The sequence below is a fragment of the Larkinella terrae genome (assembly GCF_009668025.1).
Classification (GTDB): Bacteria; Bacteroidota; Bacteroidia; order Cytophagales; family Spirosomataceae; genus Larkinella; species Larkinella terrae.
In genome coordinates, this window is sequence record NZ_WJXZ01000004.1 from 230,686 (window position 1) to 288,096 (window position 57,411).

Genomic DNA, 57,411 nt, shown 5'->3' on the forward strand with positions numbered 1-57,411 from the left:
TCGAATATTTCCTGACGAACTGGATGATTTCCTTTCACATTTTCCACCTGCGCGAGCCTGATCAGCTATGAATAAGGCATTCGAAGAGGAAATGCGATCGCTGATGGGAGAACTGAAGCAGATTACAAAACAGGGTGCGATTCGCTCAAAGTTACTGTACACCGTGGAGGATGTAGCATTCTTGACCGGCTTCTCTGCACTAACGGTTTACGGCTGGATTCATGAAGGACGGCCTATTAAAGGTGGTAAAAAGCGAGTTTATCTGCAACCGTCAGCCGATCTGGCTGAGCGTGGGTTCCGATTTTTTCCGGATGAGCTTAACGATTTCCTTGCCCATTTTCCGCCAGCTAAGCCAAGTTGAAGTGTACAAATAAAGAGTAACTGGAAGGCGGTATTAACTTCGTTAAGTAGGATACCGGATAGTTTAGAGCGAGCAATTTGTTCAGGTAATCCTTGTTCAGATATCAAAGAAATCTTTGTCCTGAGCTTCTAATTTATGGTTAATAAATTTTGAAACCCGTTGCCTTGTCTCTTCATCTTCACAATCAACCCGGAATTTAACTCCAGATTTCGAATTACCTGTAACAGTAATCCAGATTTTATGCCCTTCTTTATTCATCCAAGTAGCCCATTTTTGAGCGTTTCTTATGTCCTGCCGAATCGCATTATTTAAAGTTTCATTTATATCGAGATCCTTTCTACCATCTTTTGGGAGGTATTGAACACGGTCAATAACTATGATTAAGTCGGTCATGATTTAGAAAAAGATGGTAAAAAGCTTGAAAAAGTTCGATCTGATCTCAGTGATTTTTAGCCTCTTCATTTTTATTTTAAATCTCCATTTTTTAGGATTAGGTCAAATTCTATTATAGAATTATTGATCCGTGAGTAGTTCGTAAAACACCCGATTTATCTATCTATTCGGCTTAAGGTGGTTGTATTTATCAAAATGCACCTTTACGGATTGATTCACTGATCAATAAAGTTATACCAGATTTTGCCTTTTTCGAGCTGCGTCAGCAGAATAGTCAAAACCAATAGGTGGTGGAAATATGGAATCTGCCATTGCTAAACCTGCTTGAAAGAGGCATCCTTCTTCACATTGATGTTCATCATTGACTCGTACACGCCCATAATTGTAGTCATATCTTTGGGTTCCATAATAGTCCATCTGGCCAATGCCTGTTATTTGTTCAATAAACTGCATTACCTCAAGAGAAGCAACATTAGCACTGAACGGAAAAATATTTTCATTCCGCTTGAAACGATGATCTTTTGACAGGCCTGCTAAGTATGAAGGATCATCCAACTTTCCAGCCTTTTCTGTTGCCACATCAGCAGCATCGTAAGCCTTTAGGCACTGTAAGCAAGGACGATCGGGGCCGACACTCTGTATTTGCCATTCGGCGCCCTCAAAATGTTTAGTTTTAGAATTCATCCGAACCTGTATGCCTCCATCTATAACCGGAATGAGATGGCTGTAAGCTATGTGATTCAAAACTTGGCGAGGCCAAGGGCGATCAACGCAACTGAATAGTATATCGCAATCTAATGCATTTTGATATCCCATTTCTTCAGTAACTCCTGACAATACGGGGGTTACTTGGACTCGATTTGCCGTCGATGATCGATGAATTTGTCTTTGAGCGATATAAACTTTGCTGGTGCCTATGTCATTCAATGTAGCCCCTAACAATCGATCAAGGTTGTGCTCTTGTACTTCATCAAAATCGATTAAAACAAATCGTTCCATTCCCATTCGAGATAAAGATTCTGTGACCATACTTCCCACACTACCAAGGCCAATAATTCCTACCTTTAATCGAGCTAGCTGTGCATGATTACTCTCGCCCCAAACGGTCATTGTACGTTTGTAAGTTTCTTTAAACGTTGGCCGAGGTCTTAAACCGTCATGGTACGAAACACTGAGCCGTTGTCCTACAACTCGTACTGAAGTAGCCTGCTTCCGGTCATACCAGCCGTTTAAATATTCCCAGACACGAGCACTCCAAGTTTTATCAGTACCTAAGGTTAAACCGACGAACGGTAGGCCTGATAGCGTTAAAGATGTATCTGAAAATCCATATTCTGTCTTAACATCATCGAGACTCATACCTTGCCATCCTGGTCCCAGATGACTATGTAAAAGAACAATTCCTGATTTCTCAGCTGCTGCTATTCTACAAACTCGACGAAAATATTGCGGATTGATAAGCACATTACCTTGAACTCTACGGTCGCCTTCTTCTGGTAGTATTATTTTATAGATAATACTGGTAAATCGTAATAAGCCAACCGACGGTTTATATAAAGCAAAGGCTACTTCTTCCTGTTTGTCATCACGTAATAAGTGGCGACAAAGGATTGAATTCAGCGTAGCTGACATTGCTACGCTGAATTCTTCTCGATCAGTTCTGTCTAAAGATTGCATTGATCTGAGCTAATAGTTTTGAAGTTGGATTATTCGGACTCAACTGAAACTGATAGCTCCAATATTGCCATTCCGAACCTAAAGGACTAGTTATTACATTACGTGTACCAGTTTGACCGAAAGTAGCCAAGTGTGGTAATGCCTTAATATGTATTGAGGCAATTGAAGAGCGGGGGTAATCAGTAGGAGCGGGTATAGCTAGATTTATATTCCGGCCAGCAAAACTGCCAGCCGGAATAATAAATTCTGGAATCATCACATACTGCATCCCATTGGTATCAACGAGGATTGTCATTCCTTCATGTCCCTGATCACACAAGTCTTGTACAAGGCGTTGAGCTCCGATATTCATGAAACAGGGGTCGGTTCATTATTAAACAAAACGAACTTATTAACACACTCCAAGTCAATAGTTTCTTCTAGGTTATTGTACTCGCTCCCTCCTTTTGTACTTAATGTATTTAAGGTAGGATCAACATGAGCGAAATCAACTAGAATTTGTCTTACTGTCAAGTATCGTACATTCGATTCGTATCCTTTTTTTCCAATAGAAAAATGATACATTTTTGGCTTGACAATGAAACTTTCAATACCTTCTGCCTTGAAATTAACAAGCTCATCTTTACCTATAGGCTCTAAATAGGTTTCACCATATTTACGGCGAGTTTGGTAAATTAGATACTCTTCCGGATCCTTACTATCCAGAGCAATAATTTCTCTACCGAGCATTTGTGATTTTTTGGTTTCATGTTTTTGGTCATTCACCTTAATCAGGTAGTAAATCACAACACCTGGATCATGGACAGGATGTGGTGTGCCATTTAGGCAATGCTCTTCTAAATCAATTATTACTTTGACAGTAATAGCTTCATTTTCATTGTGGTTGTTTGACCACAGGAATTCTGGATTTTTCATCTTTTTGATTTTTAATTTGATCAAATCTTCCTAGATGCTAAGTCCCCAACCGTACGTTTGGTAGAAACATACTTGATTACTACCTTGCACTTATAATTCGACAGAACCCTACACATGGGTGAGTAGCCCACGTTGATACAATCTGCCCTGGAAAGCCATTTGTATCGAGATCTGTTAAGCAAGAAGCGGACATTCCGGTTGAGGAACTGGGATCGTTCGCTTTTTGCTTTATTAAACTATACCTCAATAAGTGTTTATGAATCCGCACATATTTACAGTACAAATATGGTGTATTTTATTGACACTGTCAAGTATCATAAAAAAATTTTCCTTAAATATGTTTATGATACTTGACATTTATAATTAAAGTATTTAACTTTGTGCCATGGAAGCAACTCATTATCAGGAGATATACCAAGTTGTAGGGAGTAAAATCTCTGAGATCAGACGTGAAAAAAAAATGTCACAACTTGATTTGGCAGCGATAGTTGGTTTAAGTCGTGCTTCAATTGTGAATATTGAAAAGGGACGACAACATCCTCCATTGCATTTAGTATGGCAGCTTTCAGATGCGTTGGATGTAGATTTATTTGATCTCTTGCCAACTAAATATGAAATGATGGGGCGGCCTGTATCTAATCTCTTAAATAAGGTGGATGTAGCTGGTAGTAAGGAATCAGCAAATAAGCTTGCTGAGTTCATTAACATTCATTACAATTTAAATAATGATAAATCGTAGACGATTCAAACAAATTGAAGAGATCGCAGAACAGCTTCTCCAAGATACAAGTTCTTTTGTCGTACCAGTTCCTGTTGAGCTAGTTGCAAAGGGGTTAGGTTTACAAGTATTTGCTCATGATTTTGGACCTGATATTTCTGGAGTATTGATTCAGAATGCAGGTGTAGCAACGATTGGTTATAATTCAAAAAATTCGGAAAAAAGAATACGATTTACAATAGCTCACGAAATTGGGCATTTTGTTTTAGGCCATCAGAGAGATGGAATGTTCGTTGACAACGCTAGCAAACATTTCTCTATAGCGTTTCGAGATATAAATTCGTCAACAGGTGAACTTTTGCAGGAACGAGAAGCAAATGCATTTGCAGCTGCTTTATTAATGCCCAAATCCTTACTTGTTACTTACATTAATAAAGTTGGATTTGATCTGAGTGATGAAGAGAACTTAATAGTAGAGCTAGCTAATTCCTTCAAAGTAAGTACACAGGCAATGGCTTACCGATTGGCAAATTTAGGTGTGCTTAATTCTGCTTCTAGTTAGTAAAATACACAATTTTTCATTTTGAAAATAATTGAATGAGTATAAAATCAGTATGGATACTTTATAGAATATAATTCTATATCAATGCTGATTACTAACCAATTTACACATATTACGGGAGTTATTCCCATAATACAAGATCATGCGCGAAAGCTGTTTGATCCTAAAAATCAAAACAGCTTTTTGAATGATGCTGTTCAAAGAGGTTTACGACTTTATTTGGACCAGCTTAAAGACAATATATGGATATGTGTTGAATCACCTTATGTAGACCGAATATATCGTGACAGTTATTATCATTACTATGCAAGTAAGCTGGGGAGCTATCCGAAGGATTGTATTAGGTTATCATTTTTCGATGTCCCAATTGATGAAAGTCATTTTAGAAACCAGGATCAGCGAACTTTTTTGCAAGAACACTATTTAGGCTTTTTAGTGGTTCGTCCAACCTTTCGCAATTTAATTGGGAGAAACATTATTTCACCTAAAGCTCTGAAAGATAGCAATATACAGGTGTGCTTGGCTAAGTACTCCGTAACAGTGAATTCAATAAAGCTGGAAATATGGGGATTCCCTCATTCATCGCAAGACATTGAAACTATTACGTGCGCTCAGACAACTATATGGTCAATTATGGAGTACTTTAGTCAACGTTATGCCGACTATCGCCCTGTATTACCATCAACAATTGTTAAGCGCTTAGAAAACCTCTCTGTTGAGCGGCAAATGCCCGCCACGGGACTTTCAATAGAGCAAATATCATTTGTGTTGAAAGAGTTTGATTTTGGGCCACGAATATATCATGAAGACAAATATCCTAAGGATTTTGCCGAATTGGTAAGCTGTTATGTTGAGAGCGGAATTCCAATTGTGGTTGCTATTCAAAATAGGAATAAAAGTGTTGGCCATGCCTTACTTTGTATAGGACGCCAAATTGTAACTAAAGAGTATATAAAAAAAAATCTTAAATATGAAGAATTTAAACTTCCAACTGGTACAATCCAATTAATGGATTTAGATAAATTACCCAAGGACTTCGTATTTATAGATGATAACTTGGCACCATATGCTCAGGCTACATTGAGTCGACCAGCTAGTAATTATGTATCTAAAGAGTGGCATAGTTGTAAATTAGTTGCTTTCGTTGCTCCTCTTTATAAAAGAGTTTACTTAGAAGCCTACGAAGCTAAAAAATACCTTAAAAGCTTATTTTCTATTGGTATAATCTCAATTCAAGGTCAGCATGAAGTGATTTTAAGGTTTTTTCTTACTTCAAGTCGATCATATAAAAACTGGGTGGCTACTGATGCAGTTATGGGAGAAGTTTTGAAGGAAATAATTCTCGCAGTCGCACTACCTAAATTTATATGGGTGGGCGAACTAACAAATTCTACATTATTGGAGGCTGATCAAGCCAATGGAATTGTTCTGCTAGACGCTACCGAAGCTGACACCAATAATCTAAAACCGTTGATATTAGTTGCTCAAGGAGATAGAATAATTAACTTTGCGGCCCCAGAGCTTTCACAGCGGCTTGTAAGTATACCCATTCAACCATTTACACGTTATCAAAACAATTTAGCTTAATTTGAGTCTAACCATATACCTACACATTCTGGTCAGCTAATTATGGAACAAACAACAAGTAAGTATCAGATGCTGATGGAGAGCTTGAAGAGTCAAGGGAAGTTACATTCTCTTGAAGAAATATTCACTCCAGAGGTAACTATGCAGATAAATAGCCAAATGGAGGCTGTTCGTCGTGAATATCGTCGCAAAGATGCTGAGTCTAAACAAGAAGCGGCTCTTGTTATTTTGAACGCCTAAGTCAAATCATAAATTTTTCATAAAAAAAGTGGGCAGTTTAAACTGCCCACTTTTTTTATGATGGCTTTAGCCTCAATTTCATATTTACCCAAATCTAGGGCAGTTACAACTAGAGAATTGCCAAAGCTTTTTAGATATTTATCCACATTATAATGGGATTTTTCTTTTCTGAACTAATCTTAAAAACTATTCCGTACACCAATCCGTACACATGCAAAAACAAAAAACCCGTAACTTGCTGATTTATAGCTAGCTACGGGTTTAATGCTGTGCCGAAGGCGAGACTCGAACTCGCATGAACTCACGTTCACACGCCCCTGAAACGTGCGTGTCTACCAGTTTCACCACTTCGGCATCGGGGTTCCCATGACGGGACTGCAAAGATGCAGGGTTTTGATTTTTTATGCAAGCCGCTTGACGAGATTTTTTACGGTTTCTCTGTTTTTTTACGATTCAACCGGGTTTTTCCGTCAAAATATAAAAACCGTTTACAGTTCGACCGACTCATACAGCGACGGAATGTAGATATTCTGAAAACCGGCGCTCTGGAGTTTCTGGCGGAAAACCACCTGCCGGTCGTATTCGCCGTGGACGAGAAACACCTGTTTTACCTCCGACGGATGTTGGCACGACAGGAAATCGAGCATTTCCCGGTAGTCGCCGTGGGCACTGAACGAATCCATCACCTCCACAGTGGCCTTCACCTGAAACGTTTCGCCGAAGATTTTCACCTGCGAATCGCCCCGCTTCAGCGCCCCGCCCAGCGTTTCCGGCCCGCAATAGCCTACAATCAGAATCGTGCAGCGCGAATCCTCGACGTTGTTTTTAATGTGGTGTTTGATGCGCCCCGCTTCGGCCATGCCCGACGATGAAATGATGATGCAGGGCTCGTCGCGGGTGTTGATGGCTTTGGATTCTTCCACATCCGATACGTAATGCAGGTTCGGGAACGCAAAGGCATCGCCGTCTTTTTCAATGTAAGCCAGAATTTCGGGGTTGAAACATTCGTCGTGTTCTTTCATCAGCTGCGTGGCTTTCACGGCCATCGGGCTGTCGATGTAAACCGGCAGACGCGGTAATTCACCCAAACTTTCCAATTGGTCGAGCGCATACACTAACTCCTGCGTCCGGTCGACGGCAAAAGCCGGAATGATGAGTTTTCCCCCGCGCACCACGCAGGTTTCGTGCACAATCCGCAGCAAATGCGCCCGCATGTCCGGTTCCGGCTCGTGGAGTTTGTCGCCGTACGTCGATTCGCAAAGAATGTAATCGGCCTGCGGAAATGACTCCGGCATTTTAAGTATCTTGTCGTGCGGTCGGCCAATGTCGCCACTGAAAAACACGCGTTTCTCCACCGATTCACCGGTCGGGCTGGTTTCGCGGAGGGTCAGGCTGATGGCGGCACTGCCGAGCAAATGGGCGGTATCGGTGAATAAAACGCTGACTTCGTCGGTGTTAATCCAAAACCGCTCGTCGTAGTCCACCGGTTTCATCAGCGAAAGGGCGCGCTCCACATCGTCGGCTTCGTACAGAATATCGAGCAACGCCCGGCCCTGACGCTCCCGGCGTTTGTTCACCCGCTCCAGGTCTTTTTCCTGAATGTGCGCACTGTCCAGCAGCATCAGGCGGCAGAGATCGGCGGTGGCGGGGGTACAGTAAATCGGCCCGGTGAAGCCCTGACGAACCAGACGCGGAATCAATCCGCAATGGTCGATATGGGCGTGCGACAGGATTAGATAATCGACTTCGGCGGCTTTAAACCGAAAATCCTGATTCAGATCGTCGGTATTGATACCCTGAAACAGGCCGCAATCGAGCAGAATTTTCGTTCCGCGTTGGGTGGTAATCAGGTGCTTACTGCCCGTGACAGTGCGGGCGGCCCCAAAAAACTGAATTTTCATGTAAAAAAGGAATAAAGGTTTTGAAGAGCACCGAAGCAGGAAGCGCTTCCTGTTACGTGCTTGCTACTTCATAAACTGTTTTTTGACTTTATTGTCTTAGTGCGTCATCGTTTCAGAGAACCTATAAAACCGCTTTTCGAACGCCGATAACCAGCTTCTAAGGAATTGCATATTGGAAAAATTACGTTACATCACCAAAAAAGTCTGGAAATGGCCCTGGGTAAAAGCACTGGTTGCGCTGCTGTTGCTGTTTTTGGGACTGAATCTGGTGTTTCCGCTGAACGTTCGTCCGCGTTATTCGACCATCGTTACGGCCGCCGACGGCACCATTCTGCACGCCTTTCTTAGTGACGACGACAAGTGGCGGCTGGTCACGGAACTGGATGAAATAACCCCGGTTTTGCGGAAAACCATTTTACACAAGGAAGACAATTATTTCTATTACCACCCCGGTTTTAATCCGGTTTCGATGGCGCGGGCGGTTTTTCGCAACCTGACAACCGGCCGCCGAACTTCGGGCGCTTCGACGATTACGATGCAGGTGGTGCGGCTGCTGGAACCCCGAAAACGAACGTACGGCAGTAAAATCATTGAATTGTTTCGGGCGGTTCAACTGGAATTGTTTTATTCCAAAGACGAAATCCTGCAACTCTACCTGAACCTGATTCCGTACGGCGGCAACGTGGAAGGCATCAAATCGGCGTCGATGCTGTATTTCGGAAAACCGCCCCAACTGCTGAGCCTGGCCGAAATCACGACGCTGACGATCATTCCCAACCGTCCGTCGAGCCTGCGACTCGGTTTGAACAATAAATTGATTGTTCAGGAACGAAACCGCTGGCTGAACCGATTTGCCAAAACCGGTCTATTTACTGCCGAAGCGATTAACGACGCCCTGAACGAACCGCTCGATGCGCACCGGCGGGCCTTGCCGAAACTCGCTCCGCATCTGTCATTGCGTCTGAAGAAAAGCCAACCCGATCAGCCGATTATTCACACGTTGGTAAAGCCCAACCGGCAGGCGCAGGCCGAACAATTGGTGGCAAATTACGTCGGGCGGGTACGATCGATGAACATTCACAACGCGGCCGTTCTGGTGATCGATAACCAAACGATGGCGGTGGAAGCGTACGTCGGCTCGGCGGATTTTGCGAACAGTTACGACGGCGGGCAGGTCGATGGCGTTCGGGCGGTGCGGTCGCCGGGCAGTACGCTAAAACCGCTGCTCTATGCGTTGGCGTTCGACAAAGGGATGATGACGCCCAAAACCGTGCTGAATGACGTGCCGACGAGCTTTTCGGGCTACGAACCCGAGAATTACGACCGGCAATTTTACGGCCCCATCACCGTCGAATCGGCGCTGGCGAACTCGCTGAACGTTCCGGCGGTGAAAACCCTGCAGCAGCTCAGCACGCCAACCTTTGTGGAATCGCTAAAGAAAGCCGGTTTTGAAACCATCAAAAAGCAGTCGAAGGGGCTGGGTTTGTCGGTCATTCTGGGCGGTTGTGGTGTCACCTTGGAAGAGCTGACCCGTCTGTTTGCGGCTTTCGCCAACGGCGGGCAAATCGGCAATCTCAACTTTGTTGCGCCGAATGAATCGGATGCTCCGGCGAAAAAAAGCCGCCTAATTTCGGAGGATGCGGCTTTTCTGATTATGAATACGCTGACGCAGATCACCCGTCCGGATTTGCCCAACAACTTCGACAACAGCTACCATTTGCCGCGCATCGCCTGGAAAACCGGTACGTCCTACGGGCGTCGGGATGCGTGGAGCATAGGTTACAACAAGCGGTATACGGTGGGCGTCTGGGTCGGCAATTTTTCGGGCGAGGGCGTTCCGGAACTAAGCGGAGCCAACATCGCTACCCCTTTGCTGTTTACCATTTTCAATACGATCGATTACAACTCATCGAGCGGCTGGTTTCGGATGCCGAAAAGTTTGTCGATGCGCCAGGTGTGTGCGGAAACCGGTGACGTTCCGGGTGAAACCTGCGAGCACAAAATTGTCGATTACGCCATCATGGGCGTGTCGCCCTATCGCCGTTGTCAGCACCAGAAAGCCGTCTGGACCAACGCAACCGGCACGGTTTCGTATTGTGCCCACTGCTTACCCGAAAACGACGGATCAGACGACGCGGTTCGTCGGTTTTTCCCCAATCTGGCACCGGAGCTGATTGCGTTCTACGAGAGCCGCCGGATTCCGTACCCGAAAATACCGCCCCACAACCCGGCCTGTACGCGGGTTTTCGCCCAGCAGGGGCCGCAGATTGTCAGTCCGAACGACGGCAGTGAGTATTTCATCAATCCGCATCAGCCTCAGCAGTTGCAGCTCAGTTGTCAGGCCGACAACGAGGTGAAAGTGGTTTACTGGTACCTGAACGACAAATTGTACCGAAAAGCCGCCCCGACGGAAGGCGTTTTCTTCAGTCCGCAACCCGGTGCGTTGAAAATTTCCTGCGCCGACGACAAAGGCCGGAATACCGACATCCGGATTTCGATCAGAACGGAGTGATCTTTTAACCCCTAAATCCCCTAAAGGGGACTTGGACACAGTTTAATTCGGATGCAAAAGTCCCCTTCAGGGGATTTAGGGGCTAAAAGCGACCGCCATTAATTCCGACAAGAGAGTAGAGACCTGCATCCTGTGACTTTTTTAGTCTCTACTCTCTTGTCTCATTTCTATCTTCTCTATGATGAATTCTAATCGACGTGATTTTCTACAAAAACTTTCGAAGGGCATCGGCGCATCGGCGCTTTCGCTGCCCTTGGCGGGCTATGCTGCGACGCTGAATCAGCAGGACCAGTTTGCCCGCATCAACACGCTGGTTTCGCATCTGGGCGAACCGCTGCAACCGGGCCGGAAACTGGGTATGGCGTTGGTCGGTTTGGGCTATTACAGCAAGAATCTGCTGGCTCCGGCGCTCCAGCAAACGCAGCATGTCCGGCTGGCCGGCATCGTGACCGGAACGCCAACCAAAGCCGAGGAATGGATGACGAAATACAACATTCCGAAAGCGAACGTCTACGACTACAAGAATTTTGACAAAATTATCGACAACAAAGACATCGATGTTGTCTACGTGGTGCTGCCGAACTCGATGCACGCCGAGTACGTGATCCGGGCGGCCAAAGCCGGAAAGCACGTCATCTGCGAAAAACCGATGGCGGTTTCGGTGAAAGAATGCCAGGACATGATCGATGCGTGTAAGAAAGCAAACCGCCAGCTGGCGATCGGCTATCGACTTCACTACGAACCTTTTACGCAGGAAATGATGCGATTGGGCCGCGAAAAAGTGTTCGGAAATCTGAAATTTCTGGAAGCCAGCGACGGTTTCAAAGCCGGTGATCCAAACCAGTGGCGACTGAAAAAAGCGCTGGCGGGCGGTGGTCCGATGATGGATGTGGGCATCTACGCCATTCAGGGCGTGCGGCTGGTAACGGGCCTGGAACCCATTTCGGTAACCGCACAGTTTGCGCCCAAAACCAATCCGGAGAAATTCAAAGATGTCGAAGAAGGGATGTACTGGCAGTTCGAATTTCCGGGCGGTATTACGTCTACTTCGACGACGAGCTACGCTGCGGGCGTGGAGCGGTTGTACGCATCGGCGGAAAACGGCTGGTTTGAGCTGCGTCCGGCATTTGGCTACGGCCCGCTGAAAGGCATGACGAGCAAAGGTCCAATCGATAAACCGGTCGTTAATCACCAAGCGATGCACATGGACGGTATTTGCAAGGATTTGATCGACGGCAAGGAACTGCCGAAGCACGTCACCGGCGAAGAAGGCATTCAGGACATGAAAATCATCACAGCCACCTACCAGGCTGCCGAAACCGGACGAAAGATCAAGATTTCATAAGTTGTTTCGCGGAGTTGAGCGGAGAAAAAAAGAGTTAAGCAGAGAAAATATATACTCCGCTTAACTCTTTTTTTCTCCGCTCAACTCCGCGAAACAACTCTTTTCAACCTCTTATTTCTTTCGTCCCATTGCGTACTTAATCCCGCCCAGGATGTGTTGCAGGAATTGCGGGTCGCTGTAGGATTCGTCCGTGTGGCCCGCGCCGGTGTAAAACGTCCGGCCACCGTCGAAGGAACGATACCAGATAAACGGGTGATTATCACCGTTTTTACCGCCTTCGTACGTTTTCTCATCCAGTTTCCCCAGCACTTTCACTTCCGGCACAATGCTTTTGTAGTTGTACCACTCGTCGTAGCGTTTCCAGCGGTCGGGGAGGTTTTTGGTCGCGAGGTGTTTTTTGTCCACGATCTCAATTTCGGCATTCTGCTGTTTCGGGTGGCTCAGGAAGTACGCGCCAACCAACTGGTTATACCACGGCCATTCATATTCTGTATCGGCAGCCGCGTGAATCCCGACAAAACCGCCCCCTTTTTTGATGTATTGCTCAAAAGCCGCCTGTTGCTCGGCATTCAGGATGTCGCCGGTGGTGCTCAAAAAAACCACAGCTTTGTATTTCTTCAGGTTATCGGTCGTAAAAACGGCGGCATTCTCGGTCGTATCGACGCTGAAATTATTTTCCTCACCCAGTTTCGCAATAGCCGCTTTGCCCACTTCGATGGACTTATGCCGGAAACCGGCGGTTTTTGAAAAAACCAGAATGGCGTCTTTGGCGTGTGCGGTAGTGGCCGCGACGCCGGTCAACAGGCAAAGAAGGCTGAAGAACTTTATAATCGTTTTCATACACAGGTTTAAAAAGTATAGTGTCAAAAGGATCGGTTTTGTCGTACTTTACTGTTCAATCCATCAATTTCTTTCCATCCTATGAAAGTACGGCCTGCGGTGCTCCTGATCGAAAATAATCATTTGTTACTGATGCAATACCGTTATGGGGAAGCCGACGTTTACGGCCTGCCCGGCGGCAATCCCGACAAAGGCGAAACGCTGGATCAAACAGTCCTGCGCGAGTTGCAGGAAGAATTGGGCGTTGACGTGGAAGTCGGTCCCATTGCGTTTGTCGGCGAAGTGATTTTTCCCGAAATCAAGGGCGCAGAACCGAAAGAAGACGTGCTGCACGTGGTTTTTGCGGGGGAGTTGATCGGTGGTATTCCCCAACTCAATCCGGACGAAACAACGGCGCTGGCCGTCACATGGAAACCGGTTCAGGAACTTGACGGATTGAACCTGTACCCCAACGTCGGTCGGCAAATTCAGCGGTGGCTCACGGCGCAGGCGAATCTGGAATACATCGGGAAGATCGATCAGGCGTTTTTTTAATTACCCCTAAATCCCCTAAAGGGGACTTTATGCGACCGGCTTAGACGAGTGCAAGTGCCCTTTAGGGGATTTAGGGGCAATTAACACCCCAATCAACATCCCCGCCACACTCGCCAGCAACCCGTAAACCAAGGCCGGATACTCGGTTTTAATGGCGAGACAGATAAGCCACACGGTAATTCCGATTAGCATCGACAGAATACAACCCAGCGTGTTGGCGTGTTTCCAGTATAAACCGGCGGTCAGCGGCACAAAGAGCGAAACCAGACTAAACGCCGACGACTCGCCGACCAACTCAAAAATGTTGACGTCGCGCGTTGCGGTCATCCAGACGCAAATGAGTGTGATGGCGGCCACGGCAAGCCGGATGACCAGAAGTAAGTTTTTGTCGCTGCTGTCGGGCCGGAAAAACCGGTAGATGTTCTCCCCAAAAACCGTGGCCGGGGCCAGAATTGCGCCACTCGATACGCTCAGAATCGCCGACAATAACGCGCCAAAAAACAGAATCTGCAACGGCAAACTGCCTTGCCGCAGCACCATGTTCGGAATCAGCATCTGATTATCCTGATTCAAATCCGGTTGTAATTGCTTGCCAACCAGGCCAATAAACAGCGGCAGCATGGCGATGGTAATGTACAGAAACGACGCCAGATACGACGCCCGAACGGTGGTCTGCTCGTTTTTAGCGGACATCACACGCTGAAAAACGTCCTGCTGCGGAATCGACCCCAGCCCAATGGTAATCCAGGCGGCCATCCAGCTTACGCTATCTTTTAAAGTGGGAGCGGGAAGCGGATTGAAGAAACCCGGTTTTGTTTTCCGGATAATACTTTCGATTCCACCAGTCTGGTTGTAGAGGATAACCGCAATGATAAGCAGTGCAATGACAATGATAATGTTGTGGAGAAAATCTGTGATGGACAGCGACCACATTCCGCCCATCATGGTGTAAATCATCACAATGGTGGCGCTGGACGCGATGCACCAGAAAATCGGTAGTCCGGTCACCAGATTCAGCACAATTCCGATGGCGATGAACTGCGCCGAAATCCAGCTGAAGTACGACGGAATTACCAGGATGGCCGAAATAAACTCCGCCGACCGGCCAAAGCGAATTCTGAAATAATCCGAGAACGTCGTGATTCCCAGGCGATAAAGCGGTCGGGCGTAGAATGCTCCGACCAGAAACAGGCACAACGCCGACCCGAACGGTTCTTCGATAATCGCCAGCAAACCGCCGTCGACAAACGTGGCCGGAGCACCCATAATCGTTTCGGAGCCAAACCAGGTGGCAAACGTGGCCGAAGCCGCCAGCGCCAGCGGTAACCGCCGACCGGCCAGCACAAAATCCTGACTGCTGGTTACTTTTCGGGCCGCCCAGGCGCCAATGGCGAGGTTGGAAAGCAGGTAAAGGGCAATAAACGTGAGGAGCATCCGGTGAATAGGCTTGTATTCACCAATAATAAACAAAAAACCGATGTGGTAACAAACCCCGTCAGCGGTCGTAGACCCTGACGGCGGTTTGGAAATCAATTTATAAACGCAACCGCCGTCAGGGTCTACGACCGCTGACGGGGTTTGCGTTTCGTTTTTTACAACTTAATGGTTGAAGGCAGGTATTTCGCAATCAGATCTTCGTAATACGGTTTCAATTCCGAAACCACCGGCGTAACCGGGCTTTTCGAGTACAGATCGTACGGATTGAATTTGTTCACCCATTTGAACATTTCGTGGTCGTGCGCGTCCATGAGGTGATCGTAGGCGTTTTCGCGGTGTTGCGCGTAGAACGAGTGGTACCGGATCATGTACAGCGCCGGTTCGGGCAGGTGATCCTTCGTAATGTGGTACAGGTACTCGTCGTGGCCCCACGACATCGTCACGTTTTTCAAGCCGCAATTGGGTTCGTAAACGCCATATTTGGTGTTGAAATCTTTGTTAGTCGAATCGGGATTGGCGGCAAAATACTCGGGATAAACGATTTTATCGGAATGCGCACAACCAACCGGGAAGGTGTCGCCGACCACGGCCCATTGCGGTTCGCCGAACAGACACAGGACTTTGCCCATGTCGTGCAGAAAACCGGTCAGCACAAACCAGTCAGGGTGGCCGTCGGCGCGGATAGCTTCGGCGGTTTGCAGCAGGTGTTGCAACTGATCCAGTTCAATATCCGGGTCAGAATCGTCCACGAGCGTGTTCAGAAACTCCATGGCGCCCCAAACCGGAATTTCTTTTTTGTCGAATTTCAGAAATTCCGCCCGCTTTTCCTGCACAAAATCATACGTCTGGTACGTGTGATTCAGACGGTAAAACTCCCGCACCGTGTCGCGGCCCGGGTTCTCGTAATTGCGGTATTCTTCTTTCGCTTTATGTTCCGGTTCGGGATAACGAATCAGCAGATCGTCTTCCCATTGTTCGAGGCTGGATAGCGGATTGCGCTCGGTGTCGGTAAATGCCATAGTCAGATAGCTGTTAGTAAGCCAATTAAAGGGTGTAAAGATAAGCAATCCCCGCACTATTTCAAGACGGACGATATCCGAAATAGTCACTCAATTCGTCAGATTGTGCAACGCCCACACGTCGACGGATCGTTCCGTTTGGGACGTCAGCACATTCAGAACGTCACCAAAGGGCCGGTGATTATCCGCCAGATTTGAGAAGAGAACAATCAGCGTTTTTTTCTCCGGAATCCGAACCACACAATTGCTAAAACCGCAGGTGCTGCCGGAATGAAAAAACGTTTGCGCTTCGCCGTTTGTTCGGGTAAAAAACCAGCCCAAACCGTAAAAACCGTTCGATTGCCCTTCAATCGGGTAAAAAACGCGTTTAAGCGCTTCCGGCAGATTGACCAATTTGTTGGTAGTCAGTGCGTCGTTCCATTTTTTATAATCCGTCAGCGAAATGTACACACAGCCGTCGCCCTTGGTGCCGCTCGTGATGCTTTGGTCCGAAAACCGGATTTTTCCGTTTTTATCCCGCGCATAGCCCATCGCCCGGTTGGGAATCGTTCGTTTCGGTTCATACAATGTCGTCTGGTTCATACCGAGCGGTTTGAAAATGTGCTCGGTGATGAATGTCAGATACGGTTTTTTCGACACTTGTTCCACAACCTGCGCCAGCACGCAAAAACCGGAATTGCTGTAGCGAAACCGGCTCCCGGGTTCAAAATACGTCGAATCCTGCGGTTTCAGCAGATTCAGGACATCCTGATCGAAAATCTGCTCTTTCTGCGTCGGGGACATGAGTGATTCATAATCCAGAATTCCTGAAGTGTGCGTCAGCAGATGGCGTAGCTTGACGATTTTGCCGACCTGCGGGTTAAAATCCGGAAAGAATTTCAGCAGGTTATCGTCCACGGATAGCTTTTGCTGCTTTTCCAGCAACAGAATGCACATCGCCGTAAACTGCTTGGAAACCGACGCCATCCGAAAATTGGTTGCCGGCGTAATCGGTCTTTTCGTCTCCCGGTTCGCCAGCCCAACGCCCCGGTTATAAACGGTTTTTCCATCGATCACCACGAGCAAGGCTCCGCCGGGCTGATCAGCCGAAAAGTGGCGGTGCATCACCGAATCAAGCGCGGCCACCATTTTTTGCGCCGAAACCGTTTGGAGCGAAAGGAACATACAACACCAGAAAGCGCGGTTTACCACTGATTGAACAGATTTAAGTGACTTTCTAAATTTTATAATTTTCCTTTTCCCTTTGCCCCCAACCCCCTAAAGGGGGCTTTAATCGGCATTTCAAAGCCCCCTTTAGGGGGTTGGGGGCAAAGGGAAAATCTGAATTTTAGACAGTCCCTAAGTGATTAAAAATGATTTTATCCGTAAAATCCGTTACATCCGTCAAATCGCATTGGCGATCCAACAGCATTCCTACCCAAACTTCCAGACGTGATCGGGTGTCACGCAGAAATTCAGGGCAACATCGCCTTCGTAAACATCCTCAATCGATTCAACCGGATCGAACAGCGACAAGCCGATTTTCAGACAATCCGGGCGGCATTCCGTCAGAAACCGGTCGTAAAAACCGCCCCCGTAACCGACGCGATTGCCGGTTTGGTCGAAGATTAACAAAGGGAGTAAAATAATATCGAATAGCGAATTAGGAATAGCTAATAATGAAGTGGGAGGGGGCTCGGGAATACCGTAGCGGTTTTTGACAAACACGGTTTCGGGCGTGATTTGATAGTTTTCCATCGTTCCGGCAACCAGATCGGTGACGGGCGCGGCTACATGAATGAGCGGAAAATCGCGCCAGAGCCGTCGGATGATGAGCCAGGTATCGACCTCCTTCCGGTTTTCAATGGGCAGGAAAATGCTCAAAACGGAATCCAGTTTGATCGGAAAAGAGCTGAAAAACTGTTCGGAAATACCTGCGCAGCGGTTTTGCCAGTCGGCTTCCGACAGCGCCTGGCGTTTCTGGCGGAACTCGGAACGCAGCTCGGCTTTGGTCATCGCTCAGTCTTTCAGAATCTGCATCTGGTAGGCCAGCGGATCAAAAACCGTCAGTAGTTTCTGGATAAACTGCGGGTCGTTGAGCTGGAAATTGAGGTAGTTTTCGGTCCGCTCCTGAATCCCGCCGTTCGGAAACAGCTTGGCTTTCAGTGTCATCAGCTGGCTCAAAACCGTCTCGTAATTTTTTTCTTCGGTTTTCTTGAGCCGTTTTTCGAGGTGATCAATCGTGTGCATCAGCCGGGTTTTCTCGGCCAGAACGGCGCCCTCCAGCGATTTGTCGACCTTCACGGATTTGTTCAGAATCTCGGAAAAACATTGTTCCAGACACGCTTTTTCGTCCGAAAGATCGAGGGAATTGGCGCTGATTCGCTGCGTATACGTCCGGCGCAGCTTTACTTCATCCCAGAACAGTTCTTCGGGCAAAACGCCCAGCTTTTCCATCTTTTTGGCACTGGCCGGATTGACGTACAGCGCAAAATTCCGGGGCATCAGCAGCGGGAACGGAATTCCAAAATGATCAAAAACGCTTTTCAGTTGCAGCCAGTAGGGTACTTCCGACGGACCGCCGATGTACGTCAGGTTCGGCAAAATGACCTCCTGATACACCGGGCGCAGCACCACATTCGGGCTAAACCGCTCCGGGTGTTCATCGACCAGCGCCAGCAGTTCTTCCGGCGAAAACCGCAGATCCGTATTCAGCACCTCATATTTTCTGACGCCATCGGGACCGGTTTTCGCTACGATTCGCTCGCGCAGTTGATCTTCCAGGTAAAAAAGATTGATTTCCCGGGGCGTTATCTGGGTTTTGTAACCGAGCGCTTCGAGTTGCTGAGTGGTTTTTGTGACGATTTCGCCGGTAGTCTGATTCAGCAATTCGTCCTTGATGATTGGCGCAAAAAGCCGCTTCAACTCCGCATCGTCCGCATCCAGGCAAACCAGGCCCTCGTTGCCCAGCAATTCGTTGGTATACCAGCGAACGGCGTCGGCCAGCGTATCGTGTTTCAGATAAGCCTCCTCGAACAGAAACAGCTTCTCCGGAATTTCGTTGAACAGGGTTTGCAGTTCCTGCGGGTTCATCCGCCCGACGGCCCCGCGCTGTTCCGTTTCCCACGTATGGTTTTTCCCAAACAGTGTAAAATGGTTGATTTCGGCAAAATCGTGGTCTTCGCTGGCCATCCAGTAAATCGGCACAAACCGGTATTCTGGATACGTTTCGTTCAGTTTTTTGGCCAGATTAATCGTCGTAATCCACTTATAGAGAACGTACAGCGGACCGGTAAAAATATTGAGCTGGTGCCCCGTTGTAACGGTAAAGGTGTTGGGCTGGGCGAGTACTGAAAAATCGGGTTTGTTGGGAATGTGCCGGTATTGCCGTTCTAAAACGTCCACCAGCGTCCGGCGTTTGGCGTCGTTGAACGGGCGGTTTTTGATCTGATCCGCAAAGGCTTCCAGGGTTGGAAAGCGGTTATAATACGGTTGGAGGACTTCTTTTTGAGAGATGTAATCGAGGAACAGATTCGAAAACTGGCCGGTAGTGGTTAGTGGCAGGTACTGACAGTCCATGAAAACGGGATTTTTGTCAGTCAACACAGAATTAGTAGTCAAGGTTCGGACGAGCTAAGATGAATACACGAATGGCAATTTTGGTAACACCAAAATCTATACCACACCGGTTTTCGGAATCTGGTTCCAGAGGTGATTGCGGGTGGTATGAATTTCCTGCAAAGCCCGGCTGCCGCCCACCGTCACGCTGAAAAACCGCTTTCGGCGACCACCACGCTCGGCGGTTGCTCCACCCATCTGCGACTTCAGATAACCTTTCTCTTCGAGCCGTTGCAGCGTGGCATGAATGGCGCTCAGGCTGACCGTACGACCGGTTTGCTTCTCGATTCCTTCCAGAATAGCCACTCCGTAGGCCTGCCCGTTGAGCATAGCGACCGTCAGGAGAACCAGTTCTTCAAATTCGCCTAGATACGGACGATTCATATTTGTTTAGGTTTTGTAAAACAAATATAATGAAGAAAGAAGAAAGAAGTTAGAAAAGAGAGTGGTCAGTAAAACCGGCATACGGTTTATAGCTGCCGGATTTTGATGTTGCGGAACCAGACCGAGCTGCCCCAGTCCTGCAAACCAATGCGTCCCTCCAGTTTGCCCTTGCTGATGGGAGCGTTTTTCAGGTTGCTTTCGGCGATCCGCTTTTTCCAGTCGGCGCTGTCGACGTTGTGTTCCTGAATGAGGTAGCCGTTCATGTAGACCGACAGTACTTTGTTTTTCAGCTTGAAATGAATCTGGTTCCACTCACCTACGGCTTTCGGCTCGCGGATGCGGGCGTTGGCGACGCTGAAGAAGTCACCGACGCGGTGTTTGTTTTCCGGCGCACCTTCGTAAATCGCGTTGTCGAGTACCTGAAGTTCCAGACCGGTGTGGTAAATCTGCTGGTATTCCGGCGCTTCGGTGACGAAGAAGAAAATACCGCTGTTCGTAAACCGCTCGACTTTAAAATCCGCCTTGAATTCGAAATCGCCTTTGAAGATTTGATCGGTGGCCAGATCGCCCCCGTCTTTGGCTTTGTTCCCGGCGCGTTCCGGCACGTTCAACTTCAGCGCACCGTTCTCGATGATCCAGGCCGATCCGACACCGGTTTTGCCGTACGTATGCCAACCGCTGACGTCTTTTCCGTTGAAAAGCAGTTTCCAGCCCTCTTTCTTTTCCTGCGCCGACAGCGTGTTGGGAGCCTGCGCAAACAGTTGAATACTAAGTACTAAAAGCAATAAAGGAAGTAGAATTTTTCTCATCGATTTTGAAATCAATTAATTTATCAAAAGCCCCTACATCCCCTGAAGGGGACTTGGACACAGCAGCATCCAGATGCACAAAGTCCCCTTCAGGGGATGTAGGGGCAATTTTCATTACATCGCCCAGCCCTGGCGGTATTCGCGTTTCAGGTACTGGTTCAGTTCGGGGGCGTTGGTAAAGGCCATGTTATTGGTATCCCAGTTCAGTTTCGTGCCCTGTTTGTAAAGCGCGACGATGCCCAGCAACATGGTTTCGCACAATGGTCCGGCGTACTCAAACGGCGAAACTGCCTTGCCGTTCCCTTTGCAGGCTTCGGCCCAGTTCCGTTCGTGGCTCATGCCGACGCGCGGAATGGTTTGTGCCGGTTTTTTGTACGAATCCATTTTTTCCTGCGGCAGCAGACGCGGTTTGGAACCGTAAGTTTCGTGGAACAATTTTCCTTTTGTACCGATGTATAAAACACCACCGCCTTTGGGGACGGGACCGTCGCCGAATTCGACCGGTTTGGGGGGCAGAATACCACCGTCGTACCACGTCATCTTCAGCGGATTTTTCTTGTCTTTCGTGGCAAACTCGAAGGTCACCAGCGACGAAATCGGGTAGCTCTGTTTGTTGAACGGCGTCGAAGAGGCTTCCACGGTAATCGGCGGATTCAGCCCCAGCGCCCAGAACGGGTGATCGACCAGGTGAGCGCCCATGTCGCCCAGCGCGCCCGCGCCGTAATCGACCCAGCCGCGCCATTTGAACGGCGTGTAAGCCGGGTTATACGCCCGGTGCGGAGCCGGTCCTAAAAACAGTTCCCAATCCAGCGTCGAGGGTACATCCACCACTTCTTTGGGAATGTCCATGCCCTGCGGCCAGATGGGGCGATTGGTCCAGACGTGCACTTCCTGCACCTTGCCAATCGCACCGTCGGCAATCCACTCGTTGATCAGCCGGGCGTCGTCGTTGGAGTGGCCCTGGTTGCCCATTTGCGTAACGATCTTCGGGTTTTCTTTCGCCATCCGCGCCAGTTCACGCGATTCCCAAACCGTTACGGTCAGCGGTTTTTGCACATAAACGTGCTTGCCGAGTTTCATCGCTGTCGAGGCAATGATGGCGTGCAGGTGGTCGGGTGTCGCAATAACCAGCCCGTCGATGTCTTTCTGCGCTTCGAGCATTTTGCGGTAATCCTTGTACCGCTTGGCATTCGGGTATTTTTCAAAAACCGGGGCTGCGTATTTTTCGTCGACATCGCAGAGCGCCACGATGTTTTCGGTAGGCGCCAGCGCGTTGATGTTGTTCTTACCCATACCGCCGATTCCGACACCGGCGACGTTTAGTTTATCAGACGGGGCAATGAACCCTCTACCGCCCAAAACATGGCGGGGCAGAATGGTCACTCCGGCCAGCGCCAGCGACGAGGCTTTGACAAAACCGCGTCGGCTAACAGGCTGATCTGCATTGTTTTTCAGATTGCTCATACGTGAAAGGTTCTATATAGATAAGGGATGGAACGTGAATATGTCAAAAGTACAAAATCATTGCCTTTATAGTACTATTGAGCTGCGGCAAATTTGAAACGAAAAGCCGCTGTCAGGGCATCTACACCCTGACAGCGGCCCCAAGACCCTGTCAGCGGTGAACCCAGACAAAACCACTCCGCTTACTGCAATTTCTTCGGATTGATCCGCCGGATCACTTCGCGCTTGTTAAAAACGATTCGCCAGACAACGAACGGCAGGGCTGCGTTGTCGGTACAGCTTTGGCAAATGAGGTCGCCGGTCGGAACGGGTGAGTTATAGACAAAAAGTGTGTCGTTCAGTTTCTGGATGTTGTCAATCTGCTCCAGTTTATTCCGGGCATTGTAGACGTACGCTCCCAGCAACTCGCGCTCTTTGGGGTTCAAAGCCGGGTTGGCGGTATCCTTCGCACTCAGGAGATCGATCGTCACGGCGTATTTTTGCTCCAGTTTCTGAATCGCCGGTACGGCTTTTAATGTACAAAGGGCCGAATCGTGAGCGGTTTTGCTCAATTGGCTGGTCAGCGTTTTCCCGGCCGTCAGCACGAGGGCTTTTCCCCATTCATCGACGGTCGTGGTCAGTTGCACATCCGTCACCCGTTTGATTTTGTGATCGTTCATTTCCTGCACCAGCGCTTTGGTATTCTGGGTCCGTTCAGGATTGCAGGATGAGGCAAAAACGAGAAAAAAAAGGCTCCAGACGAGGGACGCGAAAGCCGAAAAGATACGATTCATTGCCAGGAACTTAGTGAAGTGAATTCTTGTCATCTATCTGGATAACGATGGGTTTGGCGGTTTCGTTGACAAATGTACGACCGAACCGCAGACTGACCGAATTTTCGTAGATTTGCATTCGGTTATCCCAATAGTCGGCCGTGACCCCGGCCCTGAAGGGGGACTTTTGCAAATGGATTGTTTCGCGTCCAAATTCCCTTCAGGGGATTCAGGGGCGAGTTAGATATAATGTTTCTGACCCATGATTGATCAATTAGAATCTATAAAAGAGCGGTTTGAGGAGGTTTCTCAGCAAATTATGATGCCGGAAATTGTTTCCGATCAGAAGAAATACACCAAGCTGAGCAAGGAATACAAGGAACTCGACAAGATCGTCAAACAGTATCAGGCGTATAAAAAGCTGGTGAACGACATCGACGGCGCGAAGGAGCTTCTGGCCACCGAACGCGACGAAGATCTGCGCGAAATGGCTAAAGCCGAACTCGACGAGTTGGTACCGCAGCGGGAATCGATGGAAGAAGTGTTGAAAGAAATGCTGATTCCGAAAGATCCCAACGACAGCAAGAACGTTATTCTGGAAATCCGGGCCGGAACCGGGGGCGACGAAGCCTCGATTTTTGCCGGGGACCTCTTCCGCATGTACCAGCGCCTGTGCGACCGCATGGGCTGGCGGATGTCGTTGATGGATTATACCGAAGGCACCTCGGGCGGCTACAAGGAAATTATCGTTCAGATCGAGGGCGAAGACGTCTACGGCAAACTGAAATTCGAATCCGGTGTTCACCGCGTGCAGCGCGTTCCTGCCACCGAATCGCAGGGCCGGATTCATACCTCGGCGTCCAGCGTGGCGGTTTTGCCCGAAGCGGAGGAGGTCGACGTAGAAATCAACATGAACGACGTTCGGAAAGATACGTTCTGTTCGTCGGGCGCGGGTGGCCAGTCGGTCAACACCACGTATTCGGCGGTTCGGCTGACACACATTCCGTCGGGTCTGGTGGTGCAGTGTCAGGACGAACGTTCGCAACTGAAAAATTTCGATAAGGCCCTGACGGTTTTGCGTTCACGGCTGTACGAAATCGAGTTACAGAAGCACAACGACGCCATTTCGTCCCAACGCAAGTCGATGGTGGGCAGTGGCGACCGTTCCGACAAAATCCGGACGTACAATTATCCCCAAAGCCGCGTCACCGACCACCGCATCGGTCTGACGGTGTATAACCTGCCGACGGTGATGGATGGCGACATCGATAATTTCATCGATCAACTCCGCATTGCCGAAAACGCCGAACGGATGAAAGAAGCCGCCGTGGCCTAAGTACCACGGACTGGTAGTCCGTGTGAGCTTCAATAACTAGTAGTTAGTACCAACTTAAAGATTATACTGGCTCACACGGACTACCAGTCCGTGGTACTAAACAGCTGCGGTTTTCAGGCGGTCGCGCAGTTGGAATAGCTCGTCGCGCAAGCGGGCCGCTTCCATGAAATCAAGCTCCCTGGCGGCTTTTTCCATTTTCTGCTGCGTTTCCTTGATAACCTGTTCCAGATCATTTTTACCCATGTACTGCACCACGGGATCGGCGGCAATCCGGAGTTCTTCGGGCTCGACGTAGTATTGTTTGGCCGCCGGACGCGAGTCGGCAATGCTCGTTTGACCCATAATGGCGTCGTGCGATTTCAGTACGGTTTTGGGCGTAATGCCGTGTTCCAGGTTGTACGCCATCTGAATTTCGCGCCGTCGGTTGGTTTCGCTGATTGCTTTCTCCATCGAACCGGTGATGCGGTCGGCATACATTAAAACGCGTCCGTTGGAGTTCCGGGCGGCCCGGCCAATCGTCTGAATCAGGGAGCGAATGTCGCGCAGGAAACCTTCCTTGTCGGCGTCCATGATGGCCACCAGCGATACTTCCGGCAAATCAAGTCCTTCCCGCAGCAGGTTAACGCCCACCAACACGTCGAAAACGCCCAGCCGCAATTCCCGCAGAATTTCAACCCGATCCAGCGCTTTCACTTCCGAGTGAATGTAGCGGCCCTTAATGCCAACCCGTTCGAGGTACTTGCTCAGTTCTTCGGCCATGCGCTTGGTCAGGGTCGTCACCAGCACCCGTTCTTTGCGCTTGACGCGCGCGTCGATTTCTTCCAGCAAATCATCGATCTGGTTCAGGCTGGGCCGCACTTCAATAGCCGGATCGAGCAAACCGGTCGGGCGAATCAACTGCTCGACCACAACGCCTTCGCTCCGGCGCAATTCATAATCGGAGGGCGTGGCACTGACGAAAATCATTTGCCCGGCCATTTGCTCGAACTCCTGGAACGTGAGCGGGCGGTTATCCAGCGCCGACGGCAACCGAAAACCGTAGTCCACCAGCGCTTCTTTGCGGGAGCGGTCACCGCCCCACATCGCCCGGATTTGCGGCATCGTCACGTGGCTTTCGTCGATAACCGTCAGGAAGTCATCCGGAAAATAGTCGAGCAGACAGAACGGCCGCTGGCCGGGTTGCCGGCGGTCGAAGTAACGCGAATAGTTTTCGATGCCCGAACAATAGCCCAGTTCGCGCATCATTTCAATGTCGAATTCGGTTCGTTCCTTGATCCGTTCGGCTTCCATATTCCGGAATTCAGACTGGAAATAGCGAATCTGAGCGACCAGATCATTCTGGATTTCACCGATGGCCATGTTCAGCGTATCGCGGCCCGTTACGAACAGGTTGGCCGGGAAAATGGCAATGATCCGGTCGTCGCCGATCTTTTTGCCCGAGGCCGGGTCGATGCGCTGAATGGCCTCAATTTCGTCGCCGAAGAAAACGACCCGATACGCGAAATCCGCATAACCGGGAAAAATATCGACCGTATCGCCCTTGACCCGGAAGGTTCCGCGGGTAAATTCCACTTCCGTACGGCTGTAGAGAATCTCGACTAATTTGAAGAGAAACTGGTTGCGGCTGATGGTCTCGCCCACGCCCAGCCGCACGATGCTTTTCTGGTATTCCTGGGGATTTCCGGCACCATAAATGCAGGAAACCGACGCAATCACGACAATATCCCGCCGACCGCTCATCAGCGCCGAAACCGTGGCCAGCCGCAGTTTGTCGATCTCTTCGTTGATCGCCAGATCCTTTTCGATGTACGTATTGGTCGTCGCGATGAACGCTTCCGGCTGGTAATAATCGTAATATGAGATGAAATATTGGACGGCATTTTCTGGAAAGAACTGCTTGAACTCGCCGTAGAGCTGGGCTGCCAGCGTTTTGTTGTGGCTCAACACGAGCGTCGGGCGGTCAAGTTGGGCGATGACGTTGGCTACCGTAAACGTTTTACCTGATCCGGTAACACCCAATAACACCTGCGAAGGTTCGCCTTCCTGAATACCTTTTACCAGCTTTTCAATGGCCTGTGGCTGGTCGCCCGTCGGTTTAAATTCTGATGTCAGCTTGAAATTCATAACAAGCTAAGATACGGAAAAAAGCGAACGGAAACAAGGACGGTTTTAAAGATTCCGACTCTTCGGGACGATTTTTAGCGTAGAAATTTACGGTTATTGGTACGTTCCCACCAGCGTCACAACCGATTGGGGTTCCAGCCGAAGCTGGTCGGCCCGCACGCTGGTTTTGGTCAGCGTCTGGGTGTTGGAGGTGGTGTAACTGGCAAAATGTCCGTTCCGGATTTTGAGTCCCTGAAGGGGAGCGGTCAGGACGTCGGACGTCATATTGATGCAAACCAGCACGAGCTGTCGGCGAGCGGGATCTTTGTAAGCCGACACCATCAACTGACCCGCTTCGGCAACCGGATTCGCTACCTGGCCGATGCGAACGGCCACCCGTTTCATGCCGGGGCGGATGAAGCGGGCGTAATTGCCAAACGCCCAGAGCTGTTTGGAATCGACCACCTGCCCGTCCAGCCGGGCGTTGTTGTGGTTTTTATACTGGCCATCGGGCCCGTTGATGTAAACCAGCCCGTCGCTGTAATTGTACGGATTGATTGCCAGCCACCATTGCCACGACGTCACGTTAGCGATGGTCAGGTCGTTGTGAATCACTTTGGCCACGTACAAACCGTAGTCGATGCCGGTGTGGCGCGGGCTGCCGTTGTATTGCCCGCAGATATCGCCCAGAACGCCAAATTCGCTTTGCCAGAGCTGCGGATTGCCCACGGTTTTGGCGCGCTGAGCCACTTTCTGACGCATGGCCACCAGTGCCGAATCCCGGCAGGTCGTAAAGTAGCTGTGATACGCCCAGACCGGTTCTACATTGGGGAGTTTGGCGAGAGCGGTTTTTTCTGAACCAAAAAAGTAATCGAGCTGATTTCCGCGTCCACTCTCCGCTTTCTCGTAGAGGTAATTGAGCTGACCCGCTTCGCCCGTTACCACCTTTGTTTTGGATTTTCCGGCTGCCAGTTTAATCGAAAAGGCTTTCGTTATCGCCAGAATATCACCATTTTCGGCCGGTGAGCCTTCCTGATTGGCTTTGCCGTTTTTACCGGCGGTCCAGTCCCACTGCGGTTCGTTGATGGGGCTCAGGTAATCGAATTTGAAATGATCGGACACGGTGACCAGAAAATCCGCAAATGGCCCCACGGCCTCCGGTTTCAGATTCAACGCTTTGCCGCCCGGCGAAAACGCTTTGCCGTTGCGCGTCATTTGCACCGGCGGGGAATTTGTAAATCCCAGCGTGTAGCGAACACCCCGCTGGCGAGCCGCCTGTAAAAACCACTGATTTCCGGCCTGCTTGCTCCAGTCATAGTGGCCGTCCGGGGCCAGAAAACACGCTTCCCGGCGCCATTCGTCCCGGATCGCGCTGCTGTCCTGCTGCTCAAGGCTCCCCGCGCCGATGTTGACGCGCCACAACGATAAGCCAATACCTTTTGGCTGGCCGTTCGGCAACGTATCCTGACTAAACAGTAGATCGGCAATCTGATTCTTTTTCCTCTCATCGTTCCATTGCCCAATAAACTTGGCCGACCAGCAATCAGACGCACCGAAGCTGTGGATCGTTTGAAATTCCTCGTTCAGGTTAATCGTTACTGCCGAAACGGGCAGTTTTTCCGGGCCCGTAAAACCGGGTCGGTGGCTGGTGCCGGTCAATACGATCAAAAGAAGCAGGGCGGTTTGGGCAAGGAGTTTCATGAGGATAACGAAAAAGATAAGAAACGTCCTTTCGTTTGATTTTTACTGTTCCGGAGGATTGTGTCAGGCCGAAAGTCACTTCAATTGTTCACATCCTCAACTCCGTTTGTGTGTATACAAGTATGACGAATAAAACATAATTCGTCTCAGAGAAGGAGCATTTTTTGAGATTGCTCAACTGGTAACAGCAAATATTCATTTGACAAAATTATCTGGCAAAGTAGTTATGGTACATTAAGGTTTGGTCAAGTTGAGGTTGTGAAATAAAAACAATCGGACTGCATGGTTATTGACAAAGTTGTTGCCAGAAGCTTGTTGCTGAAACAAATTCATGTACCCTACTTGAGCTGAAAAGCTTTTCGTGAATGGATACGAAAAGCCCACAAAAAACCGGTTTTGATCAAAGTAATTGTAAATAATCTGCTTCCCGGCGTTGACATGGATTTCATCCTGGATGACGAAATTCGGTACACCCGGTTTCGGGGCATCTCCTTTGAATGGCACCTGTACCGTAATCATGTACCGAAAGCGGTAATTAAAACCATACTCATCCGCTAAGGCATTGCCTGCGGTTTTGCGGATATAGCGTTCCTCAGCCCTGATCCATTGATTCAAGTGCAGGCGTTTAAAATGGCCCAACCAATTAATCTGTTGCCAGAGACGATGCTCAGATCTGACCAACGGGTCAGCCCCGTTCGCTGGTGGGAGTGCCGGGTAGAGACGGGCATGCGCATAGCCAACGGTGAGTCGAACCTGGTCGGACACATAATACGTTAGACCAGGCCGAACAATCAACGTGCTCCAGCGATCGAGGAAATCGTCCGTTCGCCGGGCGTGAAGATCCATCCAGATCCCCCAGCGGTTGCTCAACCGGGTTTGGTTGAAATAGCCTAACCACGCTTGTTGTTGCGTACGGATTTGTTTGACAGGAGGAGTCTGAGCAACAAGTGAATGGCTTAGGAAAATGCTAAAAAAAAGCAGCGAAATTGCTTTCTTCATTGGAAAGTTAGTCAAAGATACCTGACCGGAGCAACAGACCCAGAACGGCGGCCAATCCAATCACACCCAGTTCGGACAGTTTTTTAAAACGGAATAGCAATAAAGCGGTAACGACCGCGATTAAGATTGCCGGCACATCAATTAATTGTCGCCGGGCTAAGACCACGACGGCTCCGGCAATAGCACCGATTGCCGCAACTGTAATTCCATTGACAAATGCTTTCAAACCCGGATGTTTCCCGTAGCGTTTGAAATAGGGAGCTGGAAGAATAGTCAGTAAATAACAGGGAAGAAAGGTAGCCGCTGCTGCTACGCAAGCTCCCGGAAATCCAGCCACTAAATAACCTATAAAAGCCACGGTAATATGAACGAGACCATACCGGCCGAATCCTGAAGGTGTCGCATAGTCTCAATGGCAGCACCCCGAAGGTTATTGACTATGAGTACGATGCGATTGGGCGTTTGAGCCGTAAAAAAATCAAGGGGAACCCTTCGGGCAGCCAGATTCTGAACCTAAAAGGTGTCTTGCAGGCGGCAACGATCACCGCCATCGGGAGCCTGATGACCGACCAATTACGTAGTCAGAATCTAATTCCCCTGCAGGAACCGTATACGAACCTGAATTATACCCACCTTGGCAGTGGAGGAGAAACCACCACATCCTCGGTGCTGGCCGTGACGGGCAATAATGCCATTGTCGATTGGGTATTTGTTGAACTTAGATCCACCCCTACTCAGGTTGTTCGGACCAAAGTAGGGCTGCTACAACGGGATGGCGATGTCGTCGAACCCGACGGGATGAGCCCGCTAAATTTTAGCCTGTTGCCCAGTGATACGTATTATGTTGTCCTCCGGCACCGCAACCACCTGCCGGTCATGACCCAGAATGCGGTTACCTTCTCGGGAAACACGACGGTTGATTTCAGCAGCAGTAGTACGCTTACCTACGGAGCGGCCGGGACCGTAATTCCCCAGGCCAATACCTCTCAGGGCATGGCTTTATGGGGCGGAAATGTCGACGGTAATTACCAGGTATCGGCCAATGCCGAGTATACGGCACTTTATAACATCGTTACTAACGCTCCAGGAAACTTTTTAAATAGGCCTAACTATGTCTATTCGGGTTATTCAGTAGGTGATGTCGATTTTTCGGGACAGACAGTTTATACTGGAGCGAATACTGATGTGACCCCTATTTACAATATTATCAGTAATCATCCCGGCAATTTTCTAAATAGTAGTTCTTTCGTAATTCAGAGTGGGGTCCCCGCGCCTACCTCCTATAACCTGGTTCAGGGAGGAAGTACCTCGGGCGACTATTTACAGGTGGTCGACCTGGCTTACCACATCCGGGGAAGTGTTAACTGTATCAACTGCAATGCCAGCGGGGTGCCCACCCTGAATGCGGCCGAAAAAGACGTGTTTGCCCTGCGGCTGGATTTTCACGATGACAACCGCTACTACAACGGGCAGGTCAGCAAACAAACCTGGCGGTCGTACCTGGCGCTGAACCCCCGCTCCTATACCTACAGCTACGATGCGGCCGACCGACTGACAGCGGCTACCTACGCCGGGCAGGACTTTCCCGGTGAAAACTACAGCGTGCCCTCGGTGAGCTATGACCGCAATGGCAACCTGACCAGCCTGACCCGGCGGGGGGCCCTGAGCTTTTCGGCCGGTGGGGTGCCCAGCAGCTTTGGTCTGGTGGACCAATTGACCTATACCTACCCCAACAGCTATAGCAATCAAATCAAACAAATCACCGATGCCATCATCGGACGGATGATGCAGGTGGATGCCTATGCGGACGTGGCGGGTCAGGAACGGCTCTCGCCCTACAACGGGTTGTATAACAGCCCGGTTTTGGTGACCGATCCCGACGGGAATTGCCCCAATTGCATCGCTGGATTAATTGGAGCGGGTATCGGAGGCCTGGTCAATTTGGGTGTCAAGGCTTTTCAGGGTAAAATTGGTAGCTTCAAGGATGGCCTTGCGGCTTTTGGCATTGGGGCAGCGGCAGGGTTTGTGACCGGATTTACCGGTGGTGCAGCGGCTGGCGCGTTGGGCTTAAGCACAAGTAGTGTTTTAGGGGGAGCAGTTGCCGGTGGTGCGGGCTCGGTTGTTGGTTCTCCGATTCAGGGGCTTGGCAATGCGGCCTATTTTGGGGATGCTTACTCGGGTGGGCAGTATCTGACGGATATCGCCATTGGCGGGGTAGTGGGTGGCGTCAGTGGCGGGATTGGTAATCTGCTCAAAGGTGGTAAAACGGGTATTCGAACCAGTATTTGGACAGGCAAAAGCTTACACTAAGGTCAAACCACTGTAGGAGAAATGCAATTTCTTCAACACCCCCCTTTAGTATATTAGTAAAGAAATCGTCCGATTATCAAACCAAAAAGCAATAAAGCAGAAAGACGCCGATCCTCGACCCGCGTCTTTCTCCCTTAGCGGCTGTATGCTATTGCTTCAACACCTTTACCGTAACGCTTTTAAGACCAATGCTGATTCGCAACAACAACAAGCCCGCCGGTTGCCCCTGAATCGATACCGAATGCGGCTCAACCGCTTTCGCGCTTTCAATCTGACGCTGACTCACCAACCGTCCACTGGCATCCGTGAGTTGCAACCACACCGGCTGGCCTTCCGCTCCCCGGATTTCTATCCTCACCTGATCCGAAACCGGGTTGCCCAACACCGTCACCTGAAGCTCCGAACCGGTTTCGGCCGATAAGCGGGCGGGGGCACATTGATACGCTTTGGGCGAGCCTTTGAGCTCATAGGTGCTGCCTAGCACCCGCGCTTTGATCAACGTACCATTGGTCACACTGCCCGGTGGCGTGAAGTTGTACGCGTGCGATCCGTTGCCTTTGCCAGCGTCTTTCAGATCCTGGCGGTAGAGGTTGGCCACGGTGCTGCCCAAAACCGTACCCGAGCCATCCAGATAGAATTCCACTGTCAGGGGCGTGTTGGGCTTTTTGCGATCCCAGACCCAGCCCCGGATGCCTCCGCAATCCAGCTTGTCCAGATAGCCTTCGAAACTGCCCGTCACCGTCGTCGTTTCGGCCGGATTGACCGTTAACTGAAAACTCACGCTGTTGCTGGCTCCCAGCGGGTCGGTCGCCTGATAGGTCAAGACAAATACCCCCGACTGAGTCGGTGTGCCGCTGATGATCCGGTTCGGCAGTTGCAGGCTTAAGCCTTCTGGCAAACCACTCAGTCCGTAGCTCAAAGTTCCGCCTTCCGGATCGGTGAAGGCAACCAACATGGCCGAGAAAGGAACGCCAACCTGGGCCACTACGGTCGTAACCAAAACCGTCGGCGTTGGGGGTTTCGGCGGTTGGTTACTTTCAGGTGTAAGGTTCCCCTGACAGATCAGGGTTTTCGGTGAATCTTTTAACACAAAGCTGTTGCCCGTCACCCGCGCTGAGAGACTGTGCGGCAAACCGTCTTTGAGACGTTCGGGGATCGGCCAGAAAAAGGCATGTTTCCCGTTCCCCTTGCCCGCGTCGAGCAAGTCTTGCCGAGGCTCACTCGCCAGGATTGTCGCCAAGATGGCTGCTCCGTCAAGGATGTCGATGGAAATAGCGGTATTGGGTTTGTTACGGTCCCAGACCCAGCCCCGGAAGGTCGAGCAGTCCGCCCCGTTGATGAAACCATCAAAGGAACCTATCACCGTCGGGGCCGTTACCTCCACCGTCAAGCTGGCGGGATCACTGGTGCAGCTACTGACGGTACAGGTGGCCTGATAGACAAACGATCCGGGCGTCGTAGTAGCAACGGTAATAGTGCCGGTCCCCGAAGTACCTCCCGGTCCATTCCAGTTGATGATTCCTTTACAATTGGTGGCGGTCAACGTCACGGCCGGTGCTCCCTGGATGACGGTCGAACTGGCCATATTCGGAATGGGCGGTTTTGTTGGATCTCCACTAATGGTCACACTGGTCGAAGCCGAACAGCCCCCGGTGGTGACCGTCACGGAGTAGGTGCCCGCCGTGGTGATGGTGCGGTTGGCACTGGTGGAGTTGTCCTCCCAGCGGTAGGTGGTACCTCCACTGGCGACTAGCTCAACCGACGGGTTTGCACAGGTCAAGGTCGCACTGCTGGGCGTGATGAGGGCCACCGGCTCTTCACTACTGCCCGAGATGGTCACACTGGCCGTGGCCGTACAGCCACCCGGTGAGGTGAGCGTCACGGAGTAAGTGCCTGCTGTGCTCACGCTGATCTGGGCAGCGGTCGATCCCGTATTCCAGCGGAAACTCCCCGTGCCAATAGCCGTCAGGCTCACCGTAGGACTAATACAACTCAGGGTCGCACTGCTGGGGTTGATGCTGACCGAAGGAGCGTTGGTATTGCCACTCACTTCCACACTGGCCGTAGCTGTACGATTATCGGATGATGTTACCGTTACGGAGTAGGTACCCGCCGTGCTCACGCTGATCTGGGCAGCGGTCGATCCCGTACTCCAGCGGAAGGTGCCCGTTCCATTGGCCGTCAGGCTCACCGTGGGCGTGGAACAGCTCAGGGTCGCACTGCTGGGAGTGATGCTGACCGAAGGAGCCTCTGTCCGTTCACTCACGACCACACTGGTGGTGCCCGAACAGTCGCCGACGGTACCCGTCACGGAGTAGGTGCCCGGCGTACTGACCGAAATACTTTCCGTCGTTTCCCCGGTCGACCATCGGTAACTAAGCGCTTCCGAAGCAGTCAGGGTAGTCGTCTGTCCCTGGCTGATGGTCAGAGAGGGGTTGGCCGTCACAATGGGACCGTCATTGGGCCCACCTCCTGGGGTAGTGGTCAGTAGGCCTGTGTTGTGGTCAACATCAAAATAACCCCCATTGAGATTTCGTATTACCCCTGAATTATAAGTAATATTGCCACTACAGCAAGGCGCATACTCAATGATGAAACCGGAATTGTTAAAATTGGTATATACATCAAAGTTTTGGTTTACCTTGTTTACCCGGCGTAGAAACCAATGGCTTACGTTGCCATAGCTCTCGATATAGGCGTCACAACCGGCGTTGTAAAAATTGCCTACATTACGAATACCATTCAAGCCGAATTGTTCGATGGCTCCGATAATAATCTGACCCTTGTTGGTGAACTCGGCATAGGTATCGATGCCAGGGCCAGCGAGCTGTGGTATACGGTCAGGATAAGGAAATATATTATCAGTAGCATCACCTTGAACAATCCGGTTATCCTCGTTCTTCAAGGCAAGGTTGGTTGTGCGGTCAATGGCGATAACTCCGCCCGGATTGTTGTTGAATGTTGTCTGATTATAGAGTCCCCAATAGGCTGCTTGTGCGATGCTGCCAATCGTAATTTTGGCTGCGTTGGTGACGATGCCAATGTTCCACATACCAAATTTGGACGTTCGGTCAATAGTGATAATGCCACCCGGATTATTGTCCAGGGAGCCCAGGTTATAAAATCCAACGAAACCCACCTCTGCAGTGGCTCCGATGGAAATCTGAGCCGCGTTATTGAACGTCCCACTGTTTTGTAAGCAGTACCATTCTGTTCCGTTAATGGAGATAACACCCCCTGGATTATTATCGAAGCGAGCCGCGTTTGCCAGGCCTACGATTCCCACGGTTGTGTTAGCCCCGATGGTGATTTTCCCTGAGTTCGTGAATAGCCTTCCTGTAGTAGCACTGTTTTGCAAACCATAGCTGGTTGTTCGGTCGATGGCGATATCCCCCCCCGTTTCGTTCGAGAAGCTTCCCTTGTTTATAAGTCCATATCTACCTACCACTGCGGTGTTGCCAATCACTACCTGCCCCGCGTTGGTGACCGTGCCACCCGTGTAGAAAGCCGTTGTTTGGCCGCTACCAAAGTCCCTGGAGCCGTTTAAGGTCAGCTTACCACCACTGGTAATACTCAGTGTGGCTCCGCCCTGTACTTCTACGGAACCAGCCACCGCCGAGACCGTAAGAACGGGCTGTGTAGCGGCACTGGCGGCAATCACGACATTGTCGCTGGCCGTAGGAATGCCAGCCGGGCTCCAGTTGCTGGCGGTGTTCCAGTTCGTCGTCGTCCCGATCCAGGTTTTTTGCGCCTGCGCGTTCAATCCGGTCAGCAACAAAAGCAAGCCCGACAGAAGCCTGCCCAACAAACGGGTATAGACGTTTCGTGGTTGATGGGCAAATGTGTAGTGTTGTCTCATGCTGGGTAAGAATATAAAGATGAATTGAAGTACCTACCACCAATCGGCTACCTTGGCGGAGCATTGATCTTGACTGGTCTCCGACCTGTCGGCTTTCCCGGTTTCTACCACTGGGGAATAGACCTGCTGCATTGATTTTCCCAAAAGTGATGTGGGGCTGTCCTTGCTAAAGATCAGGCCAAAGGTCGGGTGTGAATACCCTTTCAGACGATAACGCCTGTTCCAAATACGATAAGAGATGTTTCATTTTGGACTAAAACACTAAAAAATGCGGGGGAGCCACTCGCATTAGCACTAATCTATAAAGTCGCTGGGGCCGCAGGAAGTGGGTTGCCCGTGTCAGGCGGTAGTTGGGCAGCCGTCTGATTAGTGGCTCATGAAACGTCCAAATTCCAAGCTATGGTAGCCATAAAACAGAAAGGCGCCGATCATTGACCCGCGCCTTTGCCCCCCCGATAGTCAATGAACTAATTCCGAAAAGCCTCTGTACACTGAATTTCTCCGACCCCAAGTAGTAGCCAGTCAAGACTGACCGGGAAAGCTTCTCCGATCCGGATCAAGGCATCAAACTTGGGCTCGTGTTCGCCCGTCAGGTAGCGATTGTGTTTGCACCTGTGCGTTTCGTCTTTGTCATTCTTGCGGGATTCACTTTAGCAATTTCAGCACATTTTCACATGCCCCTTATCCCTACTTTTGAATAAACTATTAACTCATTCAATTTATGAACTCCATCTCGCCAAACATCTTTGTCAATGACTTACAAGCAACCATCACCTTTTACACCAAACTTGGCTTTACAGTAACCGATGAAGTGATTACTCCCGAAGGCGAAAAAGTATTTGCCCTGATGACGAACGGACGTGTCACCTTCATGTTTCAGATCTTTGCCAGCATTGAAGGCCAGCACCCGATGGTGAGTCGTGCCGATGGAGGATCGCTTTTGTTGTACATCAGTGTGGATAACATCCGGCAATACTATGCTGATATCAACGAACACGTAACCGTGCTCACCGGCCTGGAGAAAACTTTTTATGGGGCTACTGAATTTTCGCTCTGCGACAATAACAATTACCTGCTAACTTTCGCTGAACATGACTAAAGAGGAACTTAATCCACTGGAAGTAACACCCGCGGAAGTGAAAAAGCTGCGCGCGCTGAAAATCAAAAAGAGTGAAATACACCTGCACAAAATAGAGGTATTGCAGAAATTGCTTGATACGTCAAAGATCAGGGCGATGGAGCTGTTTGCGCTATCCGAGTTTCAAAGTCTTCCCTCAATCGGGATACGCTTTGCGCATGACCTGATCGGGATGGGATATTATTCCCTACAGGACTTGAAGAGTGAGGACGGAGCGAAACTCACCGATCAATACGAATTGGAAAAAGGGGTATGGACAGATCCATGTGTGGAAGATCAGTTTCGGCTTGTGGTACATTTTGCCAACTACCCAAACAGTAAACTCAACTGGTGGAACTTCACTCCCGAGCGCAAAGCCTTCCGCGAAAAGAATGGCTATCCCTCCACGCGGCCCACGAAGCCTTGGTTTGAGTCACCTCAATACCAAACGGGCAAAAAAATACCGGCCACGCACGAGGCCACCCAAAAAGACCTGCATAAAAAACTGAAACTCGCATTGGCGTACATGACCAAACATCCCGAAGAAAAAATCACCATCGCTCAACTGGCCGACCTAGCAAACCTCTCCCACTATCATTTTATCCGCTGCTTCCGCAGTGCCTATGAACTGACACCACTGCAATACCTCACCCGACTACGATTAAAACAAGCATCTTTACTATTAAAGCAATCAGATGTTACCGTAAACAACATCGTTCCCCAATGTGGCTTTGAGAACGAGAGCGCTTTTACACGCTTGTTCAAAAAAGAATTCAGAATGACACCAACAGCTTACCGGAAGGAGTTTGGGAGGAAATTTTAAGATTTTTTGGGCCATGATATCAGGAGCGTGCCTAAGCCGGGAATTACCAGATGACAAAACCTATTTTTGGTCAAAAACTAAAAACTATGCTGTCAAAATACCTTTGGATGACGGGCTCGTTGATCATCGCTGGGTTAGGATGTATTCACCTGTATCTTACCTTTTTTACCGCTGCGTTCTCCTCTACTAATGAGAACATGATTCAGCAGATGAAAGCCTCTTCACCCGTTCTGAGCCCAGCCATCACGATGTGGAAGGCCTGGATTGGTTTTAATGCCAGTCACAGCAGTGGGCTGTTATTTATTGGACTGCTCAACTTCTATATAGCACTTCGCTACTTTGGTACGGTTCAATTCGATCCCCTCTTTTTCATTATTACCATTCTGACAATTGGCTTTTACGTTTGGTTAGCTGAAAAGTACTGGTTCAATATCCCCTTGCTAGGCGTATCAATGGCTCTAATTTGCTTTGTGGCTTCTTTCGTTTTAACCTTGATAAATGACTAATTCATCGGTTGGCGAATAGTCTGTCCAGGTTATCCATTAGTAGGTGTTTTTTGTAGGAATCGAGCTTACGATCAGTTCACAATGAAGCGAAAGACTAATTAGGGCACTCTACGGAAAGACGGGCTGGAGCCGCTGTAGTTGCTAATGTGCCGGGATCGAGGGTTCAGCGTAGCGTCACCCAGCATCAGGGTCTGTAGAACTGGAAAAGATAGTTATTGAGGTACTTCAGCGTTTGGATGAACTGCCTGCGTTCTCCCTCGTCCAGGTCGGCCAGTACGCTACTGGGAATCTGCTCGAAGTGCGCATAGATCCGGTTAAGCATGGCTTGGCCGTGATCGGTTAGCGACAGCCGTTTGGCCCGCCCGTCCCGCTTGTCGGGCATTTCCTGAATCAGCCCGTCTTTGACCAGTCGACGAAGGATGTCCATGCCGGTCGTGAGTTCGGTTGCGTTGGCGAGGCACACTTCTTTCTTGATCGGCTGATCCATCCGGGAAATCAGCGACAAAAACAGAAACTCGTCCGAACTGGCGAAACCGTGCGCGGCAACAATCGACTTGCCGTAGGATTTAGCGTACCGGCCGAGTCGCCCAATGAAAAAACCAGCCAGAAAATCCTCGCTGTCGAACGCTTCCGACAGCCGCTGACCCGATTTCATAATGGGTTCGGAGTCGGGCAGGTCCGGGCTTTGCCGCAGCGGATCCAGATGATGGAGCAGCCAGCTGGCAAACTCACGCAGGCCACCCTGCGGCTGCTCATCACAAAAACGCTCCCAGGCCGTCAGGACAGGAATAGCTGATAAATGGGACATGTCTATTTTATTTTCGTACTAAATAAACAACAATGATACGAAGTGGTTATTTCATCGTTCGTCGGTAATGACGGGCCTAAAGCTACACTGCCATACCAGTACTTCATTTTCAACCATGCCTACATCCGGAACAAAAAAGGTCTTACTGGCGGGAGCTAGCATTGCGGGTCCGACGATGGCTTTCTGGCTGGCCAGATACGGATTCGCCGTTACCGTGGTCGAACGGGCACCGGCCCTGCGCCTGGGGGGGCAGAACATCGACGTCAATGGGCCAGCCCGTCAGGTAGTCCGAAAAATGGGCATCGAGGCCGCCATTCTGGCCCAAAATACCACCGAAATCGGTTTGCAGATTATTGGGCAGGATGGCGAGGTAGCCGGTGAGTTTCCCAAAGAGGCATCGCTGACGGGAACCCGCGAACTGGAAATTCTGCGGGGCGACCTGGTTCAGATTCTCTATGATTGCTCAAAGGAGACCGTCGATTACCGCTTCGGTGATTCGATAACCGCCCTGGAGCAGCACCCCGACGAGGTATTTGTCACGTTCGCCAGTGGCAAATCCGAAACGTTTCATCTGGTCATTGCCGCCGACGGAGTTCGGTCGAAGACCCGGCAGCTGATGTTTGGCGACGAACCCCAGTTCAAATCGCTAGGTCTCTACATCGCCTACATGACCATCCCCCGCCAGGAAAATGACAACGACTGGTGGCGCTGGTACACCGCTATCGACCGCCGGGTGCTCATGCTCCGCCCCGACAACAAAGGCACGATTCGGGCGTCGGTGGCCTTCCTGGAAGATGATACGGAGACGGATGAGAAACGACCGACTGATGAGCAGAAAAGCCTCTTGAAGGCCAAACTGGCCGGTGCGGGCTGGGAAGCTGACCGGATCCGTCAGGCCATCGACGGAGCGGATGACCTGTATTTCGACCAAACCGGGCAGATTAAAGCTCCGCGTTGGTGCGATGGACGGGTGGCGATGATTGGCGACGCAGCTTATTGTCCTACCCCGATCAGTGGAAAAGGAACGACCCTGGCCATCGTGGGAGCTTACGTGCTGGCTGGTGAACTGTCGCGTCACGACCGGCACCAGGACGCCTTTGCGGCCTACGAAAGGCTGATGCGCCCTTACGTAGACGAGGTGCAGAAACTGCCGCCCGGCACCCCCAAGCTGGTGTACCCGGAAACAAAATTCGGTGTAACGGTGCTCAATACGGTGGCGGGTATTGTGGCCAGCAAACCGGTTCAGAAGTTGGTGGGCCTGTTTAGTTCTGACGATGCCGAAGAAGAAAAAGAAGGCATCGACCTACCCACCTACCTGTAATCATTCGGTTGTTGATTTAACAAGCCGTGAGTTAGGTTAAATGATCAGTTCACGCAGGGCGGCTCGCCGAGCAACGCGCAAGCGCTGATAGATTTGATGAGGTAAGGGTAGCAGCCGGACTTGAATTAATTGCCAGCTTTATTCCATGCGTCAAAAAAGGAGCGTTTTGTGAGAATAGTTTTAACCAACTAATAGTCGACTTAGGTGTGAGCCTATTTCCAAACTTTATTTTTTAAATGAAAATAACCACGGGAGCAAATCTGGTTCGGCAAATACTTTGCCCGTAATATCATGTTTTAAGCCAGGGTATTCCGTGTATTTGGCATTTTTTGCACCGCTCTGCCGTAACGCTTTAATCAGGCTCCTATCGGGCCATGGGTTGATTATGTCATCAATCTCACCGTGAAAAATCCACACTGGAACATTGGCTGCTCTTTTAGGATACAGCTCTACGTTAGCCTGCCCGCATATCGGGAAGGCAGCGGCAAAATAACCGGGATAATGGATGATCAAATCGTAAGTACCAAAGGCGCCAAGCGAAGTGCCGCCCAAATAAATTCTTTTTCTGTCTGCGATTTTATGTTCAGCTAAACTGTCCATTAAAAGTTTCACCATCAGTTCTGGTGTTGATAGTGCCAGGGTATTCATCTTATGGTTAAATGCTGCTGTAGTATCATAGGGCGGCCCCGGAGGGATTTTAAACCACATACTGTCCGCAGGACATTGCGGCAAAACTACCAGAGCAGGGAATTTTTTCCGGACCGAATCATTTAAAAACAAACTACCGCCATCGATGAATTGACGTTCATTATCATTTCCTCTTGCGCCCGCACCATGCAGGAAAACTACCAAAGGGTATGACTTTCCGGGGTCATAACTTTCCGGATATAATATCCTGTAACACAACGTGTCTTTGCTCTGAATAAAGAGCGCTTTTTTATAGGCGCTGAAATCCTGCGCGTGTGAGAAATGAATACAAATCAATAGCGTAACTAGCGGTAAGAAATTTTTCATTTGAAATATTTAGAAATAATTTTAACCGTAGTGAATGCGCCTAACAGGACGCAGTTAACATTTTCTGTAAAGCTAGGGACTCCAAAGATTTTTCAAAATAAGATTGACGACTGCCTTGCCACGGCATACGAGTGGCACATAATTATTGACCAGGCCAATCGTTGTCGAAAAAGTATAGTAGCTTAATAGGAGCGTTTTTGCGAGACCGTTGTATAGGCAACCTATTTGTAATTTACGCCCAGCAGCTTATGGGCAAAAATCCACCGCAGTCCGTAAAATCGAACGGTACAGGCCGCCCTGCGCCGAAGCGTCGGACCGCCGAAGCGTCGGACCGCCGATGCGGCTGCTTTTACGTTTTGTTAACCTTCTTTTACCGGTCATTAACAGACGACAGGATACAAACTTTTAGCTTTGCTGTCCACCGCAGTGGCGGCCACCGCAGTGGTTGAAATGCTTGAAATCAAAGAGAAATGACTAAACTTCTGCCTGTATGTGCTTTAGTGATGGTTTTGTTTCACACTTCCTATGGAGAGTTTTAACAACACTTTTATACAAACCGAACCAACCACTGCGGTGGGTCGCTATGATAAACCAGCTCATCTTTACTCTATTTGTTACCTTGTTTTTTACTCAGGCATCAATTGCCCAATCCACCGGTGCCTTTACCGACTCACGCGATGGGCAAACGTATAAAACGATTAGCTTTAAAAATGCGTTGACAGGCACCACGGCTATCTGGATGGCCCAAAACCTGAACTACAAAGTTGAAGGTAGCTATGCGTATGATGACAATGAGAATAACCGAAAAGAGCTGGGCTTGCTTTACACCTGGGAGGCAGCGAAAAAAGCCTGTCCCAGCGGTTGGCATTTATCGACGGATAGCGAATGGTCTCGGCTGGTAAGTGAATTTGGCGGAACCGACAAGGCCGGTGAAGCGCTAAAAAGCATCAAAGGCTGGAATGAAGACGGTAACGGCACGAACAGCAGTGGCTTTAACGCTCTTCCAGCAGGTATTCGCAGAAAAGGGAGTTATGAAGTCTTGGGTACTCTCGGTTTCTTTTGGACGTCCTCACCTGCTAATTCGATTGATAGAGCATGGGAATGGAACTTTCACTATGGTGGTCCTCCCAGTGGCAATAGACAAAATTTAAAAAAGGCGTTCCGTTTCGATGGCGATGTTGCCGGCGGACTCTCGGTTCGTTGCGTCCGGGATTGATTTATCTAGTGAAAAGGGCATATAAGGTCAGAAGTAATTTGTATGCTGTTTCTTAAAAACGCCCGTTTTAGCAGGTGCAGGCTAACAGCCCAAAGGCTAGGCTAAACCTTAAAGAAGCGATCTCAAATTGTCGTCTCATAAATCAATGTCTCATTGTCAAGAAATTGCCTGATATAAGGAGACAAATGCACGCACCACTACAAAAGGTTTAGCCTAAAAGCCGATTCGATTGGCGCCTAACCAGTGGTAGCGGTTTTTCAAACCGGTTTCGTCATCGAGCGAAACGAGGAAAACCGCTGGTGCATTGGTCAGGTCGGCGGCGTCGTATTCCAGTTGCAGCGCGACAAACGCCAGGTACTCGTTCAGCAGCGGTTCCAGTGGTTCGTTGCCAAAAATGCAGCTTTTATAATACCAGTTGAGCGGTTCGTTGGCCACTTCCTCCGTAATAGCGCGGTAATCGTCGAGCGTGTAGCCAATGAACGGTTTTCCGAACCGCTCCCACATCAGCCGCATCACGTCGTCGAGCGAGCGGGCGTGGTTCCACTTCCGGCGAATGTGCAGATCCAGAATCAGCGCGGCAATGGCCCCTTTGTAATACACCGACACTTTCCGATTGGGAACGCCTTTGTCGTAGCCGTCGAGCCACAAATCCCAGGATGATTCGGTGAGCGACTGAAACGACCGGCCGCTGGGCTCGAAATGCCGTTTCAGCAGCACCTGAAACTCTTTAAAATAGGCTGCATCATCGAAAACCTCCGCCCGCCGGAGGATCAGATCACCGTAATAGGTCGTTACGCCTTCGGCCACAAAGCAGGTCGTGAAGTAATTTTCGCGGGTAAAATCATACGGCAGAAGCTCCGTTGGACGAATGCGAATGACGTTCCAGGCGTGAAAGAGTTCGTGCGACGAAACACCCAGCAAATCCGTATACAGTCCCTCGCCTTCGTCGTTCGGCCCCAAAACTAGCATCGTCGAGTTGCGGTGTTCGACGCCGTGGTAAAAAGCCGTTGGCAGAATGAGCGTCAGAAAATGGTAATCTTTTTCCGGAAACTCGCCGAAAAGCCGGATTTGCGTTTCCGAAAACCGACTGAAATCGCGTTGAATGCGTTCCCAGTCCGGTTTGATGTTGCCATTGATCCAGACGTGAAAAACCGCTTCATTTACTTCATAATGAAGGTGTTGCAGGTCGGGCGACGCGATGAGTGGGCAGTCTGCCAGTTCGTAGAAATCGGCCGCCAACAACGTTTTGGGCGCGGTTTGTGGCAGGCCACAGGCAATCTGCCAGTTGTCGGGGATGTCGAGTTCGAGCGTGCAGGCTTCCCGCAACCGATCGTCGGCATACAGGCACAGATTAACCGGATTGAGGTAAAGCAGCCGGTCGTCGGCGTAGCTGCTGCCTGCGTTGATGACGTTGCTGTAGTACGTATAGCGGGCAACCAGTTCCGAAACGCCTGCGGTTTGCACCCGCCAGCGGTCTTTGGTGATTTTCTGAAAGACGAGCGGTTTTTCGTTTGCGTCAAAAATCTCGAATCGCTGAATATTTTTGGCAAAATTCTGGAGTTCGTAGCGGCCCGGACGCCAGGCCGGAAGTTGCAGCTCAACGGTCGGAGCCGAAAGATTCGTCAGGAAAAAATCAACTTCAATGAGTCGGGATGCCGGATTGCCGGAAGAAATTCGGTAGTGCATATCGGCGAAGATAACCCGTTGTTGATGAAAACGCTAAATATGGGAGCCAAACTTGTTTCGTTTCATAAGATTCTCTACCTTTGCAGACTCATTTGAAAAACAGGCATATCAAGATATAATTAAGTCATGAAAAGAACGTTTCAACCTTCGAACCGTAAGCGCCGGAACAAGCACGGCTTCCGTGAGCGCATGGCATCAGCCAATGGCCGCCGGGTTCTGGCCGCCCGTCGCGCAAAAGGACGTCATAAACTGACGGTTTCGGACGAGAAAAAAGGCGACCGGTTTAAAATCTAATCGTTTAAAGTTTATGGTTTAAGGTTTAACGTTCAGGTCGCTGAATTAAACCTTAAACTTTAAACCATAAACCTTAAACGGATTATGAAGCAAACGTTCACGAAATCCGAACGGCTTTGCAGTAAAAAAACCATCGGAGAGTTATTTCAAAAAGGTAGTGCGACCACGCGGACGTTCTACCTTTTTCCATTTCGGCTCCTCTATAGAACGGACGCTGACCGAGGCCAGCCAGCCGGGACGGACCCACTTCCCGCCATCCTGATTACCGTCTCCCGCCGGAACTTCAAAAAAGCCGTCGACCGCAACCTCATCCGCCGTCGCATCCGCGAAGCCTACCGCCTGAATAAGTCGCTCCTGTTCGGAACGCCCGAAAAACCGAAGCAGCCACCGTCCTATATTGTCTTTTTATATACCGCCCGCGAGAAAATTTCGTTTGAAGAGATAGAAAAAAGTATGAAATTAGCTTTGGGTCGAGTATAATATTATTTCGCAGAGCTAAGCGGAGAAAAACAGAGTTACGCAGAGAAAAAATATAGCTCCGCTAAACTCCCTTTTTCTCCGCTTAGCTCCGCGAAACAACTCATTTTCCTTAAAGATATGCGCAAACGTCTGACTGTCGCCCTGGGGGCGGCCCTTCTGGCAGGAAGCCTGGGTTTTTATTCGTTCCGCAACGACGACCGGTTTTTTGAAATCGCCCGCAACCTGGACATTTACGCGACGCTCTTCAAAGAACTGAATCTGTATTATGTCGACGAGCTGAACCCGAACCGGATGGTGAAGAACAGCATCGACGCCATGCTGAAATCGCTCGACCCGTACACGAATTTTTTTGCGGAAGACGAAATTGAGGACTACATGACGATGACCACCGGGCGTTACAACGGCATTGGCGCGCTCATCGGTTCGCGGCAGGGACGCAGCATCGTCATGATGATTTATGAAGGCACGCCCGCCGAAAAATCCGGGTTGCAGATTGGCGACGAAATCATCAAGGTCGATGGCGTGGACATCAAAACCCGGCGCGATCTGGATTCGGATAAACTGCTGCGCGGACAAACCAACACGGCGGTGAAGCTGACCGTGAAGCGGTTTGGTGCCAAAGATCCGATCGACCTGAGCGTGACGCGCGACGTGGTGAAAATGACTAATGTGCCGTATTACGGCATGATTACCAACGAAGTAGGCTACATCGACCTGAAGGATTTTACGGGAACGGCCTCGCGCGAGGTGCGGAATGCGTTTGTCGAACTGAAGGGCAAAGGCATGAAAAAGCTGGTGCTGGACGTTCGCGAAAACCCGGGCGGTTTGCTGAATATGGCCATCGATATTGCCAACATCTGGTTGCCGCGCGAGTCGGAAATTGTGACGACGAAAGGCAAAGTAACCGAGTGGAACAAAACCTATACGGCGCTGAATCCGCCCCTGGATCTGGAAATTCCGATCGTGGTGCTGACCAACAGTCGGAGTGCGTCGGCCGCCGAGATTGTTTCGGGCGTTATTCAGGATTATGACCGGGGCGTTCTGGTTGGTCAGTTGACGTACGGCAAAGGGCTGGTGCAAACCACCCGCGAACTGTCGTACAACACCAAATTGAAAATTACGACGGCCAAATACTACATTCCGAGCGGACGTTGCATTCAGGCCATCGATTACAGCCACCGCAACCCCGACGGCAGCGTAGGCAAAATTCCGGATTCGCTGAAAACCGCCTTCAAAACCAAAGCCGGTCGACCGGTTTTCGACGGTGGGGGCGTTACGCCGGACGTTCCGGTGGAGCCGATAACGCCCGCGCCGATCGCGATCAGCCTGACGAACAAAGGATTAATTTTTGATTACGCGATTAAATACCGGCACGATCACCCGACGATCAAGCCCGCCCGCGAGTTTAGCCTGACGGATGCCGAATTTCAGGATTTTGTCTCGTGGCTGAAAGACAAGGAATACGATTACACGACGCAGGTCGAGAAAGAACTCGGAACGCTGGAAGCATCGGCCAAGAAAGAAAAATCGTTCGATCAGATTCAGGATCAGCTGAAAGCCTTACGCACGAAACTGTCGCACAGCAAAGATGTCGATCTGGTGACGTTCAAAGGCGAACTGAAGACGCTGCTCGAACAGGAAATCGTAGGGCATTATTACCTGCAAAAAGGCATGAAAGAAATTTCATTCGCTACCGATCCCGAAGTCAAAGCCGCTCTCGACCTGTTCAAAGACATGAACCGGTATCAGTCCATTTTGAAAGGAAAACCATAAGGAGTTAAGACGGGGCCGCCCGGGCGGCCCCGTCTTAACTCATCTTTATTGTGCTCATTCTCTCCCTCGACACCTCCACCACCGTCTGTTCAGTGGCGCTTCACCACGATGGGGCGGTAGTGGCCTGTTACGAATTATTTACCGAAAAATCATCGTCGGGCATGCTGACGACCTTGATTCAGAACGCGGTTCAGCAGAGCGGTTATCCGCTTTCGGATCTGGACGCCGTTGCCGTTGCTAAAGGGCCGGGATCGTATACCGGTTTGCGGATCGGCGTTTCGACGGCGAAAGGCCTGTGTTTTGCGCTTGATAAACCACTGCTGGCGATCAACACACTCGAGGCAATGGCGCATCAACTGAGCGGTTTTTACCCCAGGTCTTACGCCCTCTGCCCCCTGCTCGACGCCCGGCGGATGGAAGTCTACGGCGCGGTTTATGATTCGGAAGGTCGTGAAATCCGGCCAACGTCAGCGCAAATTATTGACGAACAGTCTTTTGCGGATTTGTTGGCGGAGCAACCCGTGGTTTTTTTCGGAAACGGAGCCGCCAAATGCCGGGCGGTTTTAAGCCATCAGCCGAATGCGGTTTTTCCGGATTCGGTCGTTCACCCTTCGGCCAAAACCGTGGGCAAACTGGCCGCCCTTGCTTACACCGAAAACCGCTTCGAAAACGTGGCCGATTTTGAACCGTATTACCTGAAGGATTTTGTGGGAACCAAGCCGAAGAAATTGGTTGTTTAGCGGGTATGGAAACGGAACTGATTGTCAATCGCGTGGCCAAAAGCGGCCTGGTATCCCTCGATCTGGAAGATTATTATCACCCCGGCGAACGGGTTGTGTATGATCTGAAAGACAACCTGTTTATGGGCCTGATCCTGAAGGAAAAAGACTTCCGGGAGTTTCTGAAGACCCACGACTGGAGCCAGTACGCCGGTAAAAATGTGGCCGTGACCTGCTCCGAAGACGCCATCGTTCCGACCTGGGCTTACATGCTGCTGACCATTCACCTGGAACCGCACGCCCATACTGTTGTCTTCGGGTCGCTTCAGGACCTGGAAGAAAAACTTTATTTCGATGCCATTGCCCGCATCAACATCGAAGAGTACCGCGACGCCCGCGTGGTCGTGAAAGGATGCAGCAAAGTGCCGGTTCCGACGGCCGCGTACGTCGAAATCACCCGCCGGTTGCGCCCCGTCGCCCAAAGCCTGATGTTCGGCGAACCCTGCAGCACCGTGCCGTTATACAAGCGGCCGAAGCAAGGGTAACGGTTTACGGATTTCCGTATTCGGTGGCTGACGCCTGCTACTGCATGAACGCGTCAGCCACCGTAAACGGAATACAGAAAACCGTAAACCGACAACCTACTTGTTGTAAACAAACTCTTCTCGCCGGCCATCCGGGTAAGTCATGCGGACCGGATAACCGTCGGAGCGGTATTCGTAACGATAACGCGCTATTTCCTCAATACCCGTAGTTAGGTTAATCGATCGGATTCCAACAATGTTGTTGGTACTCATAAACCAGCTGATTTCCGCATCGATCCGGACTGGTTTATAAGGGTTTGGGGCCGTATCGTACTCATAAACACCCTCCCCCGAGCCCTGAATCACGTTATCCCGGTTATCGTACGCAAAGGTAGCAGAAGACGCCAGGCGGTTCGTAGGATCATAAATGTCTCTTTTGATGATCCGTTTTTGAGCGTCGTAGGTAAACCGACTGGACGACCGGTAATCGAATTTGTTGTCGACGAGGGTATACGCCTTTCGTTCGCTGATGGTCGTATCGGCATTGTAAACCGTTTCGGTGTAGGAATAAAGCGCTAACGGCAGATTGGAAACGCGGGTCGACGACCAGGGCGGATTTGTGTAGTATTGCTCGATTCGCAGGGTTGTTGAGTTAAGCCAGCGAAAAACCAGTTTACTGTCTACGTTGCCATCGGGCCGATTGGTGATGATTTCCTGAATGCGGTTATTCGGATCGTAAAGGTAGTGCGTCGATTCGACGGTGGTGGGTTTGGTCGGGTCCGCAAAATAATCGTGCCGAATCAGGCGAATGTCTTGTCCACGGGCCAGAATGGCATCGTCGTTCTGGCGGTTGCAGGCCGTCACCAGAATCAACAGCAACAAAACCGGAATTGTCTTCATACGGGTTTAGGTCAAAGGGAGATACGGACAGGACTCTGCTGAAGGACAAAGCGTTGGAAGCGGTTTTGATAAATTCTACACCAGCCGAAAACTCATCCGGTGCCAGCGACAGGGTCCGTGTTCCTGAATGGCCCGGCGGTGAAACGGCGTCGGATAGCCAACGTTCTTCTCCCAGCCGTAGTGCGGAAATTCGAGGGCCAGTTTTTCCATCAATTCATCGCGGTAGGTTTTCGCCAGAACCGATGCGGCCGCAATCGACAGAAATTTTGTATCACCTTTCACAATGCAGGTGTGCGGAATCATCGGGTAATTGACAAACCGGTTTCCATCCACCAGCAAATGATCCGGTTTGACGCCATCGGTTTGGCGCATCACTTCATCCAGCGCCTGGTGCATCGCCAGAAAGCTGGCTTTCAGAATGTTGATGCGATCGATTTCTTCATTCGAAACTTCCGAAACCGCCCAGGCAAGGGCGTCGCGCTGCAACTCCTCCCGCAGTTTCTCACGTTGATCGCGGCTCAATTGTTTGGAATCGGTCAGGATCGGATGCGTGTAGTTTTTCGGCAAAATTACCACAGCCGCCACCACCGGCCCGGCCAGACAACCGCGTCCCACTTCATCCAGCCCCGCTTCAATGTAGTTTTCGTTGTAATGAGAAAGTAGCATAGTTAGACCGTTGACGATTGACGATTGACGATTGACGATGGACGATTGACCATGGACAATAGACGTGAGACAGGAGAGAGAACTGGTCCATCGTCAATGGTCATTCGTCAATGGTCAATCGTCAACCTTTCAATCCTCCAATATATTTCCAAAAATGGTGTTTTTCAGGAACAGGGTTAGCAGCAGAAAAACTACGGCCCAGTACAGATACATCCGGTAAAAATCTTTCACGTCCTTGTAAATCACGGTTTTGACGGGCGCTTTCTCCAGCCGGTCGATTTCGTTGAAAACCGTCTGAAGCCGGGTGGCATCGCCCGCCCGGAAAAAACTTCCGCTGCCGATGTTGGCAATCGTGGTCAAAATGCCTTCATCCATCGTCACCGTCGCCAGATTGCTGGACACGCTCGGCAACGGTGTCCGGCCGATGGCAACCGTGTAAATCCGGATGTTGAACGCCTTGGCCAGCCGGGCCACCGTCACCGGGTCGAGGTTTCCGGCGGTATTGTCGCCGTCGCTGAGCAGAATCGTCACCTTGCTTTTCACCTTTGATTCGCGCATCCGGTTGATGCAAACCGCCAGCGCGCTGCCAATGGCCGTGCCGGAGGTTTTGATCATGCTGTCATCGAGGTCGTTCAGGTAACCGTTCAGCAGGTCGTGGTCGGTGGTGAGCGGGCAGAGTGAATAGGCTTCCCCGGCAAATATAACCAGCCCAATCCGATCGTTCCGGCGGCTTTTGACAAAACTGCGGGCCACGCGTTTGGCGGCCTCCAGGCGATTGGGCTTGAGATCGGTTTCGGCCATCGACGACGAAATATCAATCGCCAGCATCAAATCGATGCCCTCGGCCACCCGTTCGGTTTCTTCGCGGACGAGCTGGGGCCGGGCCAGCGCCATCAGAATAAGCGTCGTGGCGATAAAAAAACTGAGCGGCAGCAAATACCGCAAACTCCCCACCAGCGACGGCTGGAGCTCGGTCTGGTTCAGGGCCACGTTCAGCCGCTGCCGGGCCTGACTGGACAAGAGCGTCCGCAAACCGAACAACACCAGAATAGCGGGAATGGCATACAGGTAGATCGGTTGCGCCCAGGTAAACTGGCGCAGCTGCGAAATTGTAAACCACTGGTACGAAAACCATTCCATGTTCAACTGTTCAAAGACGTTCTTTCTGACTCACTTCCTGCAACTGGACGCTGCTCCGGCGGTAGGCGTCGTCGGCCACCTCGTTCAGAATCCGGAGCGATTTCTGCGTCTGGTCGGAATAAACGCTGCCGTAAATAACGCCGTCAATCTCTTTTAAGGCGTCGGCCAGCCGAATATCCTGTACGGATTCAACAATTTCGCGGGTTGTCAGCGACGTAAACGGTTTCCGTTCGAGCCGTTCCATGTATTTTTTCCATATCACCACCGCCCGTCCGGCGTCTTCGTGGGCGGTTTCGGGACCAATACCGCGCGTCAGTCGCGTGAAAGCCCGCTGAAAGTCCAGGTATTGCCGGTACAACTGATAACGCCGGATGCGCGTTCGGATGCTTCGCCCGAAAAACAGAAGCAGAACACCCGCCAGCAGGCAAATTCCCGCCAGAATCGTCATCAGTAACGGATAATTCATTTGTTGCCGCAGCGAAACCACGGTTGTATTGGTCGACAGCCGGAGCGTGTCAGGCCGCATCGTCTGAATCCGTTCGCGCAGCCGAATCGTATCGGTATTGGAAAAAACGACGGTGCTATCGGTGGGCGTTCGCAGTAACAAAACCGGTACGCGCAGGGTTTGCGTGGGCCCGGTTTCGAACGACACCAGCGTATACACCGAACTATCGAGACTGCCTCTCGCGTCGGTTTTGGTCGAAAAAAAAGAAACGTCGCGCACCAGAAAAGGCGGAAAATGCCGGGCCGTATCCGGAAACAGCACATCGACGCCGGGCCGGTGGCGAATGCTCAGCGAATATTGAAACGGTTTGCCAATCTCAATCGTATCGGTCAGAAAGACGCCTTTGGGGACTTGCGCGTGCAGGGGAATGAATAATGAACAATGAACAATGAACAATGAACACCGAATGACGAATAGCGAATGGCGAACGAAAAACCGCTGGACGATTCGGGGCAATCGGAGTAATCTGGGAAACGGTCCGTAAGTTCTATTCATTGTTCATTGTTCATTTTGAACACGTTAGTGTCAACGGGTTTTGCGGACGCGGAACAGCTCGATCAGTTGCGGGACGTAATCCGCCTGCGAATCGAGGGCCACATAATTGGCGTTGTATTGTTTACAAAACCGCTCCAGTTGCTGCTGGCTTTGCCGAAATGTTTGCTTGATACTGTTCCGAAAACTGGGTGAAGACGTGTTTACCCAGACTGTCCGGCGGCTTTCCGTGTCGTAAACCGGGATAATGCCCAGCCGTGGCAGGTTAGTTTCGCGCTGGTCGTACATGTGAATCACCACCAGATCGTGTTTGCGGGCGAGAGCTTTCAGGTTGTGTTCGTAACCCGAATCGATAAAATCCGAAACCAGAAAAACCACACTCCGGCGTTTCAGGACATTGAGCGTAAACAGCAGCGCGTCGGCCAGGTTGGTCCGGACTGACTCCGGTTTTAACTTAAACAGATTGACAATCAGTTGGTAACCCTGTTTCATACTGTTCGACGGTTTCAGGTACTTTTCCTTCTGGTCCGAAAAACAGTACATGCCGACGTGGCTGGCTTCCTTGATGGCCGATAACGCCAGCACCCCGCAGACTTCGCGGGTGGTGTCGAGCTTCGAGTGGGCCGACGTTCCGATTTCCTGCGACGCACTGACGTCGATCACGAAAAAAACCGTCTGGTCTTTTTCTTCCCGGAAGATCTTGACGAAGGTTCCGTGGCCTTTGGACGAGACGTTCCAATCGATCGCCCGAACGTCGTCGCCGTATTGATACGTCCGTAAGTCACTAAATTCCAGGCCGGAACCTTTAAAGATCGACCGGAAATTACCGCGCATCTGCGAGTTGACGGCTTTTCGGATCCGGATTTCAAACTGATAGAGTCGTGCCAAAAATTCGTGCATCGTATTTTTTCGGCTAACCGGCACTGAAAATTGGTTAAAAATTGTTCAGTGAAGACTAGCAGCGTGTTAGTAAGAACAGGATTCCCGACATTTGTACCCAATTACCCGTTTTGACAAAAATAACGAAATTGAACGCGCAACTGTACAGCCAATTCCGCCAATGGATGCTGTTTGTCTTAATTAGTCTAACGCTGGCCTGTCAGAATTCGTCGACGGAAGCACCCGACGACCTGCTTTCGGAGAGTCAGATGGCGCAGATCCTTAGCGAAATCCACCTGGCCGAAGCGCGCGTTACGAAACTAAACCGGGTTTCGCAGGACAGTAATACGTTGATTTACAAACACCTGGAAAAGCGGATTTTTCAAAAATACAAAGTAGACACGGCGGCTTATTCCAAAAGCTACACGTATTACTCGTCAAACCCGGAACAGTTAGCGGACATTTATAAGCAGGTTACGGCAGAACTGGAACGGCGCAAAAAATTGACCGATACCATCAGCGTAGCCAAAGCGACAACACCCGTTCAGCCTCTGAAACCGGCCGATAGCAGCAAAACCGGCAAAAAGAAGTTGACGGCGCGAATCAAAACCGCGGTGGACAGCAGCCATGCGAACAAAAATAAACTGCCCGCCCGACTCAAAAATCTGAAGAAATGATTGCCATTATTGGAGCGGGAATCTCGGGTCTGACGCTGGCCTACGAACTCCAGCAACGTCAGGTGCCGTATCACTTATTCGACCGCAACAGCGAACCGGGTGGCGTCATGCTTTCCCGGCGCGAAGGAGAGTACCTGACCGAGCGCGGACCCAATTCGCTTTTGGGCGATGCGGAAATGCTGAACTGGCTCGATCAACTGGGTTTGACGCCGGAAATCAGCATGGCCCGGCCCGTCAGCAAGGCCCGCTATATTTATCGGAATGGGGCTTATCAGAAACTCCCAACCGGGCCGTTGTCATTGCTTTTTTCTTCCTATTTTAGCTGGGAAACCAAAAAAGCGTTTTGGCGGGAACGCTCCAACCGCACGGTTTCGCCCCCCGGCGAAACGCTGAGCGACTTTTTTCGCCGGCGGTTTTCGCAGGAAGTGGTCGAGTACGCGCTGGCGCCGTTTGTCGCGGGTACGTACGGCGGTGACCCCGACCGACTGCTGGTTTCGGAAACCTTTCCGATGCTGCTCGATTACGAAAAGAAATACGGTTCGGTGCTGACCGGTTTTATGAAAAATGCGGGTTCGGCTGTTCGTCGGCAGTCGTTCAGTTTCCGTAACGGGCTGCAGACGTTGCCCATTGCGCTGGCTAATCGATTAAAAACCGCTCATTTCAACGATCCTGTAAACCGGCTCACCAAAACCGAAACCGGCTGGCTACTGGAAACGCCCAGCGGTTCGCATCCGGCTGATGCCGTGGTGCTGGCCTGCGATTCGGGCACTTCGGCGGGCTTGCTCGAACCGGTCTGGCCGGAAATAGCCGCACTGTTGCAACAAATTGATTATCCGCCCATGACTGCCGTGCATACGGTTTATAAACGGGCTGACGTGGCGCACCCGCTCAACGGATTCGGCGGGCTGAATCCCCGCGTTGAAAACCGGTTTGTGGCCGGGCACATCTGGAGCAGTTCGGTTTTCGAAGGCCGTTGCCCGGCCGACGAAGTGCTGTTTACGAGTCTGGTAGGTGGTCGTCAAAGCGCTGAGAATGCCCGTCAGCCGGACGAAACCGTTCGGGAACGCGTGCATCAGGAACTGGTTCAGACGTTTGGGGTTCGGGCCAAAACGCCCGTTCGGCAGTGGCTCCAGCGCTGGGAGCGCGCCATTCCGCAGTACGACGCCCGGATGGTGCCGGTTCGGGAACAAATGCCGGGGCTGGAGCCGGATGGTCTGTTTGTGTGTGCCAACTGGTATCAGGGCGTTAGCCTGTCGGACTGCATCCGGAAAGCCAGCGAACTGGCCGCGCGGCTCTCGAAGCTGAAAATCGCTGAATAGTAGCGGGTTTTAACAAATTTTAAGACCGGAATTACGTGAAACCGGTATTTTTTTATGTTATTGGTAAAAAGCGTACTCTAACCCGAATCAGACCTTGAAAGAATGTTTGGTGGTCATTCCGACCTATAACGAAATTGAAAACATTGAAGCCATCATTCGAAAAGTGTTGAGTTTACGGACACCTTTCGATGTGCTGATTGTCGACGACGGCTCACCGGATGGCACGGCCCGGCGGGTGAAAGAATTGCAGCAGGAATACGGGGCTGACGGATTGCCGTGGCGGCTTCACCTCATGGAGCGCAAAGGCAAGCTGGGCCTCGGCACGGCTTACATTGCCGGTTTTCAATGGGCGTTGGGTGAGGGATACCGGTACATCTGCGAAATGGACGCCGACTTTTCCCACAATCCCGATGATCTGGTGCGGCTTTACGAAGCTTGTGCCAACGCGGACAACGATGTCGCCATTGGGTCGCGGTACATTACGGGCGTGAATGTGGTGAACTGGCCGATGGGCCGGGTGCTGATGTCGTATTTCGCCGGGATTTACGTGCGGTTTATTACCGGCATGTCGGTGATGGACCCCACGGCGGGTTTTATCTGCTACAGCCGGGATGTCCTGAAAACCATCCTCCAGAATAATATTCGGTTTGTCGGCTACGCTTTCCAGATCGAAATGAAATTTCTGACCTGGAAATACGGCTACCGCCTGACGGAAGTGCCGATTATTTTTACGGACCGGACCAAAGGCGTTTCCAAAATGTCGACCGGAATTTTTAAAGAAGCGGTTTTTGGCGTTCTCCAGATGAAAATCGGCAGCTTTTTCCGGCAATACATTCCCCCGCAGAAACAACCTGAACCGGTTCGGGCCAAACCGGAAACCTCAGAAGCGGTGTAGGAAAGCCCTACACCGTTTTTTTTCGCCCTGTCCGCAATTCGACTCTTTGAAAAATGAATCAACTGTTGCATTATTCAAAGGGAAGATAGACCATCTTTCGCTGCTTCCAAAAGCCTGATTTATTTCCCAAAAATGGCGTTTTCTTCGCCTTGCCTTCACTTTTCATTTGCCAGATTTCAGGTTGAAAACCGTATTTGATCGATAAGGTAAAAAATAAAATTGTACTATATAAAGAACTTTTGAATTTTTCAAATATTTCTCATTCTTGAGGAATCGGCTGGTCTAAAAATTAAATTACTCTTATTTTAAAATTAACAAAATATTATTTTGTGCGGATAAGTACAATTATAATTTAATATAGAATAGAAAATTGCACTGAAAATCAACAGCTTAAACGGGTAGAACTTTATATCATCTTTTTATAGTTACTTTGTTGAACAATAACAAAAGAGGTTTTTCACCGTAAACAAATAAAAAGATGAACACCACACTCAAAGCTTCGTTAATTGCCTTAGGAATGGCAATAGTTATGATTTTCGTTGTCGACGCAGTTACTCCGAAATCCCTGTTGAACTCTCTGGTAAACCACTCAGGGCCACAGGCGAATGTAACGGTCGTTGTAAATAGAGTTGACGATCAGCCGATTACGGTTAAATTGTCAAAATTGAACGGCGAAGTAATTGCCAGTGAGCAATTGGGAGAAGGCAACACGATTCATTTCGGGTTGAAAGATGCCGAAAACGGAACGTACCGGGTTGAGGTTTCCAACGCAACCACGAAAAAAGTAAAAGAAGTCGTTCTTTCTGCTCAAAAGGCAGTTTAATACTAAACGGATTAAAAATCCGTTCTGCTTACATGCTAAGCCCAACAGTTTTAATAACTTGTTGGGCTTAGCATTTTTTTATGTCTTTACTTTTCCGATACCTGTGCATTGGCCTGTTGGTGGGCGTGGCATTGGGAGCCAATGCGCAAAAACCGCTGTATAACCTGCAGCAGCGAACGACGCTCAACCGCCTGAGCCAGAGTTTGCAGCAAAACCGCCAGTCGTCGTATCTGCGGGCTGTCGAAATTGCCCGAAACCGCCGGATTCCGCTGCGTCAGGAACGCTCCGATGGAACCGTTCTGATTCTGAGCGACATCGACGAACGCGGCAATCTGCTGTTTAACGCCACGACCAGTGCGACCCGCGCCGGAAATACCACCCGCACCTCCGCCCTCTATTCGGGCGGAACACTCGGTTTGTCGCTGTCGGGAAACAGTGCCAGCGTGCGCGACAAGCTGGGCATCTGGGACGGCGGTAAAGTCCGCTCGACCCACGTAGAACTGACCGGCCGGGTCACGCAACAGGATAGCGTCAAAACCATTGTAAACCACCCCACCCACGTCGCCGGAATTATGATTGGGCAGGGGGTGAACGAGCGAACGCGGGGCATGGCGTTTGGCGCAAACCTGAAAGCGTATGATTTCGACAACGATAATGCCGAAATCGCTGCGGCTGCGACGGACTTGCTGCTTTCCAATCACTCCTACAACTTTATAGCGGGCTGGAGTTTCAACGCCGACCGGGCGGGCGACCTCAAATGGGAATGGTGGGGTGATACAACCATCAGTGTTACAGAAGATTATAAATTTGGTATCTACAATGCCGGGGCGCGTAATTTGGACCGGATCGCCGTGGCGGCTCCTTATTACCTGATGGTGAAATCCGCCGGAAACACGCATGGTCTGAACGGCCCGGGCGCGGGGATTGCCTACTGGATTGGCAGTAGCAATACCATGAGCAAAACCGCCCGCAACAACCAGAACGGCTACGATCAGATTTCGACGGATTGCAACGCCAAGAATATCCTGTCGGTGGGCGCCGTCAGCAGCATTTCGACCGATTACGCGCAGCCTTCGGATGTCCGTCTGGCCAGTTTCAGTTCGTGGGGACCAACCGACGACGGGCGCATCAAACCGGATCTGGTGGGCGTCGGCGTCAGCGTTTTGTCGGCCGGATCAGCCAATGACAACGCTTATTCGACGCTTTCCGGCACGTCGATGGCGGCTCCGAACGTGTCGGGTTCGCTGCTGTTGTTGCAGGAATATTACGCCCAGTTGCACAACGGCCAACTCATGCGCGCATCGACCCTGAAAGGGCTGGCGCTGCACACTACCGATGAAGCCGGAGACGCTCCCGGACCCGATTACCGGTTTGGCTGGGGTTTGCTCAATGTGGAAAAAGCCGCCCGGGTGATCGGGAATACCGACAAAAGTCACGTGCTGGAAGAACGAACCCTGAATCAGGGCGAAAAGCAAACCG

The 57,411-nt window shown here is 50.3% G+C and carries 54 protein-coding genes and 1 tRNA gene (2 of these 55 cut by a window edge); 26 read left to right on the forward strand and 29 right to left on the reverse strand.

The window, feature by feature from the left end; translation table 11 throughout:
• Positions 1-61, forward strand: the 3' portion of a protein-coding gene (locus GJJ30_RS08010; protein WP_154174635.1) for a helix-turn-helix domain-containing protein. 230 nt of this gene lie to the left of the window's left edge; only the last 61 of its 291 coding nucleotides appear in the window; its start codon lies beyond the left edge, outside the window; it ends in the stop codon at positions 59-61.
• Between the two features lie 6 nt (positions 62-67).
• Positions 68-361: a helix-turn-helix transcriptional regulator gene (locus GJJ30_RS08015; RefSeq protein ID WP_154174636.1), complete on the forward strand. Its 294-nt coding sequence runs from the start codon at positions 68-70 to the stop codon at positions 359-361.
• Between the two features lie 96 nt (positions 362-457).
• On the opposite strand, the gene GJJ30_RS08020 is transcribed toward GJJ30_RS08015, so the two are convergent.
• The 4 genes from GJJ30_RS08020 to GJJ30_RS08035 all read right to left on the reverse strand — a co-directional run bounded on the left by GJJ30_RS08020 (position 458) and on the right by GJJ30_RS08035 (position 3,346).
• Complete coding sequence (locus tag GJJ30_RS08020) at positions 458-754, reverse strand: hypothetical protein (protein ID WP_154174637.1); 297 nt, start codon at positions 752-754, stop codon at positions 458-460.
• 231 nt (positions 755-985) lie between these two features.
• A complete protein-coding gene (locus tag GJJ30_RS08025) occupies positions 986-2,431 on the reverse strand; it encodes a HesA/MoeB/ThiF family protein (RefSeq protein WP_154174638.1) in 1,446 nt (481 codons plus the stop codon).
• Positions 2,409-2,783 (reverse strand): E2/UBC family protein, encoded by a 375-nt coding sequence (locus tag GJJ30_RS08030; protein ID WP_154174639.1) that lies wholly within the window; start codon positions 2,781-2,783, stop codon positions 2,409-2,411. Before GJJ30_RS08030 ends, GJJ30_RS08025 begins: the two co-directional genes overlap by 23 nt.
• The gene (locus GJJ30_RS08035) at positions 2,780-3,346 is read right to left on the reverse strand and encodes a multiubiquitin domain-containing protein (RefSeq protein ID WP_154174640.1); all 567 of its coding nucleotides are present in this window, start codon (positions 3,344-3,346) and stop codon (positions 2,780-2,782) included. The genes GJJ30_RS08030 and GJJ30_RS08035 overlap by 4 nt, the downstream gene beginning before the upstream one ends.
• Positions 3,347-3,731: 385 nt before the next feature.
• On the opposite strand from GJJ30_RS08035, the gene GJJ30_RS08040 reads away from it, so the two are divergent.
• The 4 genes from GJJ30_RS08040 (at position 3,732) to GJJ30_RS08055 (ending at position 6,453) form a co-directional block, all read left to right on the forward strand.
• Positions 3,732-4,085: a helix-turn-helix domain-containing protein gene (locus GJJ30_RS08040; protein WP_154174641.1), complete on the forward strand. Its 354-nt coding sequence runs from the start codon at positions 3,732-3,734 to the stop codon at positions 4,083-4,085.
• Positions 4,072-4,626, forward strand: coding sequence for an ImmA/IrrE family metallo-endopeptidase (locus tag GJJ30_RS08045; RefSeq protein ID WP_154174642.1), 555 nt, complete (start codon positions 4,072-4,074; stop codon positions 4,624-4,626). The genes GJJ30_RS08040 and GJJ30_RS08045 overlap by 14 nt, the downstream gene beginning before the upstream one ends.
• 84 nt (positions 4,627-4,710) lie before the next feature.
• Positions 4,711-6,213 carry a hypothetical protein gene (locus tag GJJ30_RS08050; protein ID WP_154174643.1) on the forward strand — a complete coding sequence of 501 codons (1,503 nt, stop codon included), beginning with the start codon at positions 4,711-4,713 and terminating at the stop codon, positions 6,211-6,213.
• A 42-nt stretch (positions 6,214-6,255) separates the two neighbouring features.
• Positions 6,256-6,453, forward strand: coding sequence for a hypothetical protein (locus GJJ30_RS08055; protein WP_154174644.1), 198 nt, complete (start codon positions 6,256-6,258; stop codon positions 6,451-6,453).
• A gap of 270 nt (positions 6,454-6,723) precedes the next feature.
• On the opposite strand, the gene GJJ30_RS08060 is transcribed toward GJJ30_RS08055, so the two are convergent.
• Together GJJ30_RS08060 and GJJ30_RS08065 are read right to left on the reverse strand one after the other, a co-directional pair.
• Positions 6,724-6,807 (reverse strand) — tRNA-OTHER (locus GJJ30_RS08060).
• Positions 6,808-6,941: 134 nt separating this feature from the next.
• Positions 6,942-8,354 (reverse strand): MBL fold metallo-hydrolase RNA specificity domain-containing protein, encoded by a 1,413-nt coding sequence (locus tag GJJ30_RS08065; RefSeq protein WP_154174645.1) that lies wholly within the window; start codon positions 8,352-8,354, stop codon positions 6,942-6,944.
• Positions 8,355-8,526: 172 nt separating this feature from the next.
• Here GJJ30_RS08065 and pbpC point away from each other — a divergent pair, with 172 nt between their 5' ends.
• Together pbpC and GJJ30_RS08075 are read left to right on the forward strand one after the other, a co-directional pair.
• Positions 8,527-10,866, forward strand: coding sequence for a penicillin-binding protein 1C (pbpC, locus tag GJJ30_RS08070; RefSeq protein WP_154174646.1), 2,340 nt, complete (start codon positions 8,527-8,529; stop codon positions 10,864-10,866).
• A 178-nt stretch (positions 10,867-11,044) separates the two neighbouring features.
• Entirely contained in the window at positions 11,045-12,211 is a 1,167-nt protein-coding gene (locus tag GJJ30_RS08075) for a Gfo/Idh/MocA family protein (RefSeq protein ID WP_154174647.1), read from the forward strand.
• Between the two features lie 111 nt (positions 12,212-12,322).
• Here the strand turns inward: GJJ30_RS08075 and GJJ30_RS08080 are convergent, their stop codons facing one another.
• Entirely contained in the window at positions 12,323-13,051 is a 729-nt protein-coding gene (locus GJJ30_RS08080) for a ThuA domain-containing protein (RefSeq protein WP_154174648.1), read from the reverse strand.
• 81 nt (positions 13,052-13,132) lie between these two features.
• On the opposite strand from GJJ30_RS08080, the gene GJJ30_RS08085 reads away from it, so the two are divergent.
• Positions 13,133-13,585, forward strand: coding sequence for an NUDIX domain-containing protein (locus GJJ30_RS08085; RefSeq protein ID WP_154174649.1), 453 nt, complete (start codon positions 13,133-13,135; stop codon positions 13,583-13,585).
• 27 nt (positions 13,586-13,612) lie between these two features.
• Here GJJ30_RS08085 and GJJ30_RS08090 read toward each other — a convergent pair whose 3' ends face one another.
• The 9 genes from GJJ30_RS08090 to GJJ30_RS08130 form a co-directional block, all read right to left on the reverse strand.
• Complete coding sequence (locus GJJ30_RS08090; protein ID WP_154174650.1) at positions 13,613-15,019, reverse strand: high affinity choline transporter 1; 1,407 nt, start codon at positions 15,017-15,019, stop codon at positions 13,613-13,615.
• Between the two features lie 158 nt (positions 15,020-15,177).
• Positions 15,178-16,041 (reverse strand): inositol oxygenase family protein, encoded by an 864-nt coding sequence (locus tag GJJ30_RS08095; RefSeq protein ID WP_154174651.1) that lies wholly within the window; start codon positions 16,039-16,041, stop codon positions 15,178-15,180.
• A 90-nt stretch (positions 16,042-16,131) separates the two neighbouring features.
• The gene (locus tag GJJ30_RS08100) at positions 16,132-17,205 is read right to left on the reverse strand and encodes a serine hydrolase domain-containing protein (RefSeq protein WP_154174652.1); all 1,074 of its coding nucleotides are present in this window, start codon (positions 17,203-17,205) and stop codon (positions 16,132-16,134) included.
• A gap of 249 nt (positions 17,206-17,454) precedes the next feature.
• Positions 17,455-18,036, reverse strand: a complete 582-nt coding sequence (locus GJJ30_RS08105; RefSeq protein ID WP_154174653.1) for a 5-formyltetrahydrofolate cyclo-ligase — start codon at positions 18,034-18,036, stop codon at positions 17,455-17,457.
• 3 nt (positions 18,037-18,039) lie between these two features.
• Complete coding sequence (bshC, locus tag GJJ30_RS08110; RefSeq protein ID WP_154174654.1) at positions 18,040-19,599, reverse strand: bacillithiol biosynthesis cysteine-adding enzyme BshC; 1,560 nt, start codon at positions 19,597-19,599, stop codon at positions 18,040-18,042.
• Between the two features lie 96 nt (positions 19,600-19,695).
• Positions 19,696-20,022 (reverse strand): PadR family transcriptional regulator, encoded by a 327-nt coding sequence (locus tag GJJ30_RS08115; protein WP_154174655.1) that lies wholly within the window; start codon positions 20,020-20,022, stop codon positions 19,696-19,698.
• An 86-nt stretch (positions 20,023-20,108) separates the two neighbouring features.
• Positions 20,109-20,831, reverse strand: a complete 723-nt coding sequence (locus GJJ30_RS08120; protein WP_154174656.1) for a 3-keto-disaccharide hydrolase — start codon at positions 20,829-20,831, stop codon at positions 20,109-20,111.
• A gap of 114 nt (positions 20,832-20,945) precedes the next feature.
• On the reverse strand, positions 20,946-22,295 hold the full coding sequence (locus GJJ30_RS08125) for a Gfo/Idh/MocA family protein (protein ID WP_154174657.1): 1,350 nt from the start codon (positions 22,293-22,295) through the stop codon (positions 20,946-20,948).
• A gap of 182 nt (positions 22,296-22,477) precedes the next feature.
• Positions 22,478-23,068, reverse strand: a complete 591-nt coding sequence (locus GJJ30_RS08130) for a hypothetical protein (protein ID WP_205880543.1) — start codon at positions 23,066-23,068, stop codon at positions 22,478-22,480.
• Positions 23,069-23,309: 241 nt separating this feature from the next.
• Between GJJ30_RS08130 and prfA the strand changes: the two genes are divergently transcribed.
• Positions 23,310-24,383, forward strand: coding sequence for a peptide chain release factor 1 (prfA, locus tag GJJ30_RS08135; RefSeq protein ID WP_154174658.1), 1,074 nt, complete (start codon positions 23,310-23,312; stop codon positions 24,381-24,383).
• A 96-nt stretch (positions 24,384-24,479) separates the two neighbouring features.
• Here the strand turns inward: prfA and uvrB are convergent, their stop codons facing one another.
• The 4 genes from uvrB to GJJ30_RS08155 form a co-directional block, all read right to left on the reverse strand.
• The gene (gene uvrB, locus GJJ30_RS08140) at positions 24,480-26,507 is read right to left on the reverse strand and encodes an excinuclease ABC subunit UvrB (protein ID WP_154174659.1); all 2,028 of its coding nucleotides are present in this window, start codon (positions 26,505-26,507) and stop codon (positions 24,480-24,482) included.
• A gap of 93 nt (positions 26,508-26,600) precedes the next feature.
• Positions 26,601-28,187, reverse strand: a complete 1,587-nt coding sequence (locus GJJ30_RS08145) for a glycoside hydrolase (protein ID WP_154174660.1) — start codon at positions 28,185-28,187, stop codon at positions 26,601-26,603.
• Positions 28,188-28,421: 234 nt separating this feature from the next.
• Positions 28,422-29,186 carry a DUF2490 domain-containing protein gene (locus GJJ30_RS08150; RefSeq protein ID WP_154174661.1) on the reverse strand — a complete coding sequence of 255 codons (765 nt, stop codon included), beginning with the start codon at positions 29,184-29,186 and terminating at the stop codon, positions 28,422-28,424.
• A 7-nt stretch (positions 29,187-29,193) separates the two neighbouring features.
• The gene (locus GJJ30_RS08155) at positions 29,194-29,544 is read right to left on the reverse strand and encodes a chromate transporter (RefSeq protein WP_310588212.1); all 351 of its coding nucleotides are present in this window, start codon (positions 29,542-29,544) and stop codon (positions 29,194-29,196) included.
• A gap of 38 nt (positions 29,545-29,582) precedes the next feature.
• Here GJJ30_RS08155 and GJJ30_RS08160 point away from each other — a divergent pair, with 38 nt between their 5' ends.
• A complete protein-coding gene (locus GJJ30_RS08160; RefSeq protein ID WP_154174662.1) occupies positions 29,583-31,496 on the forward strand; it encodes a hypothetical protein in 1,914 nt (637 codons plus the stop codon).
• A gap of 148 nt (positions 31,497-31,644) precedes the next feature.
• Here the strand turns inward: GJJ30_RS08160 and GJJ30_RS08165 are convergent, their stop codons facing one another.
• Positions 31,645-35,355 (reverse strand): putative Ig domain-containing protein, encoded by a 3,711-nt coding sequence (locus GJJ30_RS08165; protein WP_154174663.1) that lies wholly within the window; start codon positions 35,353-35,355, stop codon positions 31,645-31,647.
• Positions 35,356-36,076: 721 nt separating this feature from the next.
• Here GJJ30_RS08165 and GJJ30_RS08170 point away from each other — a divergent pair.
• The 3 genes from GJJ30_RS08170 to GJJ30_RS08180 are packed head-to-tail and all read left to right on the forward strand — an operon-like array spanning position 36,077 to position 37,801.
• Positions 36,077-36,454 (forward strand): VOC family protein, encoded by a 378-nt coding sequence (locus tag GJJ30_RS08170; RefSeq protein WP_154174664.1) that lies wholly within the window; start codon positions 36,077-36,079, stop codon positions 36,452-36,454.
• Positions 36,447-37,295, forward strand: coding sequence for a helix-hairpin-helix domain-containing protein (locus GJJ30_RS08175; protein ID WP_154174665.1), 849 nt, complete (start codon positions 36,447-36,449; stop codon positions 37,293-37,295). Before GJJ30_RS08170 ends, GJJ30_RS08175 begins: the two co-directional genes overlap by 8 nt.
• Before the next feature lie 50 nt (positions 37,296-37,345).
• Positions 37,346-37,801, forward strand: a complete 456-nt coding sequence (locus GJJ30_RS08180) for an LIC_13387 family protein (protein WP_154174666.1) — start codon at positions 37,346-37,348, stop codon at positions 37,799-37,801.
• A 184-nt stretch (positions 37,802-37,985) separates the two neighbouring features.
• On the opposite strand, the gene GJJ30_RS08185 is transcribed toward GJJ30_RS08180, so the two are convergent.
• The gene (locus GJJ30_RS08185) at positions 37,986-38,609 is read right to left on the reverse strand and encodes a MarR family winged helix-turn-helix transcriptional regulator (protein ID WP_154174667.1); all 624 of its coding nucleotides are present in this window, start codon (positions 38,607-38,609) and stop codon (positions 37,986-37,988) included.
• Positions 38,610-38,724: 115 nt separating this feature from the next.
• Here GJJ30_RS08185 and GJJ30_RS08190 point away from each other — a divergent pair, with 115 nt between their 5' ends.
• Positions 38,725-39,930 (forward strand): FAD-dependent monooxygenase, encoded by a 1,206-nt coding sequence (locus GJJ30_RS08190; protein ID WP_154174668.1) that lies wholly within the window; start codon positions 38,725-38,727, stop codon positions 39,928-39,930.
• Positions 39,931-40,155: 225 nt separating this feature from the next.
• Here the strand turns inward: GJJ30_RS08190 and GJJ30_RS08195 are convergent, their stop codons facing one another.
• Positions 40,156-40,944 (reverse strand): carboxylesterase family protein, encoded by a 789-nt coding sequence (locus GJJ30_RS08195; RefSeq protein WP_154174669.1) that lies wholly within the window; start codon positions 40,942-40,944, stop codon positions 40,156-40,158.
• A gap of 583 nt (positions 40,945-41,527) precedes the next feature.
• Here GJJ30_RS08195 and GJJ30_RS08200 point away from each other — a divergent pair.
• Positions 41,528-42,160, forward strand: a complete 633-nt coding sequence (locus GJJ30_RS08200; RefSeq protein ID WP_170299149.1) for an FISUMP domain-containing protein — start codon at positions 41,528-41,530, stop codon at positions 42,158-42,160.
• Between the two features lie 213 nt (positions 42,161-42,373).
• On the opposite strand, the gene GJJ30_RS08205 is transcribed toward GJJ30_RS08200, so the two are convergent.
• On the reverse strand, positions 42,374-43,846 hold the full coding sequence (locus tag GJJ30_RS08205) for a M61 family metallopeptidase (RefSeq protein ID WP_154174671.1): 1,473 nt from the start codon (positions 43,844-43,846) through the stop codon (positions 42,374-42,376).
• Between the two features lie 126 nt (positions 43,847-43,972).
• On the opposite strand from GJJ30_RS08205, the gene rpmH reads away from it, so the two are divergent.
• From rpmH to GJJ30_RS08230, 5 genes are all read left to right on the forward strand, one after another.
• A complete protein-coding gene (gene rpmH / locus GJJ30_RS08210) occupies positions 43,973-44,140 on the forward strand; it encodes a 50S ribosomal protein L34 (protein ID WP_111628991.1) in 168 nt (55 codons plus the stop codon).
• A gap of 84 nt (positions 44,141-44,224) precedes the next feature.
• Positions 44,225-44,620: a ribonuclease P protein component gene (gene rnpA, locus GJJ30_RS08215; protein WP_154174672.1), complete on the forward strand. Its 396-nt coding sequence runs from the start codon at positions 44,225-44,227 to the stop codon at positions 44,618-44,620.
• 117 nt (positions 44,621-44,737) lie between these two features.
• A complete protein-coding gene (locus GJJ30_RS08220) occupies positions 44,738-46,393 on the forward strand; it encodes a S41 family peptidase (RefSeq protein WP_154174673.1) in 1,656 nt (551 codons plus the stop codon).
• A 50-nt stretch (positions 46,394-46,443) separates the two neighbouring features.
• Complete coding sequence (gene tsaB, locus GJJ30_RS08225; protein WP_310588213.1) at positions 46,444-47,133, forward strand: tRNA (adenosine(37)-N6)-threonylcarbamoyltransferase complex dimerization subunit type 1 TsaB; 690 nt, start codon at positions 46,444-46,446, stop codon at positions 47,131-47,133.
• A gap of 5 nt (positions 47,134-47,138) precedes the next feature.
• Positions 47,139-47,657: a DUF2480 family protein gene (locus GJJ30_RS08230; RefSeq protein WP_154174674.1), complete on the forward strand. Its 519-nt coding sequence runs from the start codon at positions 47,139-47,141 to the stop codon at positions 47,655-47,657.
• 96 nt (positions 47,658-47,753) lie between these two features.
• Here GJJ30_RS08230 and GJJ30_RS08235 read toward each other — a convergent pair whose 3' ends face one another.
• The 5 genes from GJJ30_RS08235 to GJJ30_RS08255 form a co-directional block, all read right to left on the reverse strand.
• On the reverse strand, positions 47,754-48,536 hold the full coding sequence (locus tag GJJ30_RS08235; RefSeq protein WP_154174675.1) for a hypothetical protein: 783 nt from the start codon (positions 48,534-48,536) through the stop codon (positions 47,754-47,756).
• 75 nt (positions 48,537-48,611) lie between these two features.
• Complete coding sequence (gene rnhB / locus GJJ30_RS08240; protein WP_154174676.1) at positions 48,612-49,202, reverse strand: ribonuclease HII; 591 nt, start codon at positions 49,200-49,202, stop codon at positions 48,612-48,614.
• A gap of 129 nt (positions 49,203-49,331) precedes the next feature.
• Entirely contained in the window at positions 49,332-50,342 is a 1,011-nt protein-coding gene (locus GJJ30_RS08245; protein ID WP_154174677.1) for a VWA domain-containing protein, read from the reverse strand.
• A 10-nt stretch (positions 50,343-50,352) separates the two neighbouring features.
• Positions 50,353-51,342: a hypothetical protein gene (locus GJJ30_RS08250; RefSeq protein WP_154174678.1), complete on the reverse strand. Its 990-nt coding sequence runs from the start codon at positions 51,340-51,342 to the stop codon at positions 50,353-50,355.
• 30 nt (positions 51,343-51,372) lie between these two features.
• Positions 51,373-52,239: a DUF58 domain-containing protein gene (locus tag GJJ30_RS08255; RefSeq protein WP_154174679.1), complete on the reverse strand. Its 867-nt coding sequence runs from the start codon at positions 52,237-52,239 to the stop codon at positions 51,373-51,375.
• Between the two features lie 128 nt (positions 52,240-52,367).
• Between GJJ30_RS08255 and GJJ30_RS08260 the strand changes: the two genes are divergently transcribed.
• The 5 genes from GJJ30_RS08260 to GJJ30_RS08280 all read left to right on the forward strand — a co-directional run.
• Positions 52,368-52,895, forward strand: coding sequence for a DUF4296 domain-containing protein (locus tag GJJ30_RS08260; protein WP_229313028.1), 528 nt, complete (start codon positions 52,368-52,370; stop codon positions 52,893-52,895).
• Positions 52,892-54,214, forward strand: coding sequence for a protoporphyrinogen oxidase (gene hemG, locus GJJ30_RS08265; protein ID WP_154174680.1), 1,323 nt, complete (start codon positions 52,892-52,894; stop codon positions 54,212-54,214). The genes GJJ30_RS08260 and hemG overlap by 4 nt, the downstream gene beginning before the upstream one ends.
• Positions 54,215-54,308: 94 nt before the next feature.
• Entirely contained in the window at positions 54,309-55,109 is an 801-nt protein-coding gene (locus GJJ30_RS08270; RefSeq protein WP_154174681.1) for a polyprenol monophosphomannose synthase, read from the forward strand.
• Positions 55,110-55,587: 478 nt separating this feature from the next.
• Entirely contained in the window at positions 55,588-55,932 is a 345-nt protein-coding gene (locus GJJ30_RS08275) for a T9SS type A sorting domain-containing protein (RefSeq protein WP_124874545.1), read from the forward strand.
• An 80-nt stretch (positions 55,933-56,012) separates the two neighbouring features.
• Positions 56,013-57,411, forward strand: the 5' end (the start) of a protein-coding gene (locus GJJ30_RS08280; protein WP_229313030.1) for a S8 family serine peptidase. The gene runs 2,612 nt beyond the window's last position; the window shows 1,399 of its 4,011 coding nt (coding positions 1-1,399); the start codon lies at positions 56,013-56,015; its stop codon lies off the right edge, out of view.

Excerpts from the sequence above, each read along its gene's own strand:
- GJJ30_RS08015 (WP_154174636.1), top strand. The coding sequence starts at position 68 with ATGAATAAGGCATTCGAAGAGGAAATGCGATCGCTGATGGGAGAACTG.
- GJJ30_RS08020 (WP_154174637.1), bottom strand. The coding sequence starts at position 754 with ATGACCGACTTAATCATAGTTATTGACCGTGTTCAATACCTCCCAAAA.
- GJJ30_RS08025 (WP_154174638.1), bottom strand. The coding sequence starts at position 2,431 with ATGCAATCTTTAGACAGAACTGATCGAGAAGAATTCAGCGTAGCAATG.
- GJJ30_RS08030 (WP_154174639.1), bottom strand. The coding sequence starts at position 2,783 with ATGAATATCGGAGCTCAACGCCTTGTACAAGACTTGTGTGATCAGGGA.
- GJJ30_RS08035 (WP_154174640.1), bottom strand. The coding sequence starts at position 3,346 with ATGAAAAATCCAGAATTCCTGTGGTCAAACAACCACAATGAAAATGAA.
- GJJ30_RS08040 (WP_154174641.1), top strand. The coding sequence starts at position 3,732 with ATGGAAGCAACTCATTATCAGGAGATATACCAAGTTGTAGGGAGTAAA.
- GJJ30_RS08045 (WP_154174642.1), top strand. The coding sequence starts at position 4,072 with ATGATAAATCGTAGACGATTCAAACAAATTGAAGAGATCGCAGAACAG.
- GJJ30_RS08050 (WP_154174643.1), top strand. The coding sequence starts at position 4,711 with ATGCTGATTACTAACCAATTTACACATATTACGGGAGTTATTCCCATA.
- GJJ30_RS08055 (WP_154174644.1), top strand. The coding sequence starts at position 6,256 with ATGGAACAAACAACAAGTAAGTATCAGATGCTGATGGAGAGCTTGAAG.
- GJJ30_RS08065 (WP_154174645.1), bottom strand. The coding sequence starts at position 8,354 with ATGAAAATTCAGTTTTTTGGGGCCGCCCGCACTGTCACGGGCAGTAAG.
- GJJ30_RS08075 (WP_154174647.1), top strand. The coding sequence starts at position 11,045 with ATGATGAATTCTAATCGACGTGATTTTCTACAAAAACTTTCGAAGGGC.
- GJJ30_RS08080 (WP_154174648.1), bottom strand. The coding sequence starts at position 13,051 with ATGAAAACGATTATAAAGTTCTTCAGCCTTCTTTGCCTGTTGACCGGC.
- GJJ30_RS08085 (WP_154174649.1), top strand. The coding sequence starts at position 13,133 with ATGAAAGTACGGCCTGCGGTGCTCCTGATCGAAAATAATCATTTGTTA.
- GJJ30_RS08090 (WP_154174650.1), bottom strand. The coding sequence starts at position 15,019 with ATGCTCCTCACGTTTATTGCCCTTTACCTGCTTTCCAACCTCGCCATT.
- GJJ30_RS08095 (WP_154174651.1), bottom strand. The coding sequence starts at position 16,041 with ATGGCATTTACCGACACCGAGCGCAATCCGCTATCCAGCCTCGAACAA.
- GJJ30_RS08100 (WP_154174652.1), bottom strand. The coding sequence starts at position 17,205 with ATGTTCCTTTCGCTCCAAACGGTTTCGGCGCAAAAAATGGTGGCCGCG.
- GJJ30_RS08105 (WP_154174653.1), bottom strand. The coding sequence starts at position 18,036 with ATGACCAAAGCCGAGCTGCGTTCCGAGTTCCGCCAGAAACGCCAGGCG.
- bshC (WP_154174654.1), bottom strand. The coding sequence starts at position 19,599 with ATGGACTGTCAGTACCTGCCACTAACCACTACCGGCCAGTTTTCGAAT.
- GJJ30_RS08115 (WP_154174655.1), bottom strand. The coding sequence starts at position 20,022 with ATGAATCGTCCGTATCTAGGCGAATTTGAAGAACTGGTTCTCCTGACG.
- GJJ30_RS08120 (WP_154174656.1), bottom strand. The coding sequence starts at position 20,831 with ATGAGAAAAATTCTACTTCCTTTATTGCTTTTAGTACTTAGTATTCAA.
- GJJ30_RS08125 (WP_154174657.1), bottom strand. The coding sequence starts at position 22,295 with ATGAGCAATCTGAAAAACAATGCAGATCAGCCTGTTAGCCGACGCGGT.
- GJJ30_RS08130 (WP_205880543.1), bottom strand. The coding sequence starts at position 23,068 with ATGAATCGTATCTTTTCGGCTTTCGCGTCCCTCGTCTGGAGCCTTTTT.
- prfA (WP_154174658.1), top strand. The coding sequence starts at position 23,310 with ATGATTGATCAATTAGAATCTATAAAAGAGCGGTTTGAGGAGGTTTCT.
- uvrB (WP_154174659.1), bottom strand. The coding sequence starts at position 26,507 with ATGAATTTCAAGCTGACATCAGAATTTAAACCGACGGGCGACCAGCCA.
- GJJ30_RS08145 (WP_154174660.1), bottom strand. The coding sequence starts at position 28,187 with ATGAAACTCCTTGCCCAAACCGCCCTGCTTCTTTTGATCGTATTGACC.
- GJJ30_RS08150 (WP_154174661.1), bottom strand. The coding sequence starts at position 29,186 with ATGAAGAAAGCAATTTCGCTGCTTTTTTTTAGCATTTTCCTAAGCCAT.
- GJJ30_RS08165 (WP_154174663.1), bottom strand. The coding sequence starts at position 35,355 with ATGAGACAACACTACACATTTGCCCATCAACCACGAAACGTCTATACC.
- GJJ30_RS08170 (WP_154174664.1), top strand. The coding sequence starts at position 36,077 with ATGAACTCCATCTCGCCAAACATCTTTGTCAATGACTTACAAGCAACC.
- GJJ30_RS08175 (WP_154174665.1), top strand. The coding sequence starts at position 36,447 with ATGACTAAAGAGGAACTTAATCCACTGGAAGTAACACCCGCGGAAGTG.
- GJJ30_RS08180 (WP_154174666.1), top strand. The coding sequence starts at position 37,346 with ATGACAAAACCTATTTTTGGTCAAAAACTAAAAACTATGCTGTCAAAA.
- GJJ30_RS08185 (WP_154174667.1), bottom strand. The coding sequence starts at position 38,609 with ATGTCCCATTTATCAGCTATTCCTGTCCTGACGGCCTGGGAGCGTTTT.
- GJJ30_RS08190 (WP_154174668.1), top strand. The coding sequence starts at position 38,725 with ATGCCTACATCCGGAACAAAAAAGGTCTTACTGGCGGGAGCTAGCATT.
- GJJ30_RS08195 (WP_154174669.1), bottom strand. The coding sequence starts at position 40,944 with ATGAAAAATTTCTTACCGCTAGTTACGCTATTGATTTGTATTCATTTC.
- GJJ30_RS08200 (WP_170299149.1), top strand. The coding sequence starts at position 41,528 with ATGATAAACCAGCTCATCTTTACTCTATTTGTTACCTTGTTTTTTACT.
- GJJ30_RS08205 (WP_154174671.1), bottom strand. The coding sequence starts at position 43,846 with ATGCACTACCGAATTTCTTCCGGCAATCCGGCATCCCGACTCATTGAA.
- rpmH (WP_111628991.1), top strand. The coding sequence starts at position 43,973 with ATGAAAAGAACGTTTCAACCTTCGAACCGTAAGCGCCGGAACAAGCAC.
- rnpA (WP_154174672.1), top strand. The coding sequence starts at position 44,225 with ATGAAGCAAACGTTCACGAAATCCGAACGGCTTTGCAGTAAAAAAACC.
- GJJ30_RS08220 (WP_154174673.1), top strand. The coding sequence starts at position 44,738 with ATGCGCAAACGTCTGACTGTCGCCCTGGGGGCGGCCCTTCTGGCAGGA.
- GJJ30_RS08230 (WP_154174674.1), top strand. The coding sequence starts at position 47,139 with ATGGAAACGGAACTGATTGTCAATCGCGTGGCCAAAAGCGGCCTGGTA.
- GJJ30_RS08235 (WP_154174675.1), bottom strand. The coding sequence starts at position 48,536 with ATGAAGACAATTCCGGTTTTGTTGCTGTTGATTCTGGTGACGGCCTGC.
- rnhB (WP_154174676.1), bottom strand. The coding sequence starts at position 49,202 with ATGCTACTTTCTCATTACAACGAAAACTACATTGAAGCGGGGCTGGAT.
- GJJ30_RS08245 (WP_154174677.1), bottom strand. The coding sequence starts at position 50,342 with ATGGAATGGTTTTCGTACCAGTGGTTTACAATTTCGCAGCTGCGCCAG.
- GJJ30_RS08250 (WP_154174678.1), bottom strand. The coding sequence starts at position 51,342 with ATGAATAGAACTTACGGACCGTTTCCCAGATTACTCCGATTGCCCCGA.
- GJJ30_RS08255 (WP_154174679.1), bottom strand. The coding sequence starts at position 52,239 with ATGCACGAATTTTTGGCACGACTCTATCAGTTTGAAATCCGGATCCGA.
- hemG (WP_154174680.1), top strand. The coding sequence starts at position 52,892 with ATGATTGCCATTATTGGAGCGGGAATCTCGGGTCTGACGCTGGCCTAC.
- GJJ30_RS08275 (WP_124874545.1), top strand. The coding sequence starts at position 55,588 with ATGAACACCACACTCAAAGCTTCGTTAATTGCCTTAGGAATGGCAATA.